Source organism: Thermostichus sp. OS-CIW-31 (assembly GCF_054060305.1).
This window is the reverse complement of record NZ_JBSSDA010000005.1, coordinates 55,389-111,227: the sequence shown is the minus strand read 5'-3', so window position 1 is coordinate 111,227 and position 55,839 is coordinate 55,389. Positions and strand designations below refer to the sequence as shown.

Here is a 55,839-nt window from a genome sequence, read left to right as displayed (position 1 = left end):
ACGCTGCCGGTAACCCCCAGCGCCCCTTCGATCAGTCCTGCCTGACTCAGCCGCCGGGCGATCATCTTGCCGGCCAGGGCAATGCGGTTCATCAGGGCGCTGAAGTCTTGGGCCTCTGCCGTAAAACTGCCAAACTGCTGTAAAACATGACGGGAGAGGGTGAGCACATCCCGCAACATCTCCCGTGAGGACTCCGTCCCGCTAACGCGGTCGGCACTGCTGGGCACTGCAGGCGAGGGGAGAGGAGAGCTGAGAACCATACGAGGCTTCGCCAACACGAAGGGGAAACACCAACACCCAGGATCCCTGGCCCCCATGTCTTGACTCGGTCTCGCTAACGCGATTGGAACCTGGGATCCCTTCTATTAGGTAGGCTGGCCGATCCTCGGCGCAGGTGCAGACAACTTACAGAGTTGCTTCAGATTTGGTCGGATCCCTCTTTCCGGGAAAGCTCATGTTCCCCCGAAGAAACGCGGTAGGATGAGTTCTACCCCTTTTCTCCTCTCCCTACTTCGTCCCGGTTTCCTCTTGCAATGATGGCCAATTCCCCTTTCCCGCTGCGCAGCCAAGTGGTCACCCAAGGGGTACAGCGCTCCCCCAACCGCGCCATGCTCAGGGCCGTAGGCTTTCGCGACGAAGATTTCGGCAAGCCCATTGTCGGCATTGCCAACGCCCACAGCACCCTCACCCCCTGCAACATGGGGATCCAAACTCTGGCGGAGCGGGCGGAGGCGGCTCTGAAGGCAGCGGGCTGTATGCCCCAGGTGTTCGGCACCATCACCATTAGCGACGGCATCTCGATGGGCACGGAGGGGATGAAATACTCGCTGGTGTCGCGGGAAGTGATTGCCGATTCCATCGAGACGGTGGTCAACGGCCAGAGCATGGATGGCCTCTTGGCCATTGGCGGCTGCGACAAGAACATGCCGGGGGCGATGATCGCCATGGCCCGCCTCAATGTACCCTCGATCTTCGTCTACGGCGGCACCATCAAGCCGGGTCACTACAATGGCCGCGACCTCACCATCGTCAGCGCTTTTGAAGCCGTAGGGGAGTTCAGCGCCGGGCGCATCTCCGAGGAAGAGCTGCTGGCGGTGGAGCGCCACGCCTGTCCTGGTGCGGGATCCTGCGGCGGCATGTACACGGCCAACACCATGTCCAGCGCGTTTGAGGCCATGGGGATGAGCCTGCCCTACTCCTCCACCATGGCTGCAGAAGACGAGGAAAAAGCCGAAAGTGCAGCCCAATCGGCCAAGGTCTTGGCAGAGGCCATCAAAGCCAACCTCCGCCCCCGCGACATCATCACCCGTAAAAGCATTGAAAATGCCATCTCGGTGATCATGGCCGTAGGGGGATCCACCAACGCCGTCCTGCACTTTCTGGCCATTGCCCATGCGGCAGAAGTGCCCCTGACGCTAGATGATTTCGAGACCATTCGTGCTCGCGTGCCTGTCCTCTGCGATCTCAAGCCTTCAGGGCGGTTTGTGGCCACCGACCTGCACCGGGCCGGCGGGATCCCCCAGGTGATGAAAATGCTGCTCAACCACGGCCTGCTGCACGGGGACTGCCTCACCATCTCCGGCCAGACCCTGGCAGAGGTGCTGCGGGATGTACCGGATGAGCCCCCCGCCGACCAAGAGGTGATCCGCCCCTGGCACAGCCCCCTGTATCCCCAAGGGCACCTGGCCATTCTCAAGGGAAACCTGGCCAGCGAAGGGGCAGTGGCCAAAATTACCGGCGTCAAGAACCCGCAAATTACCGGGCCGGCGCGGGTCTTCGATTCAGAGGAATCCTGCCTGCAGGCCATCCTCTCCGGCCAGATCCGAGCAGGGGATGTGGTGGTCATCCGCTACGAAGGCCCCAAAGGTGGCCCCGGCATGCGGGAGATGCTCTCGCCCACCTCGGCGATTATCGGCGCTGGCTTGGGAGATAGCGTTGGCCTGATCACCGATGGCCGCTTCTCCGGTGGCACCTACGGCATGGTGGTGGGCCATGTGGCTCCCGAAGCCTATGTGGGGGGCACGATTGCCCTGGTGGAAGAAGGGGATCTTATCACCATCGATGCTCCGGCTCGCCTATTACACCTGCACGTGAGCGATGAAGAACTGGCTCGCCGCCGCGCCCGCTGGTCTCCTCCTGAGCCTCGCTACAAACGGGGCACCCTAGCCAAGTACGCCAAGCTGGTCTCCAGCAGCAGCTTGGGAGCAGTGACGGATTTGAACCTGTGGGATTAATTTCCCTCACCCCCGGCTCGTCTCCCAGAGGGAGAATTGGTACTTGAGAGATAGCTCCAGATTCCTGACCCTGCAGGGATCAGCCTTGCTGGGTTAAGTGCAAGAAAGCGGCAGAGATGAAGGATCCCTGCCGCTGGGTTTTATGGGCTGACGGCCTCAGAGACAACTAGGTACCGATGATCCCGCCGTCATTTTTGGTGATCACCACCACCGCCGAGCGGGGGTAGAGATTGGGGTCGTAGTCGGGCCAGCGGGAGAAGATCTTGCCGGCGGCAAAGTCGTCCTCGCTGGTTCTGGCTCCCGGATGTTGCACGTTGATGAACATGGTGCGCTGATCGGGAGTGGTGACCACACCGGTGATCTCTTGCCCAATCGGCCCGGTCAAGAAGCGGCGAATTTCCCCTGTATCCGGATCGGCAGCCAACATTTGGTTATTGCCAAAAGGAGCAAAATCCCCTTGGTTGAGATTGCTGTCGCTGGTGTCGGTCTGGATCCAGAGGCGACGGCTGGCATCGAACCACAGACCATCGGGAGAGTTGAAGATGTTGTCTTCATTGAGGGGCTGGCCCGATAGCTTGCGGCTATCTTCAGGCGGCCCGGCCAAGACAAAGAGATCCCACTCGAAACGGGTGGCTTGAGGCCGGTCGTTGGCTTCCTTCCAACGGATGATGTGACCCCACTTGTTTTTGGGACGGGGGTTGGCAGCGTTCACCTGGTCTTGTTCCCGACGGCTGTTGTTGGTCAGGGTGAAGTAGACCATGCGGGTTTGCGGATCCACCGCTCCCCACTCGGGCCGATCCATCTTGGTGGCACCGACAAAATCCGCCGCCGTGCGGGTATTCACCAACACATCTGCTTGGCTGGTGAAGCCGTTTTCCGGGGTCAGGCCGTTTTTCCCAAACACCAGCGGCAGCCACTCGCCCGTGCCATCTTCGTTGAACTTGGCCACATACAGGGTGCCATTGTCCAACAGATGTCCACCCGCCGTTTCCTTGCGGTAGGGCTCGGCAGAGACGTACTTGTAGATGTACTCAAAGCGGGCATCGTCCCCCATATAGGCCACAATCGGCTGGCCTTCCACCGGCGGCTGGAACACCACGCCTTCGTGGGCGAAGCGGCCCAGAGCGGTGCGCTTCTTGGGAGTGCTGCTGGGATCAAAGGGATCGATCTCCACCACCCAGCCAAAGGTGTTGGGCTCATTGCGGTAGTCTTGGGTGGCATCCGCAGCGGTGGGGGTGGCATTGAAGCGGATGAACTCGTCCGCCTTGTTGCTGGCCAGCTCCCAGCCGTAGCGGGAAGTCTCGGTGCTTACGCCGTAGCGCTTGTGCTCCCGGGGCAGGTTGGGCTTTTGGTCGGGGCCTTTGCTGGTGTTGCTGAAGTAGCCAGCCCAGTTCTCCTCACAGGTGAGGTAGGTATTCCAGGGAGTGACGCCGTGGGCGCAGTTGTTCAAAGTACCCCGGGTCATTGTGCCTTCAGGGCTGAACTTGGTTTTCACGAAGTCGGATCCCCGCACCGGGCCGTGGATCTCCATGAGGGTAAGACCGGTGATGCGGCGGTTGAGGCGATCCCGCACCACTTCCCAACTGCCATCTCCCTGCTGCTTGATGTGGACAATGCTCACCCCGTGAGCATTCAGCTCTTTCAGCACCTGGTCGGGATCGCGGCTGCCGTCAGGATTGGTGGGATACAAGTCGGAATCCAGCTTTTGGCCCACAGCCGCAGCATGCATAAACCGAGGCTCGACGTACTCGTGGTTAAACACCAGCAAACCCTCGGTGGAGCTGCCCTGCCAGGGATCCTTCCCGTCAATGGGGAAGAAGTGCATGCCATCGTGGTGGCTGCCCACCTGCATTCCCTGCTCGGCACCAGTGTTTTCCAGCTTGAACTGTGGATAGGTGCCGGTGATGGGAGTACCCCAAGCCAGCAGCGGACGGGCAGTGTAGCCTTCGGGCACCACCAGTTTGTCTTCCGCGCTCACAGGAATTGCCTTGAAGCCCAGCAAAGCACTGCCACTGGCGGCTTTTGCCGATTTGGAAGCACTGTTCAGCGCAGGCAAGCCAAAAAAGGTGGCCACCGCCGCAGCAATTCCCCCCTGCAACACTTGACGCCGCTGCAAACGGCTCTCCAGGATGCTGCTGAAAGTGGGGTTGGGAGAGTGGTTACACATAGGCTCGTCCCCAGGACGAAGCTTAGGGCCATGCGAATGGATACTCACGTTGACTTCTCCTCTTGTCTTGACAAGTTTTGTTTAGAAACTTGGCGAGTCTTATAAAACAGCACCTAACCCCTGCGCTACTCTATTCGCGCATGAGGATAGGCACTACAGAGTTAGTGGCTTGAAGTTAAGAGAAGACTAAGCTCAGATTAAGCCTTGTAAGTTAAACAATTTCTTTAGATTGAAGCAGCAGTTTCTTAATCATTTGTTGCAACGAGAAGAAGACTTGGTTTAAGTCAATTAGATCAAGTGCCAATAAAGTAGTCTGCAGTCCTTAGAATTGCGATTCTTATGCGATTCTTAGAGGTCTTTTCGTAACCTAGAGAACAAATACACCCCATCTTGGTGGTACAGAAGCTGGAATTGAGTTTCCTTCTGTAAAGCTTCGATCAGGATGCGGGAGAACTCTGGACTGCTGCGCCACCCCGGATGACGGGTGTTGAGCAACACATAATCAAAGGGATCCCACTGAGAGGGCGGGGATCCATTGAAGCGGCCCTCGTCTGTAAAGTAGATTACAGGTCGCTGGGTGAGGTGAGGGCTGATCTCGTGGGTGGTGAGGACGCCCCCTTGGGTGGTGATCTGGGCAAGAGCCTGTCGGGTTGCCTGCCAAGTGTCCAGGGAGCTGAGATAAATCGAGCCAAAAAAGGTGTATTTCCCCAAGGCCAAAAAGGCCAGCGCAGACCAGATCAGAGGCAATTTTCTATCTTTTATAAAATGGCTCTGCAAGGGATGGTTTTTCACATTCTCGATGACGGCCAAGAACAAGAAAGGAACGATAGGCAAAGCGTATTGATGTACCAGATCCCGATAGGCAGGATTGCTGGAGAGTATATTCAAGCCCAGGGTAGGCAGGGCAGGGATCCAAGGATCCCAGTGTCGCCAAGAGAGGCCCCAAGCCAAAGGCGCAACCAATAAAAATCCATAAAACAGGGTGTCCAGAGAGAAGACTTTGCTCAAAACCAACATCGGCCTCAAGATTAAACTTTGAATAATTTCCACAACAGAATCGCCCAGATAGCCATAGTGGGAAACTGCTGCCGGCTCGCTGCCGCTGAAGTGAGGAATGACCCCAAAAGTGGCTATCCCAAACCAAGCTGATCCTGCTGCAATTGCCGTCCAGCCGCCCACTTGGCAGCGCCATTGCCAGCGTTCTTGAATTCGTCCTCTTTCCCAAAGCAACAGCCAGGCTCCCAGGGCGACAACATTGAGAGACAACACTGCTTTACAGCCGAGGATGCCGCTCAAACAGAGAAGGAACCCCCACAATTTTCCAGAGCGAATGCAGAGCACAGCCGCCAAGAAAAGGGGAACGGCCAAAACCTCTGGATGAAAATCAAAAAGGTTGGCGTTAAAAATGGCCGGATAGAGAAGATAGGCTGTGGCAATCACCATCACTTGGCTGGGATCGACCTTGGCCTGAAGTGCAAGGTAATAAATAGCCAATGCTCCCAAGGTTAACGCCAGGGATTGGAGCCCAAACAGCCAATAGACCGAGGGGACAATGCGGTACAAAAAGCTGATGGGATAGAGAATAAAGGCTGCGTGGTCTCCCAAGATGTGGATCCCTCGAATGGTCGAAAACGGAACCTCTCCCCGACTGATTAGATAGATGGATTGGTCGAAGATGCCAAGATCATATCCTCCAGACTGAAACAGGTGATGCCGGACAACACTACAGCCAAAGAGAATGAAGAAATTAAAAATCATGATTGCCAGCAGAAGTGGAGGCAGAGGACGATCCTTCATAAGAACTAGGGCTTTTGATTTATAGATCTTGGCAAGGTAACTTTATCGCTTTTCTCAGCCTTGCGTGACATCCTAGCGAGATCTGGATTCGGCAGAGGCTCCGCCGCAATTCCGGACATTTCTCTTTCCTCGGGAGTATGAGGAATGGCTCAAGCTTGTTGGAGATAACGATACGGATGAGTTAGGACTGGTTACGACAAGAGGGTGTGATTTGGCCCAAGATGGCAGCATGTCTTGCCCCAGTTGCTTCCGGTAAATTGTTGGTCTTACCTTGCCAGGTTTTATAGGCCAATACCGCGAAGGCAAGGGCCTCTTTGGCCTTAGAAGGGATCCCCACTTGGTCGGAAGTCAACAGGGTTGTGGTCGGCAGTTGCTCCTGCAGCAGTTGCATGAGAACAGGGTTTTGGGTGCCGCCACCGCTGAGAATAACTTGATCTGGGGTCGCGGGCAAAAAGTCCCTATAGGCTTGGGCAATGGAGCAGGCTGTGAACCCTGTGAGGGTGGCAATACAGTCGTGAGCAGATATAAATTGGGTCCAAATTTGCTCCAAATAAAGGGATCCAAAATACTCCCGACCAGTGGTTTTGGGCGGTGCCTTTTGAAAATAGGGATCCCGCATCCATTCTGCAACTTTTTCCCAGTGGACTTGGCCTTGGGCAGCCCATTTTCCATCGCGATCAAAGGCTTGTTGTCCTTGGCTGGCCCGCATCACCGCCAAATCAATCAAAACATTGCCGGGGCCGGTGTCGAAAGCCAAGGGGGATCCCCCACTGTAGAGGCTGGGGAGATAGGTAAGGTTGGCAATACCGCCGATGTTCTGGGCCACACGATGAAGGTGGGGATGCCTCAACAGAAGCCAGTCCACAAAAGCTACCAAAGGTGCGCCTTGGCCTCCTGCTGCCATGTCCCGCGCCCGAAAATTGCTCACCACCGGGATCCCGGTCAGCTCGGCAATCACCGCAGCTTCACCGATTTGCAAAGTCGAAGCTTCTGGCCCACTGGGGTTATGCCAAAGGGTTTGGCCATGGCTGCCGATGAGATCGATCTGTTGGGGGGTAAGATGGGCCGCCTGGATCCCTTGCAAGGCCGCTGCCGCAAAAGCTCGACCCAAGCGAAAGTTCAAGGTGCAGATGTGATCTACCGTGCCGGTTTTGGGATCCGCAGCCCGCAAAATCTCTGCCCGCAGCGTTGGGGAATAGGGGATCGTCTGGAAATGCATTAACTCCCACTGTAGGGGATCGTCACCCTCCAGGTGGACGATGGCTACATCGATCCCGTCTACCGAAGTGCCCGACATTAGGCCGACGACGATCATCTTGCTGGGGGCTCGCACCAGAGGCTTGAGAAGGTCTAAAGTTTTGCCCTCTTTCTCCCCTCCCCTTTTTAAGATACAGGCAGCGTATCCGGAGCTACCGCGTGGAGAGGATGAGTGAAGCCATCCGCTACGACCTTCTGTTGGTGGGGGGAAGCTCCTCCAACTTGATCTTGGCCCACCGCCTTTTGGATCTGGCCAAGCTCTCTGGGCTGAAAATCTCTATTGCCATTTTGGAAAAAGCCCGCCAATTCGGCGGTCACATCGTCAGTGGCGCCATCTGCAACCTCCAAGTGATCGCCAAGCTCTTCCCCGATTTTGAAAGCCAAGGATTTCCCCACGAAGGCCGGGTGGAAGCCAATCACTTGAGCGTGCTGGGATCCCAACAGCGCTGGGATCTGCCGGAAGCGGTGATCCCGCCGGGATTTCGCAAGCAGGGGCAGTTCATTCTCACCCTCAGCCATGTCATCCGTTGGCTGGCCGAAACCCTGCAGGAAAAAGCCAAAGGGATCCCAAATGTTACCCTCGATGTGTTCCCCGGCTTTGCCGCCCATGAAATCCTCTACGAGGGGGAGCGGGTGATCGGGGTACGGGCAAGCGATTCTGGCCAAGTGTACGAAGACTGTATCTTTGCCGAACTCACCTGCTTTGGCGACAAAGGCTTCATTTCCAAAGATCTCATCGAGAAGTTTCAACTGCGCCCCAACCCGCAATTGTGGTCGGTGGGGGTCAAAGAGGTGTGGCAGATCCCCCAGTCCCTGCAGGGGCAGGTGTGGCATACCTTGGGCTACCCGGTTTTGGATGGCAGCTTCAGCGGCGGCTTCGTCTATGGCCTTAAGGAAAACCGCCTGGCCTTAGGTCTGATCATCGGCCTCGACAGCAAAAACCCCAACCTCAACCCCCAGCAACGTCTGCAGGAGTTCAAGGCTCACCCCTGGATCCAGTCCCTAATTGCTGGCGGCAGGTTGCTCAAATATGGGGCTGCCGTGATTCCCGAAGGGGGCTACCACAGCCTGCCCACCCGGTTTGGCGTTGAGGGAGCCCTGCTGTTGGGGGATGCGCTGGGGGTGTTGGATGTGGGTAGCTTGGCCGGGGTGGATAACGCGATGGAAACCGGCTATCTGGCGGCGGGCCTCATTCACGATGGCTTCTTGAAAGGGGATCTGCGCATCCAGGCCGACTACCAAAGGGCGGTGATGGAAAGTGCAGTGGGGCAAAACCTCTACCGCAGTCGCTATTTCCGCGAGGCTTTTCTGGAGAACTCCCGCTTGCTGGAAGAATACTTGCCTCAGGTGTGCCGCAGCGTCGATGCCGGCCATCCCTGGCTGGGATCCCTGCGCTGGGGTTTACAGGATCCCGTTCGCCGCGGACGAGAAACTCTGCGCGCCTACACCCTGCTCACCGGGCGGGTCAGCCCCAGCGAGCCACCCCCGCGAGGCTATGTGGCCCCCCACGCTGCCATTCAAGCGGATTTTGTGGCCCCCACAACCTTGGCTCCCCAGGAATTGGCCTCTCGACCGGGCTATTTCTCGCGGCCCGATGCGGTTTTTTTCGCGGATCCCCGCTACCCCGAGGGTAACCGTCACATCCTGGAGTTCGACGCCGAAACCTGCCGCCGGTGCATCGCCACCTACGACAAGCTGAATCGCCCCACCCCCTGCGTGGCCGACTGCACAGCAGAGGTACACCACATCCGCGACCAAAATGGCATCCGCTCCCATGCCATGTCTTTGGAAAACTGCATCCAGTGCCGCACCTGCGAGATCATCTGTCCCCACTTAAACTTGCGGGTCAACCCCAGCTACGAGGGATCCGGGCCGGATTTCTATGGGCTGTAGCCGTTGCTGAGGTTAACTCAGTTCGCTGCAGCTCGCCTGATCCTGGGGATCTAGCAATTATCCAAAGCAGAATGGATCTGCCCATCTTGGCCGACGATCCCAGGGATCCAAGCAACCTTGGAAATTGGCTAGGTTGAGTTACGGCTTGTTGGAGATCTTTTGTCGGTGAGCGATTCTTTGGATGTCCAGGCTCCTCTGCCCGCCATTTTGGCCGATCTGCAAGAAGCTCTGGAATCCCTGGGGTTGGGCCATCTTCAGGTACAAGCGCGGCTTTCCGGCCACCGCCTGTTGCTGCGTCTAGAAGGGGATCCCTTGCCTGAGCCGAATGCTTTGCTGGAGAGCCTCTCGCCGGCCTTGGAGCAAATGGCGCTGACCCACAGGCAGCGTCAGGTGGAGCTGTTTGGCTTTCTGGCCAATGAAGGGATCCCAGAATGGCACTGCGAGTGGCGCTACCAGCCCCAGCCCAACCCCAACAGCCCTCTGTATCGCGCTCAGCGGGGGGATGGGGTAGCCATCCAGCAGGTACTGAATTACCTGTTGCGTCCAGAAGGGATCCAAGCACGGGTTCATTTCCATCCCAAGCTGGGCCTCTTGCAGGTGAACTTGCAGGCGGCAGAAGCTCCGGATCCGGCTTGGGCTAAGGATTTTCTGCGGCGAGCCTTGACCCGTCTGGAATGGACTTTTTTGCAACGGCTGCGGCTTTCCGGGCAAAAACTGGGCTCCTTTTTCCCGGCCTGGAGCCAGGAGTTCGATCTCAAACAGCCCGCCTTTTGGCAGGCCCCGCAGGTGCCCTTGACCGGGCGATCCCCCATCTCAGAGAGAGAAATCTCTCCGCTGGATAAGCCGCCACCCCCTTCTCCTGCCTCCCAGACTGAATCTCCGGGTGTCAGTTGACGGAGGAGATAGTAAGTAGCCGAGCGTTTGCAGCCGCTGGCTGAGCGTATTCTGAAGGACAGTGCTCGTTGGGGTTGGCCATGCGGGTTGTTTTTTTCGGCACGCCAGAGTTTGCCCTGCCTTCGCTGCAGATCCTGTTGCAGCCGCAGTCCCCCTTTGAAGTGGTGGGATTGGTCTGCCAGCCGGATCGGCCCCAGGGACGGGGACAAAAGGTGCTTCCCCCCCCTACCAAGGTTCTCGCCCAGGCCCACGGGATCCCTGTGTGGCAGCCTGTCCGCTTGCGGCGGGATGCAGAGGTGCTGGCAGCTTTGCAGGCCCTGGCCGCCGATGTGTTTGTGGTGGTGGCCTACGGCCAGATCTTGCCCCTGACGGTGTTGCAGATGCCCAAGCTGGGCTGTGTGAATGTGCATGGATCCCTCCTGCCCGCCTATCGTGGCGCTGCCCCCATCCAGTGGGCTATTGCCAACGGAGAAACCGAGACCGGCGTGACCACCATGCTCATGGATGAGGGAATGGATACGGGGGCCATCCTGCTCCAGGCCAAGCTACCCATTGGGCCAGAGCAAACCAGCCTAGAATTGGCACCCCAACTGGCTCAACTGGGGGCAGAACTCTTGGTGGAAACACTCCTGAAATTGGAGAAAGGCGAACTCACCCCCATCCCTCAGGACGGATCCCGGGCAACCTACGCCCCTTTGCTCAAAAAACAAGACTTTCACCTCGACTGGCAGCGCCCTGCCCAGGCCTTGCACAACCAAATCCGCGCCTTTTCCCCCAACTGTTTCACCAGTTTGAGGGGGCAGCGGATCAAAATTGTCCGCTCTGCCTCTCCTCAGTTGCACCCACCCCCTGGCGATCTCCCCCAAGGCAGCCCTGGCGAGGTGGTGGGATTGGACAGGGGAGAAGGAGTCTATGTAGCCACCGGAGAGGGATCCCTGTTGATTCGACGGGCGCAACTGCCCGGCAGAAAAGAACAATCGGCTTGGGACTTGGTCAATGGCGGCCAGCTCAAGGTGGGAATGCGCTTTGAGCCGCTCCCCGATTCTTGAGAGCCCACACACAGGGATCCCTTGGGCGTAGTCAACCCAAATGGTGGCGAATAAATGGTGGCGAATACAGTAATGAATGAAACATTTCCGTTGCATTACTCCCCTCTCCCTCTGGGAGAGGGTGAGGCTTACTCCGGCTGGGGAAACTCCTGCCAAAGGTTGGTGCGCTGGCGCAAGCTGAGGAACTGTCCGCCGCCCAAGATGAGGTGGTCCAAAACCGGGATCTGCAGCAGCTGCCCCGCCTGCAAGAGTTGCCGGGTGAGGGCAAGGTCTTCTGGGCTGGGATCCAAGCTGCCGGAAGGGTGGTTGTGGGCCACCAGGATGCGGCTGGCTCCTTGCTTGATGGCGCTGCGGAAGGTTTCCCGCGGATGGGTGAGGGTTTCGGTGGCTGTCCCCCGGGTTACGATCTGCTGGCCAATGAGGCGGTGCTTGATATCTAGGTGCAAAACGGCAAAATGCTCCTGGGTCTCCCACATCAGGTCGCCGCTCAGGGCCATGGCTGCCTGTTCCGGCGACTCGATCACCGTGCGTTCTGGCGGGCGACCCAAAAACACCCGTCGCCCCAGCTCGATGGCGGCCAACACCGTTGCTGCCTTGGCCGGGCCAATGCCTTCAATTTGCAGCAGCTCCCCTGCCTCCACCTGGCGCAGTTGGGCCAAGGGATCCCCTTGGGCTTCCAATTTTTTCAGGAGCAACTGGGCGAGGCCGACTGCCGAGAGCTTGCCTGGCCCCTGGCCAGTGTTGAGCAAGATGGCCAGCAGCTCGGCGTGGGAGAGGTGCCTTGCCCCTTGGCTGAGCAGCCGCTCGCGGGGACGATCTTGGGCAGGAATATCGCTGATGCGCAGCACGTACTGGCTCATGTCGCGGCTATGGCGGAGAAGAGAAGTGGGGAGAAGCTTTCAGCAGCCAAAACGGGCTTCGGCGCTCAAGGGCCTGCCAGGATCCCAGTGTGGCATCTGACCCGTTATCGGGAACTGCCAACTCCGCCACAAAGGGATCCCAAGTCACCAAGTAATCGGGCATTTGCCTTCTGGCCTGCCAGTCAGCCAGCCCGGCTCGGCTGGCCGCGTAGGGCACCTGTAGCGGGCCGTAAAAATACGGCACAAAAGAGCGAAAGCCATACAGGCCAACCGTCCCGGACAAAGTGGGCTCTGGGCTTTTTTCTGAAACGGTAAACCGCTGGAAAAAGTCGATAGCTCCCCCTTGGGTGTGTTGCAGCAGGCGGGGGAAAACCCAGCCCCAAGCCAGTTGGGCGCTCAGTCCCGTGGCCAAGAGCAAAACTGTCCAGCCCCAAGCCCGCCGCCGTCCTCGACTCCAAAGGAGAATTCCCAGCAGCAGGATCGCGGCGGGGACGTAGGTCAACACCGGCCACTCCACCTCAGCCTGCAGGTATCCCAGCACCAAGCTGCTGGAAAAGTCGTCAGGGATGCCGGCAAAGACCCATGCTTGGACTAGCCCAGCGGGGTCCTGGGATCCCAGCCAGGGCAGCAATAGCCACAGGGCCAGCCAAAACAAGCCACTGAGCAGGATCCAGGCACTTTCCCAAAAACTGGGCCCTCTTTTCTCAGCAACCAGGCGCTGCAAGCGCAGGGCAGCAAAGTAGGCCCCAATGGGGTACAGCAGCGAGGTGTAGTGAACCAGCTTGGTTTGCACCAGCAGCGAAAACAGGGCCAGCACCACCCCAAAAGCCACCAACAGCAGAGATTCTGCCCGCCGAGTCAAATCCACCGAGCCCACGCTCCTGGGGATGGGCTGCAGGATCTCGGCCAAAGCCAAAGAACCCCAGGGAAAGCACCCCAGGGCAAAGGCCAACAGATGAAAATAAACCGGGCCGGGATGCCCATCTGAGCTGGTGAGGATGCGCCATTGGTAGCGCCCAAACTCTTCCACCCATTCTGGCCCCCGTTGCACCCCCTCCAACGCCAGCCAAGTGAGGGGAACAGCCACAGCTAGGCTGAGGAAAACCAGGCTCTCCCCCCATCGAAGGGGAGGATCCCGTTGCCAGAGCTTGTAGAGGATCCAGATAGCCAGGGGCAACACCAGCCCCACCGGCCCTTTGGCCAACACTGCCAAGCCCAGGGCCAGCGCCCCCACCGCTCTCCACCTGCGTCCAGAGTACCCGGCCCGCCAGGCCTCCTCGGCGGCCCAAAGGGATCCCAGCCCCACACCCATGCCCAGGTTGAGTAGCGGGTCGATGAGACCAGTTTTGTAAAAAAACAAGGGCAGGTAGCCCGTCAGCAGCAAGATCCCCCATAGGCAGCCGAACCCCATCCCGCCCAGACAGGATCCCCACCCCACCAGCAGCGCCACCGTGATCCCGCCAGCAAAAGCATTGGGCAAGCGCGCTGCCCCTTCGTTCATCCCTAAAACAGCCATGGACAGGGCCTGCAGCCAAAAAAAGAGAGGGGGCTTCTCGAAAAAAGGCTCCCCGTTGATGGCCAACGAGAAAGGATCCCCGCTGGCCAGCATCTGCCGCGCCAAGCTGGCGTAGATCAGCTCATCCCAGTCGAACAGGTAGGGGATCCCCTGACCTACCCACAGCCACAGGCCGGCCAAAAGCCCCATCCCCAGGGATCCCTTGAGGCGGCCCAGAAAGCTAGGCATGGAAAGCTTCTGAAGACACCACCCGGCCCACGCTCTGAGGCGAGCGCAGGAGGCGGAGCAACTGGGCTGCCAGAGCGGATCCCTCTGTCTCTACCGGAATCTCCACCCCACACCAACGGCTGGAGCTACCCTGCAGGGCAGCTATCCACTCCGGGGCAAGGGATCCCCGCGCCACCCCGATCAATTGCGGCAGAGGCTCCCGACGATACAGCCCAATCCAGCGCAAGCCCAGTTGAAAAGGCCCCGGTCGGAAACGGGGGTTTGGGCTGCCATCGGCCTCGAACTTGCTTAGCATCAGTTGCAGCGAGTAGATCTGGCGACTATTGAGAGGGGGAGCAGAAACCCGGCGGGCGCGGAACGTGGCAACCATCTCCGCAAAGGGGATCTGAACGGTCTGCTCTTCTCCCGGCGCAGTGTCGAACGCATAGCCGTAGGCGGGGCTGTCCCAGCCGCCTTGATCCCGCAGTAAGACCTTATACCGCTGCCCATCCCCTCGCAGGCGCAGCTCCAGACCGGCAAACCCCGATAAGTCCAGCGGCGGCTGACAATTGCGGGTGCGCGTGGAAACAAACCCCCCAAAGTTGGCCGTGGAAACCTGGCCTGCGAACAGCAGCTCCTCCTTTCCCCAGAGCAGTTGGCTTTGGCTCGCCCCGCCCATCACCACATCGTCCAAAATGCCCCAAAACCGATGCAAATCCGGGTTGGGCCGGCGAAAGTCGAACAGCATCCGCTCCGTTTGCCCACTGCTGCGCAATTGCTCCAGATAAGCCTTGGCCGTTGGCGGATCCTCCAAACCCAGGATCACCGTTGCCGTCGCCCAATCTGGTGTCTGGCTCACCTCCACGCCCTGCTGCCGCAGGGCCTCCGCCAACCCGTCAGGCAAACCTTCCCCCACTACCCCCACCTGGATAGGAGCCGACTCGGCAAGAGAAGGTGGCACACAATCATCCTCCACGGCCTGGAACCCATTTTGAACCCAACGCCACACCTCCGCCAAAGGCAGGGCCTCATAGTAGGTGAGTGTGTTCCAGAACCGCCCCAGATCCCAAGGCATGAGTCTACCTCATCTCTTCAGAGGTCTATCCCGGATCCCTAGCTTAGGGCAGCGCCGAAGAACTCCACCGCTTCTGCCAACACGTCTAAAAAGCGATCCACCTCCGCCAACGTGTTGTACAGGTAAACACTGGCTCGGGCAGTGGACTGTACTCCCAAATAGCGATGGAGGGGTTGAGTGCAGTGGTGCCCCGCTCGAACGGCAATGCCTTGCTCATCCAGCAAAGTAGACAGGTCATGGGGATGGACAGCCTCCACCGAAAAGCTAACCAGCCCTGCCCGTCGCGCCGGATCCTTGGGGCCATAAACCGTAATACCCGCTATGTGCTGGATCCCGTCCAACAGGTGGGTAATCAACCTTTGTTCATGGGCATGAACCCGCTCCAGACCGATCTGGCTCAAGTAATCTACGGCTGCCCCCAGCCCCACCGCCTGGGCAATCGCCGGCGTACCGGCTTCAAATTTGTGGGGGATATCCGCATAGGTGGCGTGATCCCAGTACACATCGGCGATCATCTCTCCCCCACCCAAAAAAGGGGGCATCGCTCGCAGCAGCTCCCGCCTGCCGTAGAGGACGCCGATCCCCGTTGGGCCACACATCTTGTGCCCCGAAAAGGCCAACCAATCGCAATCCAGCGCCTGGACATCCACAGGCATGTGGGGCACGCTCTGGCAGGCATCCAGCAAAACCTTGGCTCCGTAACGATGGGCCAGTTCAGTCATCTCCTGAACGGGGTTGATGGATCCCAGCATGTTGGAGACCTGGGTTACCGCCACCAAGCGGGTGCGGTCGCTGAGCAAAGATTGGTAGTGCTCCAGATCCAACTCTCCCTCTGGCGTGATCTGGATGAACTTGAGGTGGGCTCCCGTCTTCTGGGCCACCCATTGCCACGGGATTAGGTTGCTGTGGTGCTCCATCACCGAGAGGACGATCTCATCCCCCCGCTCCAGATGGCTCAAGCCCCAACTGTAGGCCACCAGATTGATGGCTTCGCTGGCATTGCGGGTGTAGATGATCTCCTGAGGAGAAGGCGCGTTCACAAACCGAGCGATCTTTTCCCGCGCCCCCTCATAGGCATCTGTGGCTTCGTTGCTCAGCGTATGGACCCCACGATGCACGTTGGCGTTGCAGTGTCGATAGTAATGATCCATCGCCTGCATAACCGCCAGTGGCTTTTGAGAAGTGGCGGCATTGTCAAAGTAGATCAGCGGGTGGCCGTTGACCTGGCGCTGCAAAATCGGAAAATCTGACCGCACCTGGGCAGCCAGATCGAAAGAATGGTCAAGCTTGAGAGAAGAAAGGGGGGATACCGCCATGGTCTGCGCAAAAAGCCTGCTTCCCTCAGTATGACATTGCTTCGGGCCAGCCCTCGGCCAACCCCTCTGCCCAAACCGTTGCAACGGCCAGGGATCCCTTCCTCCCTGACCTGAAAGCGAAGCTTGTCACAAAATGTAACTTTGTGTTAAGTTTGGTTACAGCAACCAATACGAGGTATTAGCAATGCAATCGTCTCCCAGAATCCCTTCTCGTCTGGACTCCGCTTCTGTTGCCCAGTACTACGACACCACCAACGACTGGATCCCAGGCTGGACGGAGCAAGCAGAGCGTTGGAATGGACGCTTGGCCATGTTGGGCTTGGTGATCAGCATCGCTACGGAAGCGGCGTTGGGCCACAGTGTTTTTGCCAGCACTCTCGCCCAGTGGCTAGGTCTGCAATAACCTGCAATAATTTGTCGAAGAACTTTTCGGTAGAGCCACATTGGACATCTCACAGACTTTCTCTTCGGCTTTGAGATGTTACAGCTCTACCCTTTTTGGGAGCTTTTTCACCCTTCAATCCCTATCTCGACAGTCCGATGATGCTTGACAATCCCTTCCTCCCCTACATTGCCGTCATGGTGGCCGGGCTGGTGGCCGCTGTTGTGATTGGCTCGATGGCTTTCTTCAACTCCAAGCGCCCTGCTGGCTGGGAAGGCGCCGGTCGCCCGCGGTACGTGCCGCAGTACGGTCAAGACGGCGATACCCCGCCGGAGTGGGAGATTGGCTGGACGGAGAAGGCCGAGCGATGGAACGGACGGCTGGCCATGCTGGGGTTTGCCATCAGTGTTGTGGTAGAGGCCATAGTGGGCCACAGCGTGTTTGCCTCTGCACTGGGGATCCACTGATCCAAGTTGAAAGCTGTCCGGCGCCCAGTCGTCTCGAGGAAATAAAGGCGGAAGCTATGGAAGCCTGCTTTTTCCTCATGCGTGCTCTTTGTCTTTGCCGTGCAGTACTACCTCGCTTATCTCCTGGAAAGGCTGTACCCAAAGATCGGTGCCTCCTCCATTCGGTTGGTGTCTAGCCATCTGTTGCCTGTCTAATATGATTCTCAAAGGTGAGACGTGCTGGAAGCTCAGAAAGGTTCGTAGGGATACCCACAAGCTTGAGTGTCTTGAAAAATAGATGGAAGTTATCTACCTTGTCACAGCGGAAGTAACAATCAGAGCTCTTTGTTGACCTAGACCCTGAGATAAACTCCAGGCGGAATACGTAACCATCCTCACTATCAATGCACAGCTTAATCTCTTTGATAGCCTGGATCCTAAATAACAATCGCTCTGAAGAACCGAAATCCTCGACTCTAACGTACTCCCTACTTATGGCAACGCATCCAAATGAAACCTCTTGTCCACGCTCAATTGCTTCTCTCATGCCTTTCCAGCGCGTGGAGCAAATGTAGCTGGCTACATACCTCATCAAAGGCAAAGACGGGGAAGATATAGATACGACAGGATTTCCTTGGCAATTGATGTAGTAGCTGTAGTATGGGTAGCATTCTGATTTGACAAAACCGACACTCTTCTTTCTGAAGTCCACGTTCACTGAGACAATTTCGTTATACCTATAGGCAAGTCTGTTCTGCTTTCCTAGGATGTCACGATAGATGTCATGATAAATGAAGCCATTGCTCAAAATAACAACCCTAGATTTATAGGGTTGATTTGAGTACCAATAGTACCAAAGAAGCATCGATAAACCACCCAACAATCCAGAAAAAGCCATAGCAATAGGAGGTATGCCACTGGCCAAAGTGCTAGGGATCCATGTCCCTAAGGCAGAAAGTATTGCCGATAGAACTGCGAAGATAGGAAGTCCAATAAGTAGCAATGTAGATAAAGATACCGACACAACACGCATCAGCAAAGTAAAAGGGCTCCATTTCTCGATTGGCGTTTCTTCTGTTGTTACGAGGTATCCCAGTGACTTATCCCGTACCAGCTTTGTCTCGGCCTCTAATAACATCACTTATCCCCCCTCACTTCTTGGATAAGCTCCATTGGCAATCTATGCCAAAGTAGTGTTTAGAGACAAACTCATAATCTATTCTGTTTCACCACTGGATAATCTTTTTCTGAACGGCTGTCATACACATGGCAACGCGAGCATTGATCTCATCCTCAGAGCCGAAAATATCCAACTTTTCTTTGAGCCTCTGGATACAGTTTTGTACGGTCTTCTTGCTGGTGTGAATGCGATCTGCGATGGCCTGATCGGTGAGGGCTTCTTTGCAGAGCAAGTTCAAGACCTCAATTTCTCGTTCCGTCAGCTTCGTAAGACCGCGCAACTCCCGCGGCATGCGCAATTCTCCATTGAGGGCACTTTTGGCCCCCTCCAAAAACACGGTGCGCCGTTCCATTTTGTTGACCGCGGCAAACCCACCCTGGTGTTTGCTGATCAGGCCCACCAATGGAGTGAGCAGCAGCGGCTCGCTGGAATAGGCCATCACATTTAGGGTGGGGTAGTTCTCAAAGATATGACGCAGGAACTCTAGGCCAGGCTCGGCAGACTGCTCCCCGCTGGTTTGACCGTAGAGCAGATCGGCTACAACCAAGTCCGGTTGTTCCCGCTGCAGGCGCAGGATGGCGTCCATGGGATTGGTGACCGTAATACATTGAGCATCTGCTGCAATGCGTTGCAGCCACTCACAGTTGTTTTGAGCCACCTCTGGATGATCTTCGACGATCAAAAACTTGAGCGGGGCAGTGGGGCTTTCAACCTCGGACATCAATCCACTCCTCTAGTCCAGCCTTGCAGTTTATCCTCTGCCGGGCGGGCTTGACTGAAAACTGAAATAGGTTCACCAGCAAAGCTCCCAGCAGGTTACCCTAGTGTAGCCTCAGGTAGGGGTTTAGAGGTGAACCTGGGGGGGCAGAAAAGAACAGGCTAGGCTAGAGGGTGACGTCAACCGGATCTGAACTGTGGTACCCCTGCAAGATCGCAACCCAACCACCCGCACAGCCTATGTCACTTATGCCCTGGTGATCGTTAACATCTTAATTTTTCTGTACCAGCTAACCCTGTCGCCACAAGAGCTGGCAGCTTTTTTCCGGGAGTGGGCAGTGGTACCGATAGAGTTGACGGCCAGTTTTCGAGGGGAGATCACCTCTTCGTCGCGTCCAGAATGGGTAACCCTATTCACCTCACAATTTCTGCATGGGGGCTTTCTCCACATTGGCGGGAACATGCTTTTTTTGTGGGTTTTCGGCAACAACGTTGAGGATCGCTTGGGCCATGTGCGTTACCTCATCTTCTACCTGACTTGTGGAGCTTTGGCTGCATTAACGCAGTGGTTTTTCGACATGGGATCCCCCATTCCTTCACTGGGGGCAAGCGGCGCTATTGCTGGCGTATTGGGAGCCTATATTTTGCGTTTTCCACGGGCCGAGATCCTAACCTTGGTGCCCTTGGGTATTTTTATCACAACCCTCTACATTCCAGCTTGGGTGTTCCTAGGCTTTTGGTTCATCCAGCAAGCCTTCTACGGCATTGCCAGCCTACAGACGCCTACCAACATCGGTATGCAGGGTGGGGGGATTGCCTATTGGGCCCATGCGGGCGGTTTTGTGTTTGGGGCCATTTTGGGGCCGCTGATGGGGTTGTTTTCCGGCAAAAGCCCTTATGACCGCCAAATGACTTGGCAACAACGTGACAGGGATCTGTTTTGATTTGATCAGCTTTGATACTTTCTCAGTCTATTGTTAATCGGATAGCAGCGTGATGGGAGAAAGCCATGGTCAGTCTATCTGCCAAGCCTCTAACTCTGGAAGACTTTCTACAACAGCCGGAAACTCAGCCCGCCAGGGAGTTCATCAAAGGAGAAATTATCCAGAAGCCCATGCCACAGGGAAAACATAGCCGTCTCCAACTAAAACTGGGTAGCTTCATTAACGAGATGTTTGAGCCTTCTCAACTGGGAATGGCATTTCCAGAGCTGCGCTGCACCTTCGCCGGATACGCGATTGTACCCGATATTTCTGTGATCCCCTGGGATCGGATCCCTGTGGATGAAGATGGCACCATTCAAAATCTCATCCCCTTTTGCCCTGATTGGATGATCGAGATTCTCTCTCCCGATCAAAATCCAATGAAGCTGGTCAAAAAAATCTTGATCGGCCTGGATCACGGCTGCCAAATGGGGTGGATCGTGGCTCCCGAAGAAAGGGTTGTTTTCGCCTACCCTGCCGGGCAGCAGCCGACAGTACATGAGGATCCCCAAGAGGTGATCCCCGCTCCCGCCTTCGCCTCAGGGATCCAACTGACAATCGCAACTTTGTTCGGCTGGATGCAAGTTCAAGCTGGTGAGGGCCGCAAGCCCAATAGGGGATAGAAAGGGAGTGGATCCCTTTCCGACCCTCAGTTCTCACCTCAATTCAACATTATTATTCAGTTGTTGTAGAGGTCAGGAGCTTGGGCAACCGTCTCACCAGTTTGAGGCAGCTCCTGCCGCAGCAGCGCCACCAAAGCGTTAGTGGATTGGTCGTAGAGGCTGGTCACCAGCTTGGGATAGAGGCCAATGCCGATGATGGGGATCAACAGGCAGGCGATGATGAACACCTCGCGCGGCTCGGCATCCACCAACTCTTCGTGTTCGGTGAGCTCTTTGTTCTCTGGGCCAAAGAAAATCTGCCGCAACATCGACAGCAGGTAGATGGGGGTCAGGATCACCCCAACTGCTGCCAGGAAAACCACCACCAACCGGAAGGGGAGAGAGTAGGCATCGGTGGTGGCCATGCCGATAAACACCATGATCTCGGCCACAAAGCCGCTCATGCCGGGTAGGGCTAGCGAAGCCAGGGAGCAGGCGGTGAACATGGAGAAGATCTTGGGCATCTTCAGGCCAACGCCGCCCATTTCCTCCAGCTCCAGCGTATGGGTGCGGTCGTAGGTGGCCCCCACCAAAAAGAACAGGCTGGCCCCGATCAGCCCGTGGGAGATCATCTGCAGCATGGCGCCGCTCATGCCGATCTCCGTCAGGGATCCGATGCCGATGAGCACAAAACCCATGTGGCTGATGGAAGAATAGGCGATCTTCCGTTTCAGGTTGCGCTGGGCAAAAGAGGTGAGGGCGGCAAAGATGATGTTCACCACCCCCAGCACGATCAGCACCGGCGCAAAGTAAAGATGAGCATCCGGCAGCATGCCCGCATTCATGCGCATCAGGGCATAGCCCCCCATCTTGAGCAGGATCCCGGCCAGCAACATGTGCACCGGCGCAGTGGCCTCGCCGTGGGCATCGGGCAGCCAAGTGTGCAAGGGGAAAATGGGCAGCTTCACCCCATAGGCAATGAGGAAGGCCCCATACATCAGCAGTTGGAAGGTGAGTGGATAGGTCTTGTGGGCCAGATCCGTCATGTCAAAGCTGATGGGATCCCCGTAGAAGGCCATGGCCAGACCTGCCACCAGGATAAACAGGGAGCTGAGAGCCGTGTAGAGGATGAACTTGGTGGCCGCATACAGGCGGTTGTATCCCCCCCAAATGGAGAGGAGCAAGTACACCGGGATCAGCTCCAATTCCCACATCAGGAAAAACAGCAACATGTCCTGCACGGCAAACACCCCGATCTGCCCGCCATACATGGCCAGCATCAAAAAGTAGAAGAGGCGAGGTTTGAGGGTGACCGGCCAAGCGGCCAAGATGGCTAGGGTAGTGATAAACGCCGTGAGCAGGATCAGGGGCATGGAGAGGCCATCAGCCCCCACCGACCAACTCAAGCCCACTTGGGGTACCCAGGTGTAGCGCTCCAGCAGTTGCAAACCTGTCTGGCCGGGATCGTAGCCGACATAGAAGCCGGCCAGCAGAATCAGCAGATCCGTGACCGCAATGAACAAAGCAAACCAGCGGATCCGCTCGGCCAACTTTTGTGCGTAGGCGCGGGTACTGGGATCCCCAGCCGGTGCTGGGATCAGGGGAATAAATAGGGCGGCCAACACAGGGTAAGCGATGACCGTGGTCAGCCAAGGAAACTCGTGCAAGCTGGGCAGCGCCATGGATGTAACCTCGCTTGTGCCATACCATCAGGGGGATCCCTGCCGGCTGCAATCCGACAGCCCTTTACCAGAATCGCCCTTGAGTATCTATGCTTAGCAAATCTACAGGATTATCTTAAGGCTCCCTCTCCCTTTGCGTTGGGATCCCTGGGATGGAGCAGATGCATGGGTGGATGTTGTACCCGAAAATCAAAATATAGTCTTCCACTGTTCTCACAAGGTAACCGATCTCATCATGCCTCAGCCCAAACTGATCATCCACGGCGGAGCCGGCAGCGCCCTGGAAGGGGAAAGCAGCCTGGAAAAAGTGAGGGGATCCCTGCAGCAGGTGGTGGAGAGCACCTACGAGCTGCTATTGGCCGGGCAGAGTGCCGAGGCAGCAGTGTTGCATGCCTGCCAGTTGCTGGAAGACGATCCGCTCTACAACGCCGGGACAGGGTCGGTCTTGCAATCGGATGGGCAAATCCGCATGAGCGCCGCTCTCATGAACGGGGCCACCCAGTCTTTTAGCGGGGTGATCAACGTCAGCCGAGTTCAGCATCCCATCCTCATGGCCCAGGCTCTGCAATCAAGCCCGGATCGCGTGGTGGCCGAACAAGGGGCAGCAGAGCTGGCGCGGGAGCTGCAGTTGCCGGTCTATGACCCGGCCACTCTCAAGCGGGTTCAAGAGTGGGTGCAGTTGCGCCAAACCCATCCCCCAACTAGGGTTCTCACTGCTCTGGCCATGGGCACGGTGGGGGCGGTGGCGCTGGATCAACAGGGGCAAATCTGTGCCGGCACCTCCACCGGCGGGCGGGGGTTTGAACGGGTGGGGCGAGTAAGCGATTCGGCCACTCCGGCGGGAACCTATGCCAGTGCGGCGGCGGGGGTCAGTTGCACCGGTGTCGGGGAAGATATTTTGGATGAGAGCTTGGCGGCGCGGATTGTGATTCGAGTGGAAGATGGCCTCAGCCTGAAGGCTGCCATGGCCAAGTCTTTTCAAGAGGCCCGCCAACGTCGCCGCTCCTTTGGGGCCATTGCTCTATCGCGCTCGGGCGAGATTGCTTGGGATACCACCACCGACCTACTGCTGGCCGCCTATCACGATGGGCAGGGGATCGGCTTGACGATCTAAACTTCTAGCCGGGCTTGCGGGATTAGACCTGGACAAGCCTGAGGCGGTTGGATAAGAGTAGGATAAGAGTAGAAATAGTACTTAAACAAACCAAGTCTGCCCCCTGGCGGGCCACTGTAGAGCGTTTATGGCACTTCACGCGGAGTTGCACCGTCATTTGGGCGGGTCGGTTGTCCCCCGAATTCTGTGGCGCTATTTTCACCGCCAGGGATCCCCTTTGGCGGAGCGCTTTCCCACCTATGCCGAGTTTGAGGAGTTCTACACCCGCCCGCGCAACACCCTCGAGGATTACCTGGAGCTGCACACGCTGGTGGAACAGGTGCAGACCCTGGAAACCCTGCCCTATTTTATCTACCGCCTGCTGCGGGGAGCCTACGTCTTTGAGGATCTGGCCTACCTGGAGATTCGCTACACTCCCTACCTACGCACGGATCCCAGCCTGGATGAGGCGGAGCGCCTCAAGCAGATGCGCCAGGTAATCGAGACGGTGGGGCAGGCCAGCCAGCAGCGGGAGTATCCCATCGTCACCACCCAGATCGTCTGTTTGCATTCACGCCTGCCCAGCCACATCAACCGGGCCATGGTGGAAGCTGCCGCTGAGTCGGAGTATGTGTGTGCCATCGACCTGGCCGGGGGAGACAAGCCCTACGGCGAACGGATGGACGAGTGGATTGAGCTGTTCAAGTATGCGCTGGCCCGCGGCCTGAAAACCACTGCCCACCTGTACGAAACTTTGGATGGCTGCTACCCACAGTTGCTGCCCTATGTCTCGCGGATCGGCCACGGCATTCAGATCCCCCTTCACTATCCAGAATTGCTGCCGGAGCTGGCACGGCGAGGACAATGCCTAGAAGTTTGTCCCACCACCTATCTAAAAACGGGAACCCTGCCCAGTTTGGAGCCCCTCAAGGTTGTCTTTGACCGCTGCTTTGAGGCGGGGGTGGATATCGCCATCTGCACCGACAACGCCGGCTTGCACAATGTACGCCTGCCGTTTGAGTACGAAAACCTGCTAACCCACGACATTATCGATTTCGAGCAGCTCAAACACTGCCAGGAAGCAGCCTTTCGTCACGCTTTTGCCTGGCCCTACAAGGGGCGTCCGGCCTCATTGTTGTCGGAGTTACAGCAGGGGGTATCTGCTTCTTTGGTGGCTCTCTGATCCCCTCAGCGGGACGGAGTCTTTATTCTTCATCCGAGCTTCTTGAGAATAGGGAAGGGATCCGTAACAGAGACAGGGGCAGCTTTCGCAAGGGAAATAACCGCTTGGATCCCTTGCCCAGAGCGATGCTGAGCGGCATCCGAGGGTGGATGAAGCCCAGCAGAATCCAATGCTGAGTCTACTGAGCCAAGCATGAAGGTCTATATCAGTGCCGATATTGAAGGGATCGCCGGCATCAGCCATTGGGATGAGGCCACCATCGGCCAGCCGGGTTACGAGGCATTCCGAGAGCAGATGACCCGAGCAGTGATCGCGGCTTGTGAGGGATCCCTGGCTGCCGGAGCCACGCAGATCACAGTCAAAGATGCCCATGACTCCGGGCGGAACCTCATCCCCGAACGGTTGCCGGAGCCGGTGCAACTCATCCGCGGCTGGAGCGGCCACCCCTACTGTATGGTGCAAGAGTTGGATCGCAGTTACGATGCCCTGCTCCTAATCGGCTATCATGCCCGCGCCGGATCTGCTGCCAACCCCCTCGCCCACACCTACACCACCGAAGTTAGCCAAATCCGGCTGAACGGCCAGGCCATCGCCGAGTTTCACCTGGTCAGCCTCACGGCTGCCTATGAGGGAGTCCCAGTTGTGTTTGTAGCCGGAGATGCGGAGGTGTGTGCCGCAGCGAAAGCTTATGACGCCCACATCGAGACGGTGGTCACCCACAAAGGGATAGGCCAGTCGGTCATTACGCCACATCCGCAGCAGGTTCTACAGGCCATCCGCCAAGGTGTAGAGGGATCCCTGAGGCGGCTGTCGGCCTACCGGCCTCGCCCACTGCCGGATCACTTTCAATTGGAAGTGGACTACAAGGATCCCGCTCGGGCCTACCGCAAGTCTTTTTATCCCGGCTGCCGGTGGATTGCCGATTCCACGGTTCGGCTGGAAGTTTCCGAGTGGTTTGAGGTGTTGCGGGCTTTGGAGTTTATCGTGCTCACCTAGCCAGGGATCCAAGCGGCATCTGGATGAGGCGAGCAGCAGCTTCCCTGAGGCTGGTCTCGGAAAGGTCAGACAGCTCAATCCGGGCCCGAAGGCGATTGAAGTTTTGCTGCAGCCCGTGTCGATAGGTGGGGTCGTAGTGCTGCTCCAGCAACTCCTGCACAAACTGCGGCCAGTCTTGGGCGTCGATCAGCTCAAACCAACGCTGCAAGCGGCCCTGGCCAAGACGGGACTTCAGAAGCAGCAATTTTTCCTTCAGCGCTTGGGGGTGAGCAATCCAGTGGGGATAGTGGGCGATTAACCCCTTCACCCGCTCCTCTAGAGGCAACTGCACTTCGACACAGTCGGCTTGGGTAAGGGCTTGCCAAAGGGCAGGCGGCAGATGGAGCTGGCCCACTTTGGCACTCTCAGCCTCCACCCAGACTGGCTTGGCGGGATCCCACTGGAGAAAAACCTGCACCAGTTGACTTTCAAAGCTCTTCTGACTGGGCTGTGGCACCCCCCACTCGGCCCCCAGGAGGGATCCCCGGTGACAGGCCAGCTTTTCCAGATCGAGAACTTGGGATCCCTGTTGGCGCAGATGGTGAAGCAACTGGGTTTTGCCGCTCCCTGTTGGTCCGCAGAGCACTCGGTAGGTAAATTCCTGGGGCAAGATCTGCAGCTGTCGGCGCACCCAGGCCCGGTAGGTTTTGTAGCCACCTTGCAAAACCGTAACCTGCCAGCCCACCTGGGACAATACCAATGCCAAGCTGGCAGAGCGCTGCCCTCCCCGCCAGCAGTAGATTAGGGGCCGGTAATCGCGATCTTTATCGGCAAAATGGGTTTGCAAGTGGCGACTGATGTTCTGGGCCACCAAGCTTGCCCCTCGTTTGCGGGCTGTAAAGGGATCCACCTGCTTGTAGAGCGTGCCCACCTCCGCCCGTTCTGTATCGTAGAGTACAGGCAAGTTGATGGCTCCCGGCCAATGATCCTCTGCGAACTCTGCCGGAGAGCGCACATCGATAATTTCGCTGTAGGTGTGCAGCCAGGGCTCTGCAGTGAAGTGAATCGGAGGAGACACAAACCTGTGGATGGAAATGGCAAGCTAGCGCAATCTTGAACAGTTTCTAGCTTAGCCAACGCTGCTGCTCAAGGAAGCCCAGGGCTAACCCTAGCCTATCCCCTCGCAGGTGGACTTCTCGCTTTTCCAAAAGTTTAGGCAAGGTCTCTGGAACATGCAGGATGCCATTTGCCGCTCTCAAAAAAGTTATAGAGGTTTTCAGGCTCTCCAGGTGCCACCTCAGATAGAAAGGTGAGCTCGGACTTTTTCTTCGTCCATTTGGTCAGTCGGCCCCTCCATGATAAGGGATCCATTCTCCATGAGATAAAAATAATCGGCTAGGCTTTGGGCAAACTCAAAATACTGCTCCACCAGCAACACCGAAACGCCCCGCTCCTTTTGAATGCGGCTGATGGCTTCTTCGATCTCGATAATGATAGAGGGCTGGATCCCTTCTGTGGGCTCATCCAGGAGCAAAAGTTTGGGCTCCGCCACCAAAGCTCTGGCGATGGCCAGTTGCTGCTGCTGCCCACCGCTCAAATCCCCGCCCAGCCGTTTAAGAAAAGAACGCAGAATTGGGAATAGGTCATAGACAAACTCAGGTATGATCCGTTCTCTGTCCGGTGCCGCTTCTAGCCCCACCAGCAGGTTTTCCTCAACCGTTAGGCGGGGAAAAATCTCTCGACCTTGGGGCACATAGCCGATACCGGCGCGGGCTCGCCAATTGGGAGGGTAATGGTTGATAGGACGGCCCTCAAAAGCAATTTTGCCTGTGCAGTCTTTCAGAAGTCCCATCAGGGCTTTAAGTGTGGTGGTTTTGCCCATACCATTGCGGCCCAGAAGGCAGACCGCTTGGCCGGGAAAGATCTTAAAAGAGAGATCCTTCACAATTAAACTCTGACCATAGTAAACCCTCAAGTTGGAGACCTCCAGGAGAGGCCCGGATCCATCTCGGGATAAGTTTTGTGTTGCGGTCGCGTTTTCCGTATTCATAGGCCTGCGCATGAGTCGATTAGATACAGAACTATAGCCTCTTTGCTTAGTTTTTCCCCTTGTGGGATCCGAGATAGACCTCAATCACTCGCGGGTCGTTTTTCACATCCTCAAAGGTACCTTCGCACAGCACCGAGCCTTGGTGTAAAACGGTAACCTTGCGGGCAATTTGTCGGACAAACACCATGTCATGTTCGATCACCAAAATGGTGTGGCTTTGGGCTAAGGATTGAATTAACTCTCCTGTAGCTTCCGTTTCTTTGTCCGTCATCCCGGCCACGCATTCATCCAGCAGCAGCAAATCCGGATCTTGAGCAATCACCATGCCGATCTCCAGCCATTGCTTTTCTCCGTGGGAAAGCAGCCCTGCCGGAACCCGATCCTTACGGCTGAGGCCAATGGTTTCCAAAAGAGCATCCGTTTTTTCTCGCAGATGCTTTTTGCCCAATAGGGTGGAAAAAACCCTTTTGTCAGGGTTGAGGGATAGCTCCAAGTTTTCTCGCACGCTCAAGTTTTGATAGACCCGCGGCGTCTGAAACTTGCGCCCAACACCCAAAATCGAGATCTCATGTTCCTTGAGCTTGGTCAGATCTTTTCCTTTAAACAGCACCCGGCCTCGAGTAGGCTTAACCTTGCCCGTCAGCACATCGAGAAACGTAGTCTTGCCTGCCCCATTGGGGCCGATGACCACCCGCAGCTCCCCTTCCTCCAGAGAGAAGTTCAGCCTGTCCAAAGCCTTGAAGCCATCAAAGCTGACGGTGAGATCCTGAGTTTGTAAAATTTGTCGGGTAGCGGTGGGAGCTGCAGTGAGCATAGGGATCACATCCAAGAACGGAAAGGCCAAAGGTCAAACCGGATTCTCAACCCATCAAATAAACCCATCAAATAGGAGAGGAAACTTGGCATCGCTGGCTCACCCATGGGATCCTCTTACCTTAAACTTATATCTTGCACATAACTGACATCCTCAAGAGAAAGCCAGATTTAGGCTGGAGAAGTATTTGCCAAACGCCTGCGCCAAAGCTGAACGGTGACCCAAAGCTGCCTGCCTTGGGTGCGCACCCAACCCACCAGTCCATCCGGCAACACCAGCACCACCAGCAGGAACAATCCCCCTTGGAAAAACAACCAAATTTCGGGAAGATTTTCGCTCAGCAAGCTCTTGGCAAAGTTAACCAACAGAGCCCCCAGCACCGCCCCCACCAAACTGGCCCGACCGCCCACCGCCACCCAGATTACCATCTCAATGGAAAAGGGAACGGCCATCGCATTGGGAGAGATGATCCCAGTTTGCAAGGTAAACAAAGCTCCGGCAACACCCGCCAGGGCAGCAGACACGGCAAACACCAGAACTTTAAAGCCGGTGGGATCGTAGCCGGAAAAACGAACCCGCGGCTCGTCATCTCGAATGGCTACCAGGATCCGACCGAATAGGCCGCTGGTCAGCCAACGACAGAGAAGGTAAGCCAAAACCACCGCCAGAACTGTAGTGACATAGACAGCGAAGCGCATCTCGGACGAGTTGACATCCAGGCCAAACAAAGTCTGGAAGTTGGTCAGGCCGTTGGTGCCATTAATTAAGCGCTGTTGGCCGTTGAAGAAGTTAAAGAAAATAATCGTGGTGGCCTGAGTTAAAATGGAAAAATAAACCCCTCGGATGCGATTTCTCACCACCAAATATCCCAGGGCTGCTGCCACCAAAGCCGGGATCAAGACAACAGCAACAGCCGTAAACGGAAACGAATAAAAGGGATACCAAAACCAGGGCAATTCCGTTACCCCGTAGAGGCTGAAAAACTCCGGTATCTGACCTTCCGGCAATTGCAATTTCAGGTGCATCCCCAGAGCGTAGCCCCCCAAGGCAAAGAACACCCCATGCCCCAGGCTGAGCATGCCGGTATAGCCCCAGATGAGGTCGATTCCCAAAGCTACAATGCTGAGGGCCAGAAACCGCCCCAACAAGTTGAGCCGAAAGCCAGACAGCACAGTTGGGGCCACAAAGATCAAGGCCAGCACCAAAACGATGAGGATCCCGGCCTCCCACAGAAGCTTGCGAGAAGAATTGGGATCCCCACCCGCGGCGGGAGCAGCCACTTCATGATCAGCACGGGGGGAATGAACCAGTTTCATGGGCTTTGTGAGGGAGTAGAAGATGGAGAGTCTGGTCCTAGAGTTTTCGCCAAGCGAGATCATTCCCTAGGCATCCACCATACGACCTTTTTCGGGGAAAAGGCCCCGAGGTCGCACCTGCAAAAAGGCCACGATCAAAGCAAAGACCATCACCTTGGCCATGCTCGTGGTGGCAAAAAAGTTGAGGGTATCGGTCAGGATGGGCACGTTGGAAAAGATCAAAGCCAGCGTCCCTGAGCCGATGACAAAGTTGGCAATCCCGATCCCAAGCGCCGCCACAATACTGCCTAAGAGCTTACCAACACCCCCCACGACGACCACCATAAAGGTATCCACGATGTAGTTCTGGCCGGTGTTCGGCCCCACGGATCCCAGCAGGCTGACCGCCACGCCGGCCACTCCCGCCAGACCCGAACCGATGGCAAAGGTAAGGGCATCCACCTTTTGCGTAGGGATCCCTACACAGGCACTCATGGCCCGATTCTGGGTAACCGCCCGGATGCGCAGCCCCCAGCGGGTGCGCTGCAAGAAGAAGTACAGCCCTAGGATGCAGAAGACAGTGAGGGCGATGATAAACAGGCGGGTATTGGGCAAAAACAGGCTGCCCACCGGGATCCCACCCCCCAGCCAACGGGGAGCGGTCACATCTTTGTTCTGGGCTCCAAACCAGGGTTGAGTGACTGCTAAAGCATAGGTTTGCGCCAGCACCCGCCCCCCCACCGCTGCAATTGCCGTGGAAAGCACCAGTAGCAGCGCCAGCGTCCACCCTTTGAGGCGCGGCCAATCCGTTCGCCTGGCCAAGAGCCACCAGCCGCCGAAAAAGAGCACCGCGAAGGCCCCCAAGCGGAAAGCCAGCACCCAATTGACGCTGCGCACAAACTGCTGCAGGATCAGGCTCACGCCCCAGGTGGCCAAAAGGGTCTCCAAGGGTCGGCCATACAAAAAGCGAATCACCCCCCGCTCCAGGGCTAGTCCCACCAGAGCCGTGACGGCAAAGGCAGCTACCAAAGCCGGGAAGATGTACAGATCCCGCCAGGGATCCCCTAGGGGACGAAAGGCATTTTGAACCACAAAAGTGGTGTAGGCCCCCAACATCATCAGCTCCCCATGGGCCATGTTGATGACCCCCATGAGGCCGAAAACAATGGCCAAGCCCAGAGCGGCTATTAGCAAGACGGTGCCGATGCTAAGGCCGTTAAACAAGCTATCCAAGAGCAAGGTCATCGGCAGGGGATCCTCCTTCCAACTAAACTAGGGAGGCTAACCGAGCATCTAGGCGGGATCCCCGACCCTATCCAAACGGCAAGGGATCCCAGCCCTGGCCAGGACTAGCTGACTTTGACTTTGTAGCGACCGCCCTTGGCCGGATCTGACCAATCGCAGGCAAAGCCCTTGGTCTCTGCCACAAACTGGTTCCAGGGCTGCGGCTCCACGGCATCCGTAGAAAAGATGACATCAAACAAACCGTCAGAGCGCACCTGGCCGATCCGCACATACTTGGTCAGGTGGTGATTGGTGTTCATGGTTACCAAGCCTTCTGGGGCATCAAAGGTCTGGCCATAGGCTGCCTGCCGCACGGCGTCGATTTCCACTGTTCCCGCTTTTTCCACTGCCTGCTTCCAGATGTAAACCATGATGTAGGCGGCTTCCATCGGGTCGTTGGTGACGCGGTTTTGGCCGTATTCTGCCTTGAAAGCTTCCACAAACTTCTTGTTGGCAGGCGTATCCACCGTCATAAAGTAGTTCCAGGCGGCGAAGTGCCCTTCCAAGAATTCGGGGCCGATGGCCTGTACCTCTTCTTCAGCAATGCTGACGGACATGGAAGGATAGCGATCTGGCCCCAGCCCTGCCCCTTCCAGTTGTTTGAAAAAGGCCACGTTGCTGTCGCCGTTCAAGCTGTTGTAGATCACACCGCCATTGGGAAGAGCGGCCCGGATCTTGCTGATGATGGGGGTAACTTCTGTGTTGCCCAAAGGCAGATAGTCTTCACCCACCACCTTGCCCCCCAGGGCTTCCAACTGGGCCTTGATGATGGTGTTGGCCGTGCGGGGGAACACGTAGTCGGATCCCACCAGGAAGAACTCTTTACCTTTATTGTTGAGCAGCCATTCCACGGAAGGCTCGATCTGCTGGTTGGGGGCAGCGCCGGTGTAGAAGATGTTTTTGGAGCACTCTTGTCCTTCGTACTGCACGGGATACCAGAGCAGGTGCTGCTTGGATTCAAACACCGGCAACACGGCTTTGCGACTGGCCGAAGTCCAGCAGCCGAATACCGTTGCCACCTTGTCCACATCGATCAATTTGGTGGCTTTCTCGGCAAAGGTTGGCCAATCGGAAGCCCCGTCCTCGATAATCGGCTCGATCTGCTTGCCCAAAACCCCACCGGCGGCATTGATCTCTTTGATAGCCAGCTTTTCCGCATCCACCACGCTGGTTTCCGAAATGGCCATGGTGCCGCTGAGGGAGTGCAAAATGCCAACGCGAATGGTCTCTCCCTGGGCGTAGGCGGGCACGGATCGCTTCACCCAGATCTGCGGCCCTAGGGCAGCCCCGGCTCCGGCCAGAGCGCCCATTTTCAGCACTTGACGACGATTAAATGATAGAGCCATCGGTGATCTCCGAAACGAAGTGAGTGCAAAGGGTATTAAAAAGTCCAGTTGTTGCAGCAGCCCGGCCAACAGAGGGAAGCACTTAGCTCATCACCTCGCCCATGTGTTAAATTTGCCCAACTGCAGTCGGCTGAGGCTTTCACCGAATGCCTTCCCAACATCAACAGAGGAAAAGGCTAATCCTGCAGTCGAGAAAGCGTTGTGCATCCCTGTTGCCTTAACGTGTTCCATCAAACCCATTCAGCCCGGAGAGAATTGTATCGCGGGATACCTTTTCCCAGAATCCGAGCCTGTTCTCGGCTCCCTTTCCCCACAGGCTGTAGGCAAAGGCAGGGATCCCTTGCTGCCGGCATAATAGGGGTTCTGGGGTCGAGAATTAGTTGAGAGTTAACAGCTTATGGTGCAGCAGGCCGGCTATGGATCTTGGCGATCCCCGATTACCGCTGACCTGGTGGTGACGGGATCCCTGCGCTTGGGACAGATGGTTTGGGATCAGGGGGATCTCTACTGGACGGAGGGTCGCCCACAAGAGAAGGGGCGAAACGTGCTGATGCGGTGCTCTGCCGACGGGATCCCTGTGGAACTCACGCCAGCACCCTTCAATGTGCGGACGCGGGTGCATGAGTATGGGGGTGGAGCTTATTGGGTGTCGGCAGGGGTAGTGTATTTTTGCAACTTCGCTGACCAACGGCTCTACCGCCTGCTGCCGGGTTCGGATCCCCAGCCCCTGACGGAAGCAGGCCCCTATCGCTACGCCGACGGGGTGGTGGATCGGGCGCGTGGACGCATCCTCTGTGTGCGGGAGGATCACAGCCGCCAGGGAGAGCCGGAAAACAGCCTTGTCTCGATTGACTTAGCAAGTGGATCCCAGCAGATTTTGGCCTCTGGGCACAATTTCTACGCCAACCCTCGCCTCAGCCCCGATGGCCAGACCTTGGTATGGCTGACCTGGGATCACCCCCAGATGCCCTGGGATGGGACGGAACTGTGGCGAGCAGAGGTGGCAGCAGATGGCACTCTAGGAGAGCCCCAAAAGCTAGCCGGTGGCCCTGCCGAGTCGATCTTCCAGCCCCAGTGGTCACCGGAGGGGGATCTCTACTTTGTTTCGGATCGCAGCGGCTGGTGGAACCTCTATCGCTGGGATCCCCAGGGCCCCATTCCCCTCTGCCCTATGGAAGCGGAGTTTGGAGAGCCGCAGTGGGTGTTTGGCCTGAGCACCTACGGCTTCTGTGGCGATGGGCGCATCCTGGCCTGTTATGAACAAGACGGGCTGTCTCATCTGGCTTATCTGGATCCCCATTCAGGACAGTTGGCAGGGATCCCCTTGCCCTACACCCAGATCAGCGGTTTGCAGGTAAGTGGGGAAAAAGCCGCTTTCCTGGCCGGATCCCCGACGGAAGCCACTGCCTTGGTCTGCCTAGACTTACCCTCCAGCCAAGTGGAGGTGGTGGCCCGTTCCAGCAGCGTGGCGGTGGATCCCGACTATCTGTCGATCCCAGAGCCCATTGTTTTTCCCACCGGTGGCGGCAAGGAAGTGGCCTACGCCTTCTTCTATCCCCCCAAAAACCGAGACTTTGTTGCCCCTGCTGGCGAAAAGCCACCCCTGCTGGTGAAAAGCCACGGCGGGCCCACCGGGGCGACGGCAGCCGTGCTCAACCTAGGGATCCAATACTGGACCAGTCGGGGGATTGCCGTTTTGGATGTGAACTACCGTGGCAGCAGCGGCTACGGACGGGCCTATCGGGATGCTCTCAAAGGCCGGTGGGGCCTGGTAGATGTGGAAGATTGCATCGCCGGATCCCAATTTTTGGCAGAACAGGGCAAGGTGGATGGGGAACGGCTGCTCATTCAAGGGGGCAGCGCTGGCGGCTATACCACGTTGGCGGCCTTGACCTTCCACAGGGTCTTCCGAGCAGGTGCCAGCTACTACGGGGTGAGCGATCTGGAAGCCCTGGCCCAGGAGACCCACAAGTTCGAGTCTCGCTACTTGGACAGCCTCATTGGCCCCTACCCAGAGCGGCGGGATCTCTACCGGGAGCGTTCCCCCATTCATCACCTGGAGGGCCTCAATTGTCCGGTTATCTTCTTCCAAGGGTTGGAAGACGCCATCGTGCCCCCCAATCAGGCGGAGAGGATGGTGGCAGCCCTACGGGCCAAAGGGATCCCAGTGGCCTATGTGCCCTTCGAGGGAGAGCAACACGGCTTTCGCCAGGCGGCCAACATCAAACGGGCTTTGGAGGCAGAGCTTTACTTTTATGCCCAGGTGTTGGGGTTTCCGCTGGCAGAACCTCTTGAGCCGGTTCGGATCGAGAACTTGGACATCTGATGATGACTGCTCAATGGGTCGAATTAATGGCTGTGGGCCAACAGGTTGGGCTCGAAGACCTCCATCTCCAACCGAAACGGGATCCCCATGTGGGCCAGCCAGTCCTGCAGCGGATCATCGGCCAGCGCCAGGATCTGTCCTTGGAGAGAAACGTGGGCCGGGCGGTGCCAATTGCCCAGTTGATGAATCACCTGGCCCATCTGGATGGGGTTTTCAGGTTGAATCAAGAGCACCGGTTCGGGTTGGGCTTTGACCCGAATGTGTCGCTGCGCATCCGCATAGAGCAGATCCCCATCGTGAAGATGGGTGCCCCGAGGCAGCATCAACTGGATCTCGGTGCCCCAGTCGCTCACCAGCCGTTGCCGGGATCGCTGGCGGTCGTGCCAAGTGAGGGCAACCACTTCCAAGTGGCCGGGGATCCCCTCTGACGGCTCGTCCAGCAGTTGCGTCACCGTAATGGCCGCGGGCTCCTCTCCCGCAGCATGGGCATCTTCGCTCATGTTAGGGACTCCAGATATTGGCTGAGGTCTTCTTGAAGGCGAGAGAACTCCACTTCGGTGGAAAGGCGCAGCACCTTGGTTTTCAGAGTCACCAGCACCTTGGCTGCGTGGGGGCCAGCCCAGATGTTGGGGTTGCAGAACATCTCCAAGCTGAAATCTTCAGTAGGGTAACGAAACTCAACCGGCTCCTGAGGCTGCTGTCGGGAACGGATCTTGAGTCGCTCCAAGAGGATTTGCAGAGCCTTGTGCCATTGTTGTGCCGCCTCAGGCGAAAGGGAGAAACTGGCCGAGCCGGTTGCGAAGTTGAGGGCAAACTGAGGAAAATGGGTAGTCATGGAGGCCCGTACCGTTCGCGAAGCGTCCTTTGGAGGGCAGCATTGGACAACAACAGTATCTTACGTCAGCTCTTGCTAATGGGCGTGGGCACAACCACTCTGCTGGCAGAACAGTTGAGAAAGGCTGCCGACGACTTGGTGCAGAAGGGGCAGCTCAACCCAGAAGAGGCATCCAATGTCATCAACAACCTGCTCAACCAGGTGAAGGCCGAGCAGAGTAACTTTGAATCCTACGTTCAGCGGCAGGTGCGCAACGTCCTGCAGGATCTGGGCGTGCCCCGCCAATCGGAAATGGACGAGCTGCGGGGGCGGCTGGATCGGCTGGAGCGGCAGGTGCGCAATTTGGAGAATCAGGTTTACCGCCGGTAGCCGAGCCAAGCCTTCCCCTTTTGTCGTTGAGGCTGGCCCATCTGCAGCCGGGCAGGGTTTTGCCGAGCATTCCAGTCCCCTGAAGCCGATCTCCAGATCAAGTCCAAAGATCGAGTTCAGAAGTTCATCGAAGTTCCCATGTCAAGCGAAGTTTTGACCGTCACAGGCCGAGGGATCCCCCTGCTGGGCAACGACATCGACACCGATCGGATTATCCCGGCCCGCTTTTTGAAGTGCGTCACCTTCGACGGCTTGGGCCAGCACGTGTTTGCCGACGACCGCGCCCAGGATCCCGGCCAACACCCCTTCGATCAACCCCAGTACCAGGGAGCCCAGATCCTCGTGGTCAATGCCAATTTTGGCTGTGGCTCCAGCCGGGAGCATGCCCCCCAAGCGCTGGCCAAATGGGGGATCCGCGCCCTCATTGGCGAAAGCTTTGCCGAGATCTTCTTCGGCAACTGCTTGGCTCTAGGGATCCCTTGTGTTACGGCACCCCCGGCTGTGATTCAAGCCCTGCAGAAGGCGGTGGCGGAAAATCCCCAGCTCCAGTTGACGCTGGATCTGCCCAACAAACAGGTGCGCTGGGAGGCAAATACCGCTGCTGTGGAGATCCCCCAGGGAGCCTGGCAAATGCTGGTGCAGGGCACCTGGGACGCCACAGGACAACTGCTGGCCGCCCAAGCCCAGATTCAGCAAGTAGCCGCTTCTTTACCCTACGTGCGTTGGCAGCGAGCCCGTTGAGCAATCCTCTCCCCCCTGATACCCATACATGGCTGGGCAGTGCTGACCCAGATTTTCTGGATTTGGCGATCCGGGAGATAGAAGCTGCGGATCCAGAGGCTGCCGTGCAGCGGCTAAAGGAAGCACCTGGCTTGGTATGGGTGTGCAGCCAACGCTCATTTGCTGACCTGGCTGAGGCTTGGCAAGCTGACCCGCCCATTTTTTTACGCCACATCTGCCCCATTCACCAAGAACGGCGGCTGGCCGAGGGATCCTTAGTTGAATTGCGCCTTGATGGGGAAATGTTGGCAGCCATTGACCCCGCCCTCAGCTTTTCGGTTCAGACGCGCCTGTTTGGAGAGCCGGCTCTCAAGCCCTTCCAGGTCAATGAAACCCTGGCCGAACAGGTGATCGCGGCGGTGGGATCCCCCCTGGAGGTCAAAGACCCACAGCAGGTGATCTCGGTGGTGATCCTGGCTCAACCGATGGGCATTCGCGCTTGGCTGGGCCTATCCTTGGCTGCCCAGAACCTCTCCAACTGGGCCGGTGGGATCCATCGCTTTCGGCGGGATCCAGAGCAAATCAGCCGCTCCGAGTTTAAGCTGCTGGAGGCCATCCAGGTGTTTCAGATTCCCTTGGTGCCGGGGGGACAGGCTCTGGATCTGGGGGCAGCACCGGGGGGATGGTCGCGCATTTTGCGCCTATATGGCCAGCAGGTCACAGCAGTGGATCCGGGGGACTTGGACGAGCGCCTCAGCCAAGATCCGGGGATCCGCCACCATTGCCTCAGCGCCCAAGCCTACCTGGCCCGTGGCCCAGGCCGGTTTCACCTGATCCTCAACGACATGCGCATGGATGGCCCGGCTTCCGCCCACCTGATGGTGGCTTTTGCTCCCCATCTGCAGCCACAAGGGAGAGCTGTGATGACCCTGAAGCTACCCCACCAACACCGCCTGCGGGTGCTGCGGCAAAGTCTGGAGATTTTGGGTAGTGCCTTCCCCCTGGTGAGAGCCCGCCACCTGTTTCACAATCGCAGCGAAGTCACCCTCTACTTGCAACAGGGGATCCCTGCCCCTCAATCTGCCGTTTCCACCACCTGAATCTCCCGACGGAGCACCATTTCGCGAATGGACTCCAGCAAGCCTATCTCTTCGGGGGAGATTTTGCCGTCCGACCGGATGGCGTTGACGATTTGATCCACCTCTGTGCGGGTGAGCTTTTTGTCTTCCAGCGCTCGATCCACCAGCGCTTGCAATTGCGAAAACTCCATAAGGCTCCTCTTGCTTGAACAGGTCTTGTCGCCTCATCTCCTCATCCAAGCTACCCGCCCTGACCCAAATCTCCTGCAAGCGCAAGATTCTCTTCAGGTATCCTAAAGAAAACGTGAAACCCACCGAGAGGAAGACATCATGGCTGGCCCGGATCCCAGGAGCACTGCGCACGATTGCGCCACCCTCTGTCGAGATGGCTGTGTCTTGGGAGAGGACTGCCCCCACCGAGAGGCGGCTCGCCAAGCCGTGGCCTTTGTCATGAGCACCGACTGGGAGACCTTGATGCGGATTGCCGAATCCAAGAACCTACCCAAAAGCTCCCCTCAGGAAGAGATGGATCCCCTGCAGTTTTTGGAGAATTACCGCTTGGGCGGGTAAGCCCCAACCAGTCTCCCTAAGGACAAGGGATCCCTGCTGAGGATCCAGGGGTTTTGAGCCATACTGAATTTGGTGGGATCCCTGGATTCTATGGTTTGGCCTTGGATCGTCATAGGGTTAGTCCTCATTTCTGCCGAATTGTTTTTGCCAGAATTGGTTGCCGGCTCGGTGGGGCTGGCGGCGCTCTTGGCAGGGCTTTTGGCTTATTTGGGGCTGCCGATCTGGGTACAATTTGCCAGCTGGATTGGGGCATCGGTGGTGTTGATTATCCTCAGTCGCCGTCTGGTGCCCCATGGATCGGTTCAGGTAGAGGAATCTCGCGAGGCGCGGGCAATCACCCCCATTCCCCCAGGCGAACGGGGGCGGGTTTCTTATCTGGGTTCCACCTGGAACGCCAAGTGCAGCATTCCCAACCTGGAAATCCAAGCCGGACAGGAGCTCTACGTGGTGGAGCGACAGGGAAATACCCTCATTGTCATGCCGGCCAAGATGCTCAAGTCCTGACCTGGACAAATGTTTGTTTCCCTTGTTGCCTTGAGCGAGGGATCCCTGCTTGGGTGTGCATCAGAGGCGGGGATCTGGCATAATCACAAAAGCTAAGCCGGGATGTAGCGCAGCTTGGTAGCGCATCTGCTTTGGGAGCAGAGGGCCGCAGGTTCAAATCCTGTCATCCCGATCCTGACTGCGACGGGAATTGAGCCGTTTACGCTATTGACCGAGAGTTTCCCACCTATCCAGAGCCCCGCAGCCAAAACCCGCATCTATCGGCAGGGGTGCAGTCTTTGTCTTGAAGGCGCAAGAAGCAAACTCTTCGATTCTTCGATGCCATGAAAGAAATGGGCGGATCAGCTAGAAATCGCAGGAGCCCCGCACTGTACCCGTAGGGTCAGTGCCGGGAGGAATGCGGAAGTCACAATAGAACCATGACCCAAGTCCTGACCGTATCCTGCAAGCTCAAGGTGTCCCCGTCGCAAGCCGCCAAATTGGACGCGACTTTGGAGGCTTTTGGCCAAGCCTTGAACTGGGTCAACCAAAACACACCCGAGAAAGTCGCCAACGCCGTTAAGCTCCAGTCTCTGTGCTACCGCGAAATCCGTGCCCGGTTCGGCTTGTCCAGTAACTTGGCAAGGACTACGTCCCGCTTACGCGACCAGCAGGTCTGCAGACGGCTGGCCGGCGCCCGTAAAGTTGCCCGACAGAAAAACCGCCCCGTCAAAGCGTTCAAGGGGGGCTTCGCTACCTACGATGCACGTATCTTTTCGTTCCGCGAGAAAGACTGGTCGGTGTCGCTGACCACGGTGGAGGGTCGGGAGCGCTTTGAGCTGGCGATTGGCCGCTACCAGAGAGAACGGCTGGCGGGCTCCAATCCCAAATCTGCCACTCTGGTCAAGCGTAAAGACGGCTCCTACTCTATTCAGATCTGTGTGGAAACGGAGCCATCCCCACCGCAACGCACGGGTAGAGTGCTGGGGGTGGACTTGGGAAGGACAGATATTGCCCATACGTCAGAGGGGGATAACTGGAATGGACAGCAGTTGAACCGAGTCCGAGACCACTACTCTCGATTGAGGGCGGCACTCCAACGCAAAGCCAGTAAGGGCACACGCAGTTCGCGGCGCAGATGCCGTCAACTGCTGCAACGGCTGTCTGGCAAGGAGAGGCGCTTTCAGGCGTGGGTCAATCATCGCATCTCCAAAGCTATTGTCTCTAGGGCAAAAGCTACCAACAGCGCTATCGCTCTGGAAGACCTGACAGGGATCCGGGAAAGGGTCAATCAACAGCCACGCAGCAAAACCGAAAGGCGCAGGGCCAACAGTTGGGCGTTCTACCAACTACGTCAATTTCTGGAATACAAGGCGAGGGTTGCAGGGGTTTCTCTGGTTCTTGTGCCGCCTGCCTACACGTCGCAGACCTGCCACCGGTGTTTGCACATCCATCCCGATCCTGCGCAATCCTACCGCAGTGGTAAGTCGTTCAAGTGTGGGCACTGTGGATGGGAAGGGGATGCGGATTTGAATGGTGCGAATGTGATTGCGCTCTTGGGGGCTGCCGTAAACCAGCCTAGAGGTTCGGGCCTGTTTTGTTCTCTGGTAGAGCAGAGCAGGCTCAGGGCTACTGAAAGCCCGCTCCGTACCGCTTAGCGGTCGGAGCCGGGTAGTTTACGCAGCCAAGCGGGATCCCCCGTAGCCAGGCCAAGGAGAAGCAAGCACAAAAAAGGCAGGGTTAACTTGCCCCCGCCGAGAAGATCGAGAGTTGAGAGCTTGCTCTCGTTGTCGTAATCGTTGCATCAAGGCGCGGTTCCGCTTGTCCAGTTGGCGCTTGCGTGCCGATCCCCCACGACCGCGACGGTTTCTGCCCTGATGGCGAGGAGATTCATGAGATTTCAACAGCATGGGATTCCCTTAATGAACTAAATGGGCCTGTCTAATTCTAAACGAAGCCTCAGCCATTGACCACAAGACCGGCAGCGCAAGCTGCGGCATTTGCGGCTGGGGATAGGCCGTCTTTGTCAATTTATTCGCATCATTCGGCATGGAGGACTCCTTGGGACAGCCAGTCTTTTAGGCGGTGGGTAGCCCGGCAGTCATCCTCGTTGTAGATAAGCGAGTGCTCCAAATATCTGCGCTCCCGAGTTTCCAGCCATTGGCTATACCAATAAATGGACTGGGCGCCATTGGCATCAGGCAGACGCCACTGAAACCCCAACCAGCGGGCGATGTTTTTCAGGGAATAGCTCTCGATCGGCAGCACCACCGAGCGTTGCACCCAGGCCTGTAAATCCACAAAGCGCTGCAACAACTGCCGCAGCTGTCGGGGATCCGTGCGGTATTGCTCCCCCAGCCGTCGGCAGGTCTGCACTTCAAAGCCGTGAAAGTGGTAGATGGGAGCGTCAGGATAGCGTTGTGCCAGTTGCAAGAATTGCTCCCAAGCTTGCCTTTCTTCCCGCGGCTCGGCGGCCAGGCAACTGTGATAGCTCGCAACCTTTTTCCCCTCGGCTTGCTCCACCACCAGCAGGCCCAGCAGATAGGCGACGTTGTGGCGGGGATCCGCCTCGATATCGAAGTACAGCTCTACGGGTGTGGTGGGCAGGGTTTCCGGGGGGGATTGAATCCAGAGAGGCTGCCGGCTGAGGGTGGCACGGGCTTGCAGCTGCAGTTGCAGGGCCACGCCGGATCCCAACTTGGGAATGGCTTGCAACCTATCCAACTGAGCGTTGGCCAGGGCTTCAATCGAGTGGATCCCCGCCTCTTGCAAAAGGGGATAGCGGGATCCCGTTACGCCCGGCAGCAGGCTGAGGGGTTGAGCGGCGGCGTTCAACTGGCGACAATGCTCCCGCCAGTGGCAAAGATGGCAGCGGCTGCGGGCCATGAACACCTGCGGTGGTTCCGGCTGGTTGAGGGAGTGCAGGTACTCCTGCAGCAATTGCCGCACCTGTGCTCGTCGGCGGCTCAGGTGGACGGGGTGCCACTTCCCATCTTTCAGGATCAAAATGCCCCGCTTGGGAACGTTTCCCTGCAGGGATCCGAGCAGCTCTGCCTGCAAAGCCAGCAACAATTCGTATTCCGGTTTGGGGCGTTTGCCGATACGAATATGAACCGGCAGGTAAGAGGATCGGGCGGCGTGGCGACTTCTGCCAACGAGAGCGGGATCCCGAATCAGCAGATCCAGGGAGCTGCTCACCCAAACTGAACGTCCCTCTGGAACAGCTTCAGGCGGCAACGCAAGAGCGGGCACCATCTCGCAGTCTTCTGGGGCAGGGATGGGATCCCTTGGAGAGGAGGAGTGAGGGACAGGTTCAGAAGCAAGCTGCAACAGCTCTGCCTCAGCAGTACAGTTGAGATCTTCCTGCGGTTGCCAAAACAGCTCTGCGGCAATCCGTCCGCCGTAGATCCGCTCCGCCCCGTCGGCCATGGCTGCCAAGAGAGCTTCATTGCCCGGCGCGATTCGTTCTCCGGGGAATCGCTCAAACACAGCGGCTGCCAGGGCTTGGCGATCCCGCCGCCATTGCTCCAGCAGGTTGTCCGGCGGCAGCTTGGCCTCTTGAGGGCCAAAGCGATCCAGGTAAGGCAAGCGTCGGCAACGAAAGAAAGCAAGCAGCTCCTCAGCCTCAACAGAACCCTGTCCTGCTGCTGCAACCTGGCACTCCAACGGTGGAAAACCTCAGCTCTGCTGCCATTGTGGCACGCCCCCAGGCTGCCTTTGGGATCCCTCAAGACTTGGGATCCTGAGTGGGCAGGAGATGGGCGATGATCCGCTCAATCGTCTCAGATTGGCGACGAGCTGTATCGGCTTGCTGTTGACATATTGCCTTTAACTCTCCCAGCCAAGTGCTCTGCTCCTGGGATATCAGCACCTGTTGTTGAACAATGGCTTTCAGATGGGTCAGGTCATCCTTGACGAAGCTGACGGTCTCGGCCAAGGTCAACACAGCCCCAACCAGGCGATCCAGCCGGAAGTCAATTTGGTCGAACCGGTCTTTGCTCTGCATTTTGCTCAGATCAGATTCAGATTGGTTAGTAGAGGGTATCGGTGGGCGCTGAGGGAGGTCGCTTCACTGAGAAGAAAGCCCCAGTCTGACAGCCAGACCGCTCAAGCTTGTGTCTCTATTGTTACCCATACGTACAGATACGTACAGATATGCCATGAGCTATCCAGCCCAATTTCCCCTTCCAGAGTCTGTACAGGTGTTGTCTTGGGAGTGCGGTTCACCCTTCAGACGCAATGTGTACTATTTTGCAAGATCCAGAGAAAAACCCCAGAGAACGAAATCACAGCCACGCAAAAGCTCAAGAGACAACCCAGACTGCTGCCAGCAGCAGGGATCCCTGGTAAGACCTGCAGCTTGCTGACACGGCTGGCGTATGCTGGAGAATAAAGATTTCTTTACACTTTACCGGAGCGGACTGTGACAGCTCTTTCGACGGCCCCAACCTTGCCCCAAACCAAGACGGTGGCGGTGGAAATGCAGGGGGTGTGGAAGCGCTTTGGGCAGCAGGTTGCCGTTCAAGATTTGAGCCTGCAGATCCCCCAGGGGGAAGTGTTTGCCCTGTTGGGGCCCAACGGCGCCGGCAAATCCACCACCATCCGCATGCTTACTAGCCTTACCCGACCCAGCCAGGGATCCATCCGGGTGGGGGGGTATGACGTGGTGCGGGATCCGGTGGCGGTGCGGCAGCAAATTGGCGTAGTTCTGCAGCCTATCACCCTAGAGGCAGAGCTGACCGTTTGGGAAAACCTGGAGTTCCACGGGCGTATGCACCACATCCCCAACCCAGAGCGGCAACGGCGCATCGATGAATGGCTGGAGTATGTGCGGCTGGCGGATCGCCGGCAAGACAAAGTGAAAACCCTCTCAGGGGGAATGAAACGACGCTTGCAGGTGGCCAGGGCGTTACTGCATCGCCCCCAGATTTTGTTTTTGGACGAGCCCACCGTCGGGTTGGATCCCCAGGCGCGGCGGCTGTTGTGGGAGATCTTGCGGGATCTCAATCGGCAGGGCATGACCTTGCTGATTACCACCCACTACATGGAGGAGGCAGAAGAGCTGTGCGACCGCATCGGCATCATGGATGGGGGAAGGTTGATCGAGTTGGGCAGCACCGAGCAACTGCGGGCCAAGTATGGAGAGGCCCTGCTGGTGCGATCCTGTCCTGGCCGGGAGGTGGAGTACACCTTTTTCCCCAGCTTGGCGGAAGCTCAGCGGCAGTTGGAGGCAGAACCCGACAAAACCGGCCTCATGGTGCGCCCGGCCAACTTAGAAGACATTTTTGTGCGTTTGACAGGCCGCCGCTTGGATTAACGGGCCCTCACCCCTGGCCCCTCTCCCAACGTGAAGAGGGGAGAGTTATTTGGGGGTTAAGGTTTTTCCTCTCCCCATCCCTCCTTCGGAGCGGGGGGCTCAAACTTGTAGCCAACTCCACGCACGGTGCGGATCAACTCCGGTTGGCTGGTATCGGTTTCCAGCTTCTTGCGAATTTGGCCGATGTGGACATCGACCACCCGTTCATCTCCCTCGTGGTTAAAATCCCACACCTCTTGAATCAGCTCAGCCCGTCGCCAAACCCGCCCCGGATGTCGAGCCATAGCATAGAGCAAATCGAACTCCAGTGCTGTTAAGTTGATCAGGCGCTGCTCGCGGATGACTGCTCGGGTTTCCGGGTCGATTACCAAAGAGGCAAAGGTCAAGACCGGTGCGCTGGCAACTTCGGTCTTCATGCGTTGCCGCCGCAGAATGGCTTGCACTCGCGCCTGTAACTCCGGCAGGCTGAAGGGCTTGGTCAGGTAGTCATCTGCCCCCAACTGGAATCCGTGCAACTTATCAGCAGGGCTGACGCGGCTGGTCAACATCAACACGTACACGCCGGTCTCTTTTTGCATTTGCTGGCAGAGATCGTAGCCGCTCACATCCGGCAAGTTCAGATCCAAAATTACCAAGGCCGGCTGAAAAGCGCGCAACTGCTGTAAGCCCTCGGCCCCCGTCATCGCCACCTCAACCGAATACCCCTGCCGCTGCAAGTACCGCTGCAGTAGAGCACAAATGCTGGGATCATCATCGATGATGAGGATGCGTGACATGGCAGCTTGGCACTCTCGAAGTCAGCAGGAGACAAGGTTGCAGGGCGTTGGGGTGTGGGGATCCCTTCGGCAGCTCATGGGCAACAATCGTGCAGAGGCGATGGGCCCTCGGCTCGCGGGTGAATAAAGAGCCCTCTCAACAGGGCAAGCTTGACCCCAACCTCGGCTGGAAAGGGCCACAGGCGCAGGCAATTCATGAGTGATTGAACACTTAAATCTTATTTCAAGTCTTTACGTATGGGGTCGCGCGGGGAGTTTATCCTTGCCGAGGCCGCCCTCCTGTGCGTAAATCAACGGAGGCTTATCCAAGAATCTTGGGCATTATCTTCTTACTGAGTTGCCCAAGGGGAAAAGTAGCGTAAGGAGGATCCGTCAAGCAAGATCCTTAGCACCTGGAGTTAATCTGGAAGCCGTGGCGCTTCCGTTCCTGTCTCGAGGTCTGGCCTTAGTGTGGGCGGTTTATCCCGGAGGCTTATGTACACCAATCCCGATGAAGTCTTCCGCAAAGATGTCTGGTTGGCCCTCTTCACGTGGGGGATCCTAGAGTTGGCTTGTTTCGTGATTATCCCATTCACCGGAGCCTACGCATTCTCGCAAGTGGCGGCTTGGCTGTGGCCCTCTTTGGTTTTGGGGCCGGTGGGGGCGGTGGTGGTGGCTTTTTGTTCTAAAGTGGTGCTGGCTGCTAACAACATCCCGGATCCCAGGAGAAAAAAAGCCCAGCGGCAAGTGGCTCAGGTGGTCAGTCTTTTCGGCTTTCTGGGCTTGGCGCTGCCCCTCCTTCTGGCAGGATGGGTATTTGGCCGAGAGATTTTGACGACCGACTGGCAGAATAAGTTCACCAACACCAATAAGTAGAAGCTAATCTCCGACGCCCTTGCCCTCTGGGGTCGCGTCGCCCCGTCAGCGTTGCGGTTCCTCTGCACAGGCCTAGCAAGAGCGCTGCGGAACACGATACATTGGGATGCAATCACGTCAGCGTTGCGCAGCAGTCGTGCTCTGGCTTTCGTAAATCCCCGGTTTTGACGGGGATCCCATCTTCTCTGCGGATTCTTGCCTGCAGCATTGCGGGAAGGTATTTCGGATGGCTAACTACCCGATGCGAGGCCGTTCTTCTCCTGCTTCTGGCGGTTTTCCCTTGGGCACCTTGGTGGTGGTGAGTGTCTCGGTTGGGGCTCTGGCCGCCTTGGCTTGGCAGTTGTGGCAGCTCGTCGCCCCCATGTTGGCCCCCCCTGCCCCGCCTCAATTTCCGCAGGCCGTGCGCTTGGATCCCTTGCCCCGCCCAGCCAGTTTTCCCTCTCCCCCCTCTGGCCCTGCTGCAGGCACTGTTGACCCTGAGGGATTTCCCCCCGGCAGCCGTGGGCGGGTGATCGAGCCCATTGGCCTGGCCATCCGCAGCCAACCTTCTGCCGATGGAGCCTACCAAGGGGGAATTGTGGTGGGGGAAACGGTGACGGTGTTGGAGTACAGCGCCGATGGTCGTTGGCAACGGGTGCGGCGGGAGTTGAATGGACAGGAGGGCTGGGTGCGGGCTGGCAATTTGGGCCCTGTGGATGGTGCTTCAGCTTCAACTTCTCCAGCTCCCACGGTTGAACCCAACCCTGAATCAACTCCTTTGCCGACTCGACCCCCCACGGCAGCAGTGGTTTCCCCAGGTGAGCGGGGACGGGTGATCGAGCCCATTGGCCTGGCGCTGCGGGCCACTCCAGAGCGGGAGGGAACCTACATTGGTGGTGTGCCCATGAACGAGGTGGTGACGGTGCTGGGCCTCAGCGAAGATGGCCGTTGGCAGCGCATTCGCCGTCAGAATGGGCAGGAAGGTTGGGTGCGGGCGGGGAATCTGGCGCAGGAGTAGCCCTTGCCATAGGCATAGCCCTACAGATGCCCTGGTGGGGGATTGTAACACCAGGGAAGCCTGTGTTTCGGTAGAGCAGTGCCGTTTGCGTCATCGGGACCGAGTCCTTGGCAGGGGAACTGGTGAAACACACTCCATTTCGGCTTGGTGCTTCAACAAGGGATCCCTGGGGCAAGGGGTTAGCTTTACCCTTTCTGGCCCTTGGGTTGGCCTTCTCTCTAGGCGCCTGCCGACCGGCTTCTAACGCTGGAGCGGAAAAGGTCAGGCAGGAAGCACCCCTAGCCCAAGCAAAGGCAGAGATGGGTACTCTGGAGTTTTGGGCCAACGGCGAGGACTTCATTCGGGAGGGGTTTGTCTCCAAAGACGGCTGGGAACTGAGCTTTGAGCACGTGTACGTGACGCTGGCGGACATAACCGCCTACCAAACCGATCCGCCCTTTGATCCGGAAGGAAATGCAGATTTGCTGGCACGGGCATTGGTCAGCCTCTCCGGCCCCATCACGGTTGATTTGATCACGGCTCCCCCGGCGGAGCGGGCCTTACTGGGATCCCTAGAGGCACCCCCTGGCCACTACAACGCCCTGGGGTGGCGGCTGGTGCCAGCACTGGAGGGGCCGGCAAAGGGCTATTCCCTCTGGATCGAAGGCCAAGCCCGACCGACAAAGGAAGGGGCTGGGGAGATTCCGTTTGTGCTCAAGTTCAGCCCTGAGGTGGCCTTCACCTGCGGAGAGTATGTGGGGGAGGAGCGCAAAGGCTTTGTGCGCGTCGGCCAGGTGGCAGATCTGGAGGTCACCTTCCATTTCGACCACCTGTTTGGAGATGGAAGCTTGCCCCCCAACGACAGCCTCAATCAAGCAGCTCTGGGGTTTGCCCCTTTGGTGAAGTTGGATCCTGTCTCCCTGGAGCAGCGGCTGGCCGCGTCGGCGGCGCGGAGCACTGGGGGGGGATCCGACCTTCTGGAAGTGGACTGGGGGGATCTGCAGGAGGGATCCCCTGCGGCTAAGGCCGTATTGGAGATCCTGCACCACTTGGGCCATGTGGGGGAAGGCCACTGCCGCGCTGCCTCTGGCCCTGCCCAGACAGAGTCTTCGCCCTGAAGTCTTGGCTTTTCTAAGACCGGTCGCCTGCAGAGCGTAGAGATTGTCGTCTGTCCTCAGCTAACCAATGAACCGAGTCTGGCCAAAACTTTGGATCCCTTCCTGCCGACTGAGCCTGATTGCGGCGTCGCGTCAGCGATGCGGAGCACGGTTGAGCTTGCTGGCTTTCGGCCTGCTCCTGTCTGCTCCCGCTTGGGGCCACGGGGTGGAGGCCTCTTGGCGGGCAGTTCCCGCTTTTGAGATCCAGGCCCGCTACGATTCTGGCGAACCGATGCGTTCTGCGCAGGTAACGGTGTTTGCGCCAACGGATCCCACTACCCCTTGGCAGGAGGGACAGACGGATGCGCGGGGACGATTTCTGCTGCAGCCGGATCCCAACCTGACGGGCCTCTGGCAGGTGCGGATTCGCCAGGCGGGGCATGGGGTGTTGGTCAACGTGCCGGTGGGCGAGGAGTTCCCTCAGACAGAAGGGATCCCCAGCGCTTCCCCACCCTTTGGGCCTTTGCAGCGGGGGGTTATGGCCGCCTGTGTCATTTGGGGCTGTCTGGGCACAGCTCTGTTCTTCTCCAGGCCCCGTCAATCTGGTTACGCAGCGGTGGAGAGCCCACCGGTTTCGGGATCTCCAGGGTCAGGAATCTCAGGCTCCCAGGCTGGCTCCTCTGCTCTGGAGTAGGACTGACCATGCACATCAGCGATGGCATTTTGCCGGCACCGCTTTGGCTGGGGGGCTATGGCATCACCGCTCTCATCACCGGCTACAGCTTGCGGCTTCTCCGTCGCGCCAGCGTTGCCGAGCAATGTCCTTGGTGGGAACGGGATCCCCGCCATATTGCTACGCAACGCTATTGCGACCAGTTGCCCAAAGCGGCTTTGCTCACGGCTGTCTTTTTTGTGGCCTCTTCGATTCACCTGCCCTTTCCCCCGGCCAGCCTGCATCTGGTGCTGAACGGGTTGATGGGTCTGATGTTGGGGGCTTTGGCCTATCCGGCGATTGTAGTGGGCTTGTTTTTTCAGGCGGTGGCCTTTGGCCATGGGGGCCTGACCACATTGGGCATCAACGCCGCCATTATGGGGATCCCGGCGCTCCTGGCCGGTGGGATTTTTCGGGCAGGCCGTCGGGTGATGGGGGCCGGAGTGTCTGCCTTCTTGGCGGGAGCGGTTGGGGTGGGTCTAGCAGTGCTGTTGTTTTACGGGGTGGTCATGGCTGCTGTGGTTGACGCTGGCAGCGGGATCCTCTCCACAGAAGCCGGTCGTCTGGCTCTTGGGAGCTTGGTGGTGGCCCACATCCCCCTGATGGTGGTGGAGGGGTTGTTCACCAGTTGGGTGGTGCTGTTTTTGCAGCGGGTACAACCGGCGCTGCTGGGAGAGTATGGCAAGAGATGAAGCCGGCTCAGGGATCCCTTGCTGCTGGCGCGGTCAACAATCCCATCCTCACCCCTCCAAACCCCTTTCCTGGCTGCACCGGTGGCAACCTCTGCCCAAGGTGCTGGGCCTGATGGCGCTGATGGCGGCTTTCGCCTCGGTGAGGTGCCTGGCCCTCTTGCCGCTCATCTGGGCGCTGGTGGCTGGACTGTGGAGCCTGTCGGGATTGCCTTGGAGCCTCTGGCTGAGGCGGCTGGCAGCCCCAGGGCTGTTGGTGGCAGGGTTGATGGGGATCCTACCCTTCTGGGCGGGGGAAACCATCCTGTGGCGCTGGGGATCCCTGGCTCTGCGTTGGGAGGGGCTGCAGATGGCGCTTCGCATGGGGGGGAGGGGGCTGGCCCTGTTCGCTCTCACGATGCTGCTGCTGGAGACCACTCCCACGTCGGAACTGTTGGCAGCGTTGCGGCAACTGGGGATCCCAGATCTGCTTTTGGAACTGGCCTGGCTCACCCAGCGCTATTTGCAGGAGGTGGCCGCTCAGTGGGAGCAGATGCAACGGGCAGCCCGGCTGAGGGGTTGGCGACCGCGGGGATCCCTGTGGCGTCCTGGGCCGTCTCTAAGACAAGATCTGCCCTTTCTGGCCGCTTCGGTGGGCACCCTGTTGGTGCGCAGCTACGAGCGCTCGCAGAGGGTTTATCAGGCTTTGCGCCTGCGGGGCTATGGACAAGCGCCTCTGTTTCCGACGGCGGCTGGCGGGGATCCCTACAGTTGGGCGGCCACCGCGTTGGCCGTGGCTACGGCTCTATTGCTCCGCAACGCTGATGCGGCCCTCAACTAGAATAGATAAGCCTCTGGCAAGCTGCCCCCTTTTTGATGCTCAGTCCATGAATGGGTTAGAAGCGACCGTCTCCAGTTTCCCATCCGTTAAGGACTCCGTCCCGCTTACGCGAACAGCGGTGCAGCGTACAAAGGCGTCGGTTGCCGTTTTACACCTGGGCTGCGAGAAAAACCGGGTGGACACCGAGCACATGCTGGGCTTGCTGGCTCAAGCAGGCTACCGGGTGGATGGGGACGAAGAGAGTGCTGACTATGTGATCGTCAATACCTGTAGCTTCATTGAAGCAGCGCGACGGGAGTCGGTCAGTACCCTGATGGAGCTGGCGGTACAAGGCAAAAAGATCATCATTGCCGGCTGCCTGGCGCAGCACTTCCAGGAGGAGCTGCTGCAGGAGATCCCGGAGGCGGTGGCTATCGTGGGCACGGGCGACTATCACCAGATCGTCCAAATCATCGAGCGGGTGGAGCGGGGAGAGCGGGTCAATGCCGTTACTTCCAGCTTGGATTACATTGCCGACGAGACCGTACCTCGCTATCGCACCACCCATGCGCCTGTGGCCTACCTGCGGGTAGCTGAGGGCTGTAACTACCGCTGCTCTTTCTGCATCATCCCCCACTTGCGGGGCGACCAACGCTCTCGCTCCATCGAGTCCATCCTCCGGGAAGCAGAACAACTGGCCGAAGAGGGGGTGCAGGAGCTGATTTTAATTTCCCAGATCACCACCCACTACGGGATCGATCTCTACGGGGAGCCGCGGCTGGCAGATCTCATTCGCGCCCTGGGCAAGATCCCCATCCCCTGGATCCGCATGCTCTACGCCTACCCCACGGGCATTACCCCCGCCGTGGTGGAGGCCATTCAAGAGACCGCCAATTTCCTGCCTTACCTGGATCTGCCCCTACAGCACAGCCATCCTGAGATCCTCAAGGCCATGAATCGCCCCTGGCAAGGGCAGGTCAACGACCGGGTGATCGAGCGGCTGCGCCAGGCGTTGCCCAATGCCGTGCTGCGCACCAGCTTTATCGTCGGCTTTCCTGGGGAGACGGAGGAGCACTTCCAGCATCTACTAGACTTTGTCCAGCGCCATCAGTTTGACCATGTGGGGGTGTTTACCTTTTCTCCCGAAGAGGGCACCCCTGCCTACCACCTCCCCCATCAGGTTCCAGAGGCTGTCAAACAAGAGCGCCGCGCCCGTCTAATGCAACTGCAGCAAGGCATTGCCTTCCGCCGCAACCGCGAGCAGGTGGGCCGAGTGGTACCTGTACTTTTGGAGCAGGAAAACCCCAGAACCGGCGAGTGGATTGGCCGCTCCCCTCGCTTTGCCCCCGAAGTGGACGGGGTGGTGTACGTGCGTGGGGAGGGCTCTCTGGGATCCCTGGTGCCGGTGCAGATCACCCACGCCGAGCCCTATGATCTCTTCGGTCGGGTGGTGGCAGCGCCGGAGGGTTTTAGCTGGAGCGGGCGGTAGCGGTGCAAAGCACTTTGGTAGGATCTTCATCCACGGGAGAGGAGCTGGGAATGACTACCCTTGGCGGCAGCGGGACCGAGTCTTTAGATGAGCTGAAACAGGCGGCAGCCCGGGCTGCAGTTCAAAAGGTGCAGTCGGGAATGGTGGTGGGGCTGGGCACGGGATCCACAGCCGCCTTTGCTGTCAGCGCCCTAGCAGAGCGGATGCAAAGCGAGGGTCTGCAGATCCTCGGTGTGCCCACCTCCGAGCGCACGGCTGAACAGGCCCGCTCCCTGGGGATCCCGCTGGCTACCCTAGAAGAGCAGCCGCGCCTGGATCTGGCCATCGATGGGGCCGACGAGATTGAAGTGGGATCCCTGAACCTGATCAAAGGGGCAGGAGGGGCCCTGTTGCGGGAAAAATTGGTGGAGGCCAGCGCTGCCGAGCTGATCATCATCGCCGATGCCTCTAAAAAAGTCCCGCAGTTGGGCATTCGCTTCCCGGTGCCGGTAGAGGTGGTGCGCTTTGGCTGGAAAACCACCTTGGCGCGGGTAGAGGCTCTGGGGTGCACAGCCACCTTACGGCGGAATGCCAACGGGGATCCCTACTTGACGGACGAGCAGCACTACATCCTCGACTGCCAATTCGGCCCCATGGCGGATCCTGCCAAGATCGCCGATCAACTCAAGGGGACGGTGGGGGTTGTGGAACATGGCCTGTTCATCGGCATGGCCAAAGAGGCAATCATCGCCCTCCCGACTGGGATCGAAACGCTGCAACCCAGCTGACAACTTCCTATACCCAGTCGTGTATTGGCGTTGCCCAGGAACTGGGTTTACAGCTTTTTCCGACTTCATGGGAGTTCCGTAGCCAAGCGGGAGCCTTCCCACGCAAGAGATTGATTGACACTGGCTGTGGTAAACAACGCTGAAAAAAGCTGTACAGCTATCCCCAACTCCCCTCTCCCCCTGGGAGAGGGGCTGGGGGTGAGGGGGAGCGCTTGGGAAATGTCTCAATCGGGTCTGAAATGACCATAGACGAAGAGGCTGTAGGCGAATTGGAGTTTCTGCCCGATGCTGACCTTACGAACTGTGGCTGACCTGCTGCAAACTCCCCTGCAGGGGGATCCCCATTTGTTGGGTCTTCCCGTCCAAGCCATTTGCACCGACAGCCGCCAACTCCAGCCAGGCTCAGTCTTCGTGGCGCTGCGGGGGGAACGGTTTGATGGACACAACTTTATTCCACAAGCTTTGGCAAGGGGGGCCGTTGCCGTCATCAGCCAGCGTCCGGTGGCTGGGCCCCATTTTCAAGTCTCAGATACCCTAGCTGCCTACCAGCGCATTGCCAGAGGCTGGCGGGAGCAGTTTCCCCCCTCCGTAGTAGCCATCACGGGCTCAGCAGGCAAAACCACCACCAAGGAAATGCTGGCGGCTGCCCTATCCCGCTACGGCACAGTTCTCAAAAGTGAGGCCAACCACAACAACGACATCGGGGTTGCTCAAACCCTGCTCCAGATGCGACCGGAGCATCAGTTTGTGGTTCTGGAAATGGCCATGCGAGGCCCCGGAGAAATTCGCCGCCTGGCTCAGATGGCTCAGCCCACCCACGCCTTGATCACCCATATTGGCACCGCCCACATCGGCAGACTGGGATCCCGCGCGGCCATTGCTGCTGCCAAGTGCGAGCTGCTGCAGGAGCTAGGGCAGGGGGTGGCTCTGCTGAATGGAGAAGATCCCTTGCTGTTGTCTACCGCCGCCAGCCTGTGGTCGGGACAAACCCTTACCTATGGTCTGGATCGGGGGGACTTACGGGGAGAATGGGATCCCCAAGCCCAAACGGTAACCGTGGAGGGCCTAACGCTGCCGGTGCCCTTGCCGGGAAGACACCATGCCCTCAACTGGATGGGAGTGCTGGCTGCTTTGCGCAGCTTGGGGCTGGATTGGGAGCGGCTCCGAGAACCCATTGCTTTGCCTACCCCTCTGGAGGGGCGCAACCGCCATCTCAAGCTGGCAGGAGATGTGGAAATCTGGGATGAAACCTACAATGCCTCGCCGGAAGCGATGATCGCGGCTCTACACCTATTGGCTCAAACCCCGGGGAAACGGCGCTGGGCCATTCTCGGCCCGATGCGGGAATTGGGAGAGCATGCGCCTCAGCTCTATGCGGAGGTGGGTCGGGCGGCTGCCCCTCTGGGGCTGGATCGGGTCTTGCTCTTGGATCCGGAAGGGGAGATGCAACCGCTGCTCGACCAAAAACCGGCAGCCCAGGCAGAACGCTGCGAGGAGGTATCCGAACTGCTGGAAGTCTTGCTGCATCAGGTACAAGCCGGGGATCGGCTGCTGTTCAAGGCAGCGCGGGCTGTTGAACTGGAGCGGGTGCTGCGCCGCTTTTTGCAGGAGTGGCAGGCATAGGCTAAACTGAGGGATATATCGATGGAAAGCCCGCGTCCCTCGGTTGAGAGGGGCTCAGCCCAAGCCAAGTTCATTCCTCGTCGATAACTGCCCTTTTTCCGTACGGCATGTACTACCACAATCCCTCTCTGCGCGAAGAGCCCCGCGATCAGCCGCCAACGGTGGTGCCCTCTCCTAGCAGCCTCTCCATTCTTGACTGGTTGCGCAAAGAGGGCCGGTTGATCGAGCAGCCCATTGAGGTCCCTGAGATGATTTTGGAAGAAGACATCGACGATATCGACGATTTGATCGGGGACGACTACGACGAAGACTTCGAGCCGGAAGAAGAGTAAGCACAACTGCCAGGATTATTACGAGCTCGTTAACTCATTTATCCCTTTGCTCGGCACCGTGAGGGTGTTATTTTTTGTGCTGCCGCTGGATAGACAGCTCGAGCAAACAAAACAGTACAGTCGTTTCAGGTTAGAGTGAGACGCCTGAGCTACCAAGAAAAGTCTTCCAGCCCCGCGCATTCAACGCTTCAGGTGTGGGTGCAGCGTTTTAGTTTGAATCAGAATGACTATAGATGCAGACAAACGTAACTGATCCCTCAGCCTCAAGGGATCCTTTTTCAGCCTGTTTTGGATTGCTCACCACCACCCTGCGATGATTGTTGCATGTTGCAAATCTAACCTTAGTGAAAGATACCCCCGCAGCCTTTGTAAGAAAGCATCTTGGGGCAGTAGAAACATCTTTTTCGGGAACTTTTTTCGATTTCTCACTTACCATGCAGTGCCCGGCAAAGTTCTCTCTACCTCTTTGGAAGCTGGGGAAGTGGTTACGGTCGAGGGATCCCCTGTGGAGATCTCTTTGGCTGATGGTGTCAAGGTCAACGATGCTAATGTGCGACAGCCGACATTGAAGCTTCCAACGGCGTGATCCACGTCATCGACAAGGTGATCCTGCCTCCACAAGGGTGACCTACCAACGCCATGGATTCTAGGCCCTTCAGGGTCTAGCCCTCTGGCAGCCCCTGCTCTGGTGGCGGGGGTTTTGTATTGGGATCCCCAGCTATTCCGTTCTTTGGGCAAGGGATCCCCAATTTCATAGGTCGATGCCAACGCTGGAAGCGTAGATCGCCTCCACCGATACAGCGGACACCCGTTGAGGACGCACGATCATGTACTCATTGTCCATTTGCTTGGGCAAGGTGATGAACTCTTCGCCGCCCACCATGAGGTTGTTGATCAATTCCGTGTATTCTCTGGCTTCTTTGACCCGTACCTGCATGGTTTGTCCACCTTCAAGCATGATGTGGACAAGATATCCGTCAGGTTTTCTGGCCATGGATGCTCCTGCTGGGTGAACCGAAGGACGAGACGAGGGGTGTTCTTATGAACATTATTCCCCCTTTCGAGACCCCTAACCAACCCCTGACTCTTCCGTGAAATCTGGAATTGAGCTGCGCCAAACCGAATTCCAAGCCGTAGCATAGTGAAAGTGAAATGTGCCCATTTTAATCTTCCTCGCGCTCCATGCCCCATTTGCCTGATGTTTCTGCCGCCCACCGTGAGCTGGAGTGGAACGGAGTTCCTTCCACCCCGACAAACGACGCCCAACCCCTGAGCCGCTCTACCGTGAAGGATCCCATCACCGCCCGTTCCGACATCATCGCCGTCGGGGGAGCAGAGGATAAGGAAAATGAGCGCCACATCCTTTGGGAGTTCTTCCGCCGAGCGGGGGGAAAGTCTGCCCACATCACCATCGTGCCCGCGGCTTCTGGGATCCCGGCGGTGCTGGGGGAGATCTACGCCAACATTTTTCAGCAGATGGGGGCGGCCAGCCTCCAAGTTCTAGATATCCGCAGCCCGATGGAGGCGAGGGATCCCGATAACGTTGAGAAAATCCGCTTCTCCACCGGCATCTACTTTACGGGTGGGGATCAGGAGCGGCTGGCGGAGGTGCTGGCCCACAGCGAGCTGATGGAGGCCATTCGACAGCAGTGGCAGCAGGGGCAGACGGTAATTGCCGGAACCAGCGCCGGAGCTTCTGCGTTGGGGCAGCAGATGATCTCCCGCGGC

General features: G+C 57.8%; 55 protein-coding genes, 1 tRNA gene and 1 pseudogene (2 of these 57 running past the window's edge). 32 read left to right on the top strand and 25 right to left on the bottom strand.

Annotated elements, in window-relative coordinates; translation table 11 throughout:
• Positions 1-179 carry the start of a class 1 fructose-bisphosphatase gene (fbp, locus tag ACVWY9_RS04825; protein WP_414375216.1) on the bottom strand. The gene continues 820 nt to the left of window position 1, outside the view, so only the first 179 of its 999 coding nucleotides appear in the window; the start codon lies at positions 177-179; its stop codon lies off the left edge, out of view.
• Positions 180-536: 357 nt separating this feature from the next.
• On the opposite strand from fbp, the gene ilvD reads away from it, so the two are divergent.
• A complete protein-coding gene (gene ilvD, locus ACVWY9_RS04820; RefSeq protein ID WP_457387671.1) occupies positions 537-2,234 on the top strand; it encodes a dihydroxy-acid dehydratase in 1,698 nt (565 codons plus the stop codon).
• Positions 2,235-2,400: 166 nt separating this feature from the next.
• On the opposite strand, the gene ACVWY9_RS04815 is transcribed toward ilvD, so the two are convergent.
• From ACVWY9_RS04815 to ACVWY9_RS04805, 3 genes are all read right to left on the bottom strand, one after another.
• Positions 2,401-4,401, bottom strand: a complete 2,001-nt coding sequence (locus tag ACVWY9_RS04815) for a PhoX family protein (RefSeq protein WP_457387651.1) — start codon at positions 4,399-4,401, stop codon at positions 2,401-2,403.
• 348 nt (positions 4,402-4,749) lie between these two features.
• On the bottom strand, positions 4,750-6,198 hold the full coding sequence (locus ACVWY9_RS04810) for a DUF2079 domain-containing protein (protein ID WP_457387650.1): 1,449 nt from the start codon (positions 6,196-6,198) through the stop codon (positions 4,750-4,752).
• A 181-nt stretch (positions 6,199-6,379) separates the two neighbouring features.
• The gene (locus tag ACVWY9_RS04805) at positions 6,380-7,531 is read right to left on the bottom strand and encodes an anhydro-N-acetylmuramic acid kinase (RefSeq protein ID WP_457387649.1); all 1,152 of its coding nucleotides are present in this window, start codon (positions 7,529-7,531) and stop codon (positions 6,380-6,382) included.
• A gap of 92 nt (positions 7,532-7,623) precedes the next feature.
• Between ACVWY9_RS04805 and ACVWY9_RS04800 the strand changes: the two genes are divergently transcribed.
• The 3 genes from ACVWY9_RS04800 to fmt all read left to right on the top strand — a co-directional run bounded on the left by ACVWY9_RS04800 (position 7,624) and on the right by fmt (position 11,291).
• Positions 7,624-9,348, top strand: coding sequence for an electron transfer flavoprotein (locus tag ACVWY9_RS04800; protein WP_457387648.1), 1,725 nt, complete (start codon positions 7,624-7,626; stop codon positions 9,346-9,348).
• Between the two features lie 165 nt (positions 9,349-9,513).
• Positions 9,514-10,242, top strand: coding sequence for a hypothetical protein (locus ACVWY9_RS04795; RefSeq protein WP_457387647.1), 729 nt, complete (start codon positions 9,514-9,516; stop codon positions 10,240-10,242).
• Positions 10,243-10,322: 80 nt separating this feature from the next.
• Positions 10,323-11,291, top strand: a complete 969-nt coding sequence (gene fmt, locus ACVWY9_RS04790; protein ID WP_457387646.1) for a methionyl-tRNA formyltransferase — start codon at positions 10,323-10,325, stop codon at positions 11,289-11,291.
• 128 nt (positions 11,292-11,419) lie between these two features.
• Here fmt and radC read toward each other — a convergent pair whose 3' ends face one another.
• Genes radC through ACVWY9_RS04770 form a run of 4 tightly spaced genes read right to left on the bottom strand, consistent with a single transcriptional unit; the run spans position 11,420 to position 16,265 of the window.
• Positions 11,420-12,151 carry a RadC family protein gene (gene radC / locus ACVWY9_RS04785; RefSeq protein ID WP_414408993.1) on the bottom strand — a complete coding sequence of 244 codons (732 nt, stop codon included), beginning with the start codon at positions 12,149-12,151 and terminating at the stop codon, positions 11,420-11,422.
• 7 nt (positions 12,152-12,158) lie between these two features.
• Positions 12,159-13,895: an ArnT family glycosyltransferase gene (locus ACVWY9_RS04780; protein ID WP_457387645.1), complete on the bottom strand. Its 1,737-nt coding sequence runs from the start codon at positions 13,893-13,895 to the stop codon at positions 12,159-12,161.
• Positions 13,888-14,949 (bottom strand): CIA30 family protein, encoded by a 1,062-nt coding sequence (locus tag ACVWY9_RS04775; RefSeq protein WP_457387644.1) that lies wholly within the window; start codon positions 14,947-14,949, stop codon positions 13,888-13,890. The genes ACVWY9_RS04780 and ACVWY9_RS04775 overlap by 8 nt, the downstream gene beginning before the upstream one ends.
• Before the next feature lie 38 nt (positions 14,950-14,987).
• Positions 14,988-16,265 carry a cysteine desulfurase gene (locus ACVWY9_RS04770; RefSeq protein WP_011433584.1) on the bottom strand — a complete coding sequence of 426 codons (1,278 nt, stop codon included), beginning with the start codon at positions 16,263-16,265 and terminating at the stop codon, positions 14,988-14,990.
• A gap of 184 nt (positions 16,266-16,449) precedes the next feature.
• Here ACVWY9_RS04770 and ACVWY9_RS04765 point away from each other — a divergent pair, with 184 nt between their 5' ends.
• Positions 16,450-16,668, top strand: a complete 219-nt coding sequence (locus tag ACVWY9_RS04765) for a hypothetical protein (RefSeq protein WP_414374672.1) — start codon at positions 16,450-16,452, stop codon at positions 16,666-16,668.
• A 137-nt stretch (positions 16,669-16,805) separates the two neighbouring features.
• A complete protein-coding gene (gene psb35 / locus ACVWY9_RS04760; RefSeq protein ID WP_414331646.1) occupies positions 16,806-17,114 on the top strand; it encodes a photosystem II assembly protein Psb35 in 309 nt (102 codons plus the stop codon).
• A gap of 172 nt (positions 17,115-17,286) precedes the next feature.
• On the opposite strand, the gene ACVWY9_RS04755 is transcribed toward psb35, so the two are convergent.
• A complete protein-coding gene (locus tag ACVWY9_RS04755; RefSeq protein ID WP_457387643.1) occupies positions 17,287-18,231 on the bottom strand; it encodes a hypothetical protein in 945 nt (314 codons plus the stop codon).
• Between the two features lie 88 nt (positions 18,232-18,319).
• On the bottom strand, positions 18,320-18,994 hold the full coding sequence (locus ACVWY9_RS04750) for a response regulator transcription factor (protein ID WP_011433588.1): 675 nt from the start codon (positions 18,992-18,994) through the stop codon (positions 18,320-18,322).
• Positions 18,995-19,187: 193 nt separating this feature from the next.
• Between ACVWY9_RS04750 and ACVWY9_RS04745 the strand changes: the two genes are divergently transcribed.
• Entirely contained in the window at positions 19,188-19,934 is a 747-nt protein-coding gene (locus ACVWY9_RS04745; RefSeq protein WP_414357525.1) for a rhomboid family intramembrane serine protease, read from the top strand.
• Positions 19,935-19,999: 65 nt separating this feature from the next.
• Positions 20,000-20,596, top strand: coding sequence for a Uma2 family endonuclease (locus tag ACVWY9_RS04740; protein ID WP_457387642.1), 597 nt, complete (start codon positions 20,000-20,002; stop codon positions 20,594-20,596).
• Positions 20,597-20,652: 56 nt separating this feature from the next.
• Here the strand turns inward: ACVWY9_RS04740 and ACVWY9_RS04735 are convergent, their stop codons facing one another.
• A complete protein-coding gene (locus ACVWY9_RS04735; RefSeq protein WP_457387641.1) occupies positions 20,653-22,257 on the bottom strand; it encodes an NAD(P)H-quinone oxidoreductase subunit 4 in 1,605 nt (534 codons plus the stop codon).
• A gap of 235 nt (positions 22,258-22,492) precedes the next feature.
• Here ACVWY9_RS04735 and ACVWY9_RS04730 point away from each other — a divergent pair, with 235 nt between their 5' ends.
• The 3 genes from ACVWY9_RS04730 to ACVWY9_RS04720 all read left to right on the top strand — a co-directional run bounded on the left by ACVWY9_RS04730 (position 22,493) and on the right by ACVWY9_RS04720 (position 25,529).
• Positions 22,493-23,371 carry an isoaspartyl peptidase/L-asparaginase gene (locus ACVWY9_RS04730; RefSeq protein WP_457387640.1) on the top strand — a complete coding sequence of 293 codons (879 nt, stop codon included), beginning with the start codon at positions 22,493-22,495 and terminating at the stop codon, positions 23,369-23,371.
• A 127-nt stretch (positions 23,372-23,498) separates the two neighbouring features.
• Positions 23,499-24,533, top strand: a complete 1,035-nt coding sequence (locus ACVWY9_RS04725) for an adenosine deaminase (protein ID WP_457387639.1) — start codon at positions 23,499-23,501, stop codon at positions 24,531-24,533.
• A 192-nt stretch (positions 24,534-24,725) separates the two neighbouring features.
• Positions 24,726-25,529, top strand: coding sequence for a M55 family metallopeptidase (locus tag ACVWY9_RS04720; protein ID WP_414342392.1), 804 nt, complete (start codon positions 24,726-24,728; stop codon positions 25,527-25,529).
• On the opposite strand, the gene mnmH is transcribed toward ACVWY9_RS04720, so the two are convergent.
• The 6 genes from mnmH to urtA all read right to left on the bottom strand — a co-directional run bounded on the left by mnmH (position 25,522) and on the right by urtA (position 32,297).
• On the bottom strand, positions 25,522-26,586 hold the full coding sequence (gene mnmH / locus ACVWY9_RS04715) for a tRNA 2-selenouridine(34) synthase MnmH (protein WP_414416925.1): 1,065 nt from the start codon (positions 26,584-26,586) through the stop codon (positions 25,522-25,524). The two genes, ACVWY9_RS04720 and mnmH, sit on opposite strands and share 8 nt — an antisense overlap.
• Before the next feature lie 219 nt (positions 26,587-26,805).
• On the bottom strand, positions 26,806-27,570 hold the full coding sequence (gene urtE / locus ACVWY9_RS04710; protein WP_414331328.1) for an urea ABC transporter ATP-binding subunit UrtE: 765 nt from the start codon (positions 27,568-27,570) through the stop codon (positions 26,806-26,808).
• Between the two features lie 34 nt (positions 27,571-27,604).
• Positions 27,605-28,372, bottom strand: a complete 768-nt coding sequence (gene urtD / locus ACVWY9_RS04705; protein WP_011433599.1) for an urea ABC transporter ATP-binding protein UrtD — start codon at positions 28,370-28,372, stop codon at positions 27,605-27,607.
• Positions 28,373-28,542: 170 nt separating this feature from the next.
• The gene (urtC, locus tag ACVWY9_RS04700; RefSeq protein WP_457387638.1) at positions 28,543-29,751 is read right to left on the bottom strand and encodes an urea ABC transporter permease subunit UrtC; all 1,209 of its coding nucleotides are present in this window, start codon (positions 29,749-29,751) and stop codon (positions 28,543-28,545) included.
• 3 nt (positions 29,752-29,754) lie between these two features.
• Positions 29,755-30,912 (bottom strand): urea ABC transporter permease subunit UrtB, encoded by a 1,158-nt coding sequence (gene urtB / locus ACVWY9_RS04695; protein WP_457387637.1) that lies wholly within the window; start codon positions 30,910-30,912, stop codon positions 29,755-29,757.
• 104 nt (positions 30,913-31,016) lie between these two features.
• Complete coding sequence (urtA, locus tag ACVWY9_RS04690) at positions 31,017-32,297, bottom strand: urea ABC transporter substrate-binding protein (protein WP_457387636.1); 1,281 nt, start codon at positions 32,295-32,297, stop codon at positions 31,017-31,019.
• 397 nt (positions 32,298-32,694) lie between these two features.
• On the opposite strand from urtA, the gene ACVWY9_RS04685 reads away from it, so the two are divergent.
• A complete protein-coding gene (locus tag ACVWY9_RS04685) occupies positions 32,695-34,623 on the top strand; it encodes a S9 family peptidase (protein WP_457387635.1) in 1,929 nt (642 codons plus the stop codon).
• Positions 34,624-34,646: 23 nt separating this feature from the next.
• Here ACVWY9_RS04685 and ACVWY9_RS04680 read toward each other — a convergent pair whose 3' ends face one another.
• Positions 34,647-35,123 carry an urease accessory protein UreE gene (locus tag ACVWY9_RS04680; RefSeq protein ID WP_457387634.1) on the bottom strand — a complete coding sequence of 159 codons (477 nt, stop codon included), beginning with the start codon at positions 35,121-35,123 and terminating at the stop codon, positions 34,647-34,649.
• Positions 35,120-35,458, bottom strand: coding sequence for a hypothetical protein (locus ACVWY9_RS04675; protein ID WP_011433606.1), 339 nt, complete (start codon positions 35,456-35,458; stop codon positions 35,120-35,122). Before ACVWY9_RS04675 ends, ACVWY9_RS04680 begins: the two co-directional genes overlap by 4 nt.
• 42 nt (positions 35,459-35,500) lie before the next feature.
• On the opposite strand from ACVWY9_RS04675, the gene ACVWY9_RS04670 reads away from it, so the two are divergent.
• From ACVWY9_RS04670 to ACVWY9_RS04660, 3 genes are all read left to right on the top strand, one after another.
• A complete protein-coding gene (locus ACVWY9_RS04670) occupies positions 35,501-35,827 on the top strand; it encodes a phasin family protein (RefSeq protein WP_011433607.1) in 327 nt (108 codons plus the stop codon).
• A gap of 138 nt (positions 35,828-35,965) precedes the next feature.
• Positions 35,966-36,568, top strand: a complete 603-nt coding sequence (leuD, locus tag ACVWY9_RS04665) for a 3-isopropylmalate dehydratase small subunit (protein WP_414342404.1) — start codon at positions 35,966-35,968, stop codon at positions 36,566-36,568.
• Entirely contained in the window at positions 36,565-37,647 is a 1,083-nt protein-coding gene (locus ACVWY9_RS04660) for an SAM-dependent methyltransferase (protein ID WP_457387633.1), read from the top strand. Before leuD ends, ACVWY9_RS04660 begins: the two co-directional genes overlap by 4 nt.
• On the opposite strand, the gene ACVWY9_RS04655 is transcribed toward ACVWY9_RS04660, so the two are convergent.
• Positions 37,623-37,817 carry a hypothetical protein gene (locus ACVWY9_RS04655; RefSeq protein ID WP_011433610.1) on the bottom strand — a complete coding sequence of 65 codons (195 nt, stop codon included), beginning with the start codon at positions 37,815-37,817 and terminating at the stop codon, positions 37,623-37,625. The genes ACVWY9_RS04660 and ACVWY9_RS04655 overlap by 25 nt on opposite strands.
• A 139-nt stretch (positions 37,818-37,956) precedes the next feature.
• Between ACVWY9_RS04655 and ACVWY9_RS04650 the strand changes: the two genes are divergently transcribed.
• The 4 genes from ACVWY9_RS04650 (at position 37,957) to ACVWY9_RS04635 (ending at position 40,337) form a co-directional block, all read left to right on the top strand.
• Entirely contained in the window at positions 37,957-38,196 is a 240-nt protein-coding gene (locus tag ACVWY9_RS04650; protein ID WP_011433611.1) for a hypothetical protein, read from the top strand.
• A gap of 90 nt (positions 38,197-38,286) precedes the next feature.
• Positions 38,287-38,700, top strand: a complete 414-nt coding sequence (locus ACVWY9_RS04645; RefSeq protein ID WP_414329493.1) for an NfeD family protein — start codon at positions 38,287-38,289, stop codon at positions 38,698-38,700.
• Between the two features lie 98 nt (positions 38,701-38,798).
• Positions 38,799-38,872: transfer RNA gene (locus tag ACVWY9_RS04640), tRNA-Pro, on the top strand.
• A gap of 247 nt (positions 38,873-39,119) precedes the next feature.
• Positions 39,120-40,337 (top strand): RNA-guided endonuclease InsQ/TnpB family protein, encoded by a 1,218-nt coding sequence (locus ACVWY9_RS04635; protein ID WP_457387632.1) that lies wholly within the window; start codon positions 39,120-39,122, stop codon positions 40,335-40,337.
• Between the two features lie 18 nt (positions 40,338-40,355).
• Here the strand turns inward: ACVWY9_RS04635 and ACVWY9_RS04630 are convergent, their stop codons facing one another.
• The 3 genes from ACVWY9_RS04630 to ACVWY9_RS04620 all read right to left on the bottom strand — a co-directional run bounded on the left by ACVWY9_RS04630 (position 40,356) and on the right by ACVWY9_RS04620 (position 42,685).
• Entirely contained in the window at positions 40,356-40,589 is a 234-nt protein-coding gene (locus ACVWY9_RS04630) for a hypothetical protein (protein WP_457387631.1), read from the bottom strand.
• A 130-nt stretch (positions 40,590-40,719) separates the two neighbouring features.
• On the bottom strand, positions 40,720-42,345 hold the full coding sequence (locus ACVWY9_RS04625) for a TM0106 family RecB-like putative nuclease (RefSeq protein ID WP_457387630.1): 1,626 nt from the start codon (positions 42,343-42,345) through the stop codon (positions 40,720-40,722).
• Between the two features lie 61 nt (positions 42,346-42,406).
• Complete coding sequence (locus tag ACVWY9_RS04620; protein WP_414408827.1) at positions 42,407-42,685, bottom strand: hypothetical protein; 279 nt, start codon at positions 42,683-42,685, stop codon at positions 42,407-42,409.
• 462 nt (positions 42,686-43,147) lie between these two features.
• Here ACVWY9_RS04620 and ACVWY9_RS04615 point away from each other — a divergent pair, with 462 nt between their 5' ends.
• A complete protein-coding gene (locus ACVWY9_RS04615) occupies positions 43,148-43,996 on the top strand; it encodes an ABC transporter ATP-binding protein (RefSeq protein ID WP_011433616.1) in 849 nt (282 codons plus the stop codon).
• Positions 43,997-44,052: 56 nt separating this feature from the next.
• On the opposite strand, the gene ACVWY9_RS04610 is transcribed toward ACVWY9_RS04615, so the two are convergent.
• Positions 44,053-44,772 (bottom strand): response regulator transcription factor, encoded by a 720-nt coding sequence (locus ACVWY9_RS04610; protein ID WP_011433617.1) that lies wholly within the window; start codon positions 44,770-44,772, stop codon positions 44,053-44,055.
• 474 nt (positions 44,773-45,246) lie between these two features.
• On the opposite strand from ACVWY9_RS04610, the gene ACVWY9_RS04605 reads away from it, so the two are divergent.
• The 11 genes and pseudogenes from ACVWY9_RS04605 to ACVWY9_RS04555 all read left to right on the top strand — a co-directional run.
• Complete coding sequence (locus tag ACVWY9_RS04605; RefSeq protein WP_414349786.1) at positions 45,247-45,627, top strand: hypothetical protein; 381 nt, start codon at positions 45,247-45,249, stop codon at positions 45,625-45,627.
• A 226-nt stretch (positions 45,628-45,853) separates the two neighbouring features.
• Positions 45,854-46,624 carry an SH3 domain-containing protein gene (locus ACVWY9_RS04600; RefSeq protein WP_414357377.1) on the top strand — a complete coding sequence of 257 codons (771 nt, stop codon included), beginning with the start codon at positions 45,854-45,856 and terminating at the stop codon, positions 46,622-46,624.
• Positions 46,625-46,923: 299 nt separating this feature from the next.
• The gene (locus tag ACVWY9_RS04595) at positions 46,924-47,721 is read left to right on the top strand and encodes a DUF4382 domain-containing protein (protein WP_457387629.1); all 798 of its coding nucleotides are present in this window, start codon (positions 46,924-46,926) and stop codon (positions 47,719-47,721) included.
• Positions 47,722-47,872: 151 nt separating this feature from the next.
• Positions 47,873-48,394 carry a hypothetical protein gene (locus ACVWY9_RS04590; protein WP_414342416.1) on the top strand — a complete coding sequence of 174 codons (522 nt, stop codon included), beginning with the start codon at positions 47,873-47,875 and terminating at the stop codon, positions 48,392-48,394.
• Positions 48,395-48,402: 8 nt separating this feature from the next.
• Complete coding sequence (cbiM, locus tag ACVWY9_RS04585; RefSeq protein WP_457387628.1) at positions 48,403-49,104, top strand: cobalt transporter CbiM; 702 nt, start codon at positions 48,403-48,405, stop codon at positions 49,102-49,104.
• Positions 49,091-49,921 (top strand): cobalt ECF transporter T component CbiQ, encoded by an 831-nt coding sequence (gene cbiQ, locus ACVWY9_RS04580; RefSeq protein ID WP_457387627.1) that lies wholly within the window; start codon positions 49,091-49,093, stop codon positions 49,919-49,921. The genes cbiM and cbiQ overlap by 14 nt, the downstream gene beginning before the upstream one ends.
• Entirely contained in the window at positions 49,905-51,389 is a 1,485-nt protein-coding gene (rimO, locus tag ACVWY9_RS04575) for a 30S ribosomal protein S12 methylthiotransferase RimO (protein ID WP_457387626.1), read from the top strand. The genes cbiQ and rimO overlap by 17 nt, the downstream gene beginning before the upstream one ends.
• Before the next feature lie 50 nt (positions 51,390-51,439).
• Positions 51,440-52,156: a ribose 5-phosphate isomerase A gene (gene rpiA, locus ACVWY9_RS04570; protein ID WP_414342421.1), complete on the top strand. Its 717-nt coding sequence runs from the start codon at positions 51,440-51,442 to the stop codon at positions 52,154-52,156.
• A 285-nt stretch (positions 52,157-52,441) separates the two neighbouring features.
• Entirely contained in the window at positions 52,442-53,779 is a 1,338-nt protein-coding gene (locus tag ACVWY9_RS04565; RefSeq protein WP_457387625.1) for a UDP-N-acetylmuramoyl-tripeptide--D-alanyl-D-alanine ligase, read from the top strand.
• A gap of 107 nt (positions 53,780-53,886) precedes the next feature.
• The gene (locus tag ACVWY9_RS04560; RefSeq protein ID WP_011433626.1) at positions 53,887-54,111 is read left to right on the top strand and encodes a DUF3134 family protein; all 225 of its coding nucleotides are present in this window, start codon (positions 53,887-53,889) and stop codon (positions 54,109-54,111) included.
• Between the two features lie 424 nt (positions 54,112-54,535).
• Positions 54,536-54,738: pseudogene (locus ACVWY9_RS04555) on the top strand (fasciclin domain-containing protein); the annotation flags it as partial.
• A gap of 124 nt (positions 54,739-54,862) precedes the next feature.
• On the opposite strand, the gene ACVWY9_RS04550 reads toward ACVWY9_RS04555, so the two are convergent.
• Positions 54,863-55,105, bottom strand: a complete 243-nt coding sequence (locus tag ACVWY9_RS04550; RefSeq protein WP_414357385.1) for a hypothetical protein — start codon at positions 55,103-55,105, stop codon at positions 54,863-54,865.
• A gap of 188 nt (positions 55,106-55,293) precedes the next feature.
• Here ACVWY9_RS04550 and ACVWY9_RS04545 point away from each other — a divergent pair, with 188 nt between their 5' ends.
• Positions 55,294-55,839 carry the 5' portion of a cyanophycinase gene (locus ACVWY9_RS04545; RefSeq protein WP_457387624.1) on the top strand. 363 nt of this gene lie beyond the right edge of the window, so 546 of the gene's 909 nt are visible here — the first part of the coding sequence; it begins with the start codon at positions 55,294-55,296; the stop codon falls past the right edge of the window.

Excerpts from the sequence above, each read along its gene's own strand:
- ACVWY9_RS04630 (WP_457387631.1), bottom strand. The coding sequence starts at position 40,589 with ATGCTGTTGAAATCTCATGAATCTCCTCGCCATCAGGGCAGAAACCGT.
- ACVWY9_RS04675 (WP_011433606.1), bottom strand. The coding sequence starts at position 35,458 with ATGACTACCCATTTTCCTCAGTTTGCCCTCAACTTCGCAACCGGCTCG.
- cbiM (WP_457387628.1), top strand. The coding sequence starts at position 48,403 with ATGCACATCAGCGATGGCATTTTGCCGGCACCGCTTTGGCTGGGGGGC.
- ACVWY9_RS04620 (WP_414408827.1), bottom strand. The coding sequence starts at position 42,685 with ATGCAGAGCAAAGACCGGTTCGACCAAATTGACTTCCGGCTGGATCGC.
- ACVWY9_RS04685 (WP_457387635.1), top strand. The coding sequence starts at position 32,695 with ATGGTGCAGCAGGCCGGCTATGGATCTTGGCGATCCCCGATTACCGCT.
- urtB (WP_457387637.1), bottom strand. The coding sequence starts at position 30,912 with ATGACCTTGCTCTTGGATAGCTTGTTTAACGGCCTTAGCATCGGCACC.
- ACVWY9_RS04815 (WP_457387651.1), bottom strand. The coding sequence starts at position 4,401 with ATGTGTAACCACTCTCCCAACCCCACTTTCAGCAGCATCCTGGAGAGC.
- ACVWY9_RS04755 (WP_457387643.1), bottom strand. The coding sequence starts at position 18,231 with ATGTTATTAGAGGCCGAGACAAAGCTGGTACGGGATAAGTCACTGGGA.
- psb35 (WP_414331646.1), top strand. The coding sequence starts at position 16,806 with ATGATGCTTGACAATCCCTTCCTCCCCTACATTGCCGTCATGGTGGCC.
- radC (WP_414408993.1), bottom strand. The coding sequence starts at position 12,151 with ATGAGCCAGTACGTGCTGCGCATCAGCGATATTCCTGCCCAAGATCGT.
- ACVWY9_RS04810 (WP_457387650.1), bottom strand. The coding sequence starts at position 6,198 with ATGAAGGATCGTCCTCTGCCTCCACTTCTGCTGGCAATCATGATTTTT.
- urtE (WP_414331328.1), bottom strand. The coding sequence starts at position 27,570 with ATGCGCAGGCCTATGAATACGGAAAACGCGACCGCAACACAAAACTTA.
- ACVWY9_RS04565 (WP_457387625.1), top strand. The coding sequence starts at position 52,442 with ATGCTGACCTTACGAACTGTGGCTGACCTGCTGCAAACTCCCCTGCAG.
- urtC (WP_457387638.1), bottom strand. The coding sequence starts at position 29,751 with ATGATCTCGCTTGGCGAAAACTCTAGGACCAGACTCTCCATCTTCTAC.
- ACVWY9_RS04735 (WP_457387641.1), bottom strand. The coding sequence starts at position 22,257 with ATGGCGCTGCCCAGCTTGCACGAGTTTCCTTGGCTGACCACGGTCATC.
- fmt (WP_457387646.1), top strand. The coding sequence starts at position 10,323 with ATGCGGGTTGTTTTTTTCGGCACGCCAGAGTTTGCCCTGCCTTCGCTG.
- ACVWY9_RS04740 (WP_457387642.1), top strand. The coding sequence starts at position 20,000 with ATGGTCAGTCTATCTGCCAAGCCTCTAACTCTGGAAGACTTTCTACAA.
- ACVWY9_RS04730 (WP_457387640.1), top strand. The coding sequence starts at position 22,493 with ATGCCTCAGCCCAAACTGATCATCCACGGCGGAGCCGGCAGCGCCCTG.
- ACVWY9_RS04720 (WP_414342392.1), top strand. The coding sequence starts at position 24,726 with ATGAAGGTCTATATCAGTGCCGATATTGAAGGGATCGCCGGCATCAGC.
- ACVWY9_RS04655 (WP_011433610.1), bottom strand. The coding sequence starts at position 37,817 with ATGGAGTTTTCGCAATTGCAAGCGCTGGTGGATCGAGCGCTGGAAGAC.
- ACVWY9_RS04635 (WP_457387632.1), top strand. The coding sequence starts at position 39,120 with ATGACCCAAGTCCTGACCGTATCCTGCAAGCTCAAGGTGTCCCCGTCG.
- ACVWY9_RS04595 (WP_457387629.1), top strand. The coding sequence starts at position 46,924 with ATGGGTACTCTGGAGTTTTGGGCCAACGGCGAGGACTTCATTCGGGAG.
- ACVWY9_RS04750 (WP_011433588.1), bottom strand. The coding sequence starts at position 18,994 with ATGTCCGAGGTTGAAAGCCCCACTGCCCCGCTCAAGTTTTTGATCGTC.
- ilvD (WP_457387671.1), top strand. The coding sequence starts at position 537 with ATGGCCAATTCCCCTTTCCCGCTGCGCAGCCAAGTGGTCACCCAAGGG.
- ACVWY9_RS04550 (WP_414357385.1), bottom strand. The coding sequence starts at position 55,105 with ATGGCCAGAAAACCTGACGGATATCTTGTCCACATCATGCTTGAAGGT.
- urtD (WP_011433599.1), bottom strand. The coding sequence starts at position 28,372 with ATGCTCACTGCAGCTCCCACCGCTACCCGACAAATTTTACAAACTCAG.
- ACVWY9_RS04770 (WP_011433584.1), bottom strand. The coding sequence starts at position 16,265 with ATGGCGGTATCCCCCCTTTCTTCTCTCAAGCTTGACCATTCTTTCGAT.
- ACVWY9_RS04650 (WP_011433611.1), top strand. The coding sequence starts at position 37,957 with ATGGCTGGCCCGGATCCCAGGAGCACTGCGCACGATTGCGCCACCCTC.
- cbiQ (WP_457387627.1), top strand. The coding sequence starts at position 49,091 with ATGGCAAGAGATGAAGCCGGCTCAGGGATCCCTTGCTGCTGGCGCGGT.
- rpiA (WP_414342421.1), top strand. The coding sequence starts at position 51,440 with ATGACTACCCTTGGCGGCAGCGGGACCGAGTCTTTAGATGAGCTGAAA.
- urtA (WP_457387636.1), bottom strand. The coding sequence starts at position 32,297 with ATGGCTCTATCATTTAATCGTCGTCAAGTGCTGAAAATGGGCGCTCTG.
- ACVWY9_RS04800 (WP_457387648.1), top strand. The coding sequence starts at position 7,624 with ATGAGTGAAGCCATCCGCTACGACCTTCTGTTGGTGGGGGGAAGCTCC.
- ACVWY9_RS04780 (WP_457387645.1), bottom strand. The coding sequence starts at position 13,895 with ATGCCTAGCTTTCTGGGCCGCCTCAAGGGATCCCTGGGGATGGGGCTT.
- ACVWY9_RS04560 (WP_011433626.1), top strand. The coding sequence starts at position 53,887 with ATGTACTACCACAATCCCTCTCTGCGCGAAGAGCCCCGCGATCAGCCG.
- ACVWY9_RS04775 (WP_457387644.1), bottom strand. The coding sequence starts at position 14,949 with ATGCCTTGGGATCTGGGGCGGTTCTGGAACACACTCACCTACTATGAG.
- ACVWY9_RS04765 (WP_414374672.1), top strand. The coding sequence starts at position 16,450 with ATGCAATCGTCTCCCAGAATCCCTTCTCGTCTGGACTCCGCTTCTGTT.
- ACVWY9_RS04645 (WP_414329493.1), top strand. The coding sequence starts at position 38,287 with ATGGTTTGGCCTTGGATCGTCATAGGGTTAGTCCTCATTTCTGCCGAA.
- ACVWY9_RS04680 (WP_457387634.1), bottom strand. The coding sequence starts at position 35,123 with ATGAGCGAAGATGCCCATGCTGCGGGAGAGGAGCCCGCGGCCATTACG.
- leuD (WP_414342404.1), top strand. The coding sequence starts at position 35,966 with ATGTCAAGCGAAGTTTTGACCGTCACAGGCCGAGGGATCCCCCTGCTG.
- ACVWY9_RS04605 (WP_414349786.1), top strand. The coding sequence starts at position 45,247 with ATGTACACCAATCCCGATGAAGTCTTCCGCAAAGATGTCTGGTTGGCC.
- rimO (WP_457387626.1), top strand. The coding sequence starts at position 49,905 with ATGCGGCCCTCAACTAGAATAGATAAGCCTCTGGCAAGCTGCCCCCTT.
- ACVWY9_RS04725 (WP_457387639.1), top strand. The coding sequence starts at position 23,499 with ATGGCACTTCACGCGGAGTTGCACCGTCATTTGGGCGGGTCGGTTGTC.
- ACVWY9_RS04600 (WP_414357377.1), top strand. The coding sequence starts at position 45,854 with ATGGCTAACTACCCGATGCGAGGCCGTTCTTCTCCTGCTTCTGGCGGT.
- ACVWY9_RS04610 (WP_011433617.1), bottom strand. The coding sequence starts at position 44,772 with ATGTCACGCATCCTCATCATCGATGATGATCCCAGCATTTGTGCTCTA.